54 protein-coding genes (2 of these 54 cut by a window edge) are annotated in these 56,301 nt (G+C 58.7%); 31 read left to right on the forward strand and 23 right to left on the reverse strand.

The features are described from left to right. A protein-coding gene (gene malQ, locus OXR04_RS17360) for a 4-alpha-glucanotransferase (RefSeq protein ID WP_267372205.1) crosses the window boundary here: on the forward strand, positions 1-1,579 show its 3' portion. It extends 503 nt beyond the left edge of the window; 1,579 of the gene's 2,082 nt are visible here — the last part of the coding sequence; its start codon lies beyond the left edge, outside the window; the stop codon is at positions 1,577-1,579. Between the two features lie 254 nt (positions 1,580-1,833). Here malQ and nfuA read toward each other — a convergent pair whose 3' ends face one another. Further along, a complete protein-coding gene (gene nfuA / locus OXR04_RS17365) occupies positions 1,834-2,409 on the reverse strand; it encodes a Fe-S biogenesis protein NfuA (protein ID WP_009087718.1) in 576 nt (191 codons plus the stop codon). Positions 2,410-2,467: 58 nt separating this feature from the next. Continuing rightward, a complete protein-coding gene (gene gntX, locus OXR04_RS17370; RefSeq protein ID WP_033736076.1) occupies positions 2,468-3,148 on the reverse strand; it encodes a DNA utilization protein GntX in 681 nt (226 codons plus the stop codon). A gap of 34 nt (positions 3,149-3,182) precedes the next feature. Between gntX and bioH the strand changes: the two genes are divergently transcribed. Both bioH and OXR04_RS17380 read left to right on the forward strand, forming a co-directional pair. Beyond that, on the forward strand, positions 3,183-3,959 hold the full coding sequence (bioH, locus tag OXR04_RS17375) for a pimeloyl-ACP methyl ester esterase BioH (RefSeq protein WP_267372208.1): 777 nt from the start codon (positions 3,183-3,185) through the stop codon (positions 3,957-3,959). Positions 3,960-4,129: 170 nt separating this feature from the next. After that, positions 4,130-4,399 carry a YdgH/BhsA/McbA-like domain containing protein gene (locus OXR04_RS17380; protein ID WP_009087712.1) on the forward strand — a complete coding sequence of 90 codons (270 nt, stop codon included), beginning with the start codon at positions 4,130-4,132 and terminating at the stop codon, positions 4,397-4,399. On the opposite strand, the gene OXR04_RS17385 is transcribed toward OXR04_RS17380, so the two are convergent. From OXR04_RS17385 to yjbE, 4 genes are all read right to left on the reverse strand, one after another. Beyond that, positions 4,400-6,085, reverse strand: a complete 1,686-nt coding sequence (locus OXR04_RS17385; protein WP_267372209.1) for an alpha-amylase family glycosyl hydrolase — start codon at positions 6,083-6,085, stop codon at positions 4,400-4,402. 128 nt (positions 6,086-6,213) lie between these two features. Next, positions 6,214-8,541 carry a Tex family protein gene (locus tag OXR04_RS17390; RefSeq protein ID WP_150030088.1) on the reverse strand — a complete coding sequence of 776 codons (2,328 nt, stop codon included), beginning with the start codon at positions 8,539-8,541 and terminating at the stop codon, positions 6,214-6,216. Between the two features lie 103 nt (positions 8,542-8,644). Then, complete coding sequence (gene greB, locus OXR04_RS17395; protein ID WP_009087707.1) at positions 8,645-9,118, reverse strand: transcription elongation factor GreB; 474 nt, start codon at positions 9,116-9,118, stop codon at positions 8,645-8,647. 179 nt (positions 9,119-9,297) lie between these two features. Next, positions 9,298-9,546 (reverse strand): exopolysaccharide production protein YjbE, encoded by a 249-nt coding sequence (yjbE, locus tag OXR04_RS17400; protein ID WP_009087705.1) that lies wholly within the window; start codon positions 9,544-9,546, stop codon positions 9,298-9,300. A gap of 536 nt (positions 9,547-10,082) precedes the next feature. Here yjbE and ompR point away from each other — a divergent pair. After that, positions 10,083-10,802 carry a two-component system response regulator OmpR gene (ompR, locus tag OXR04_RS17405; protein WP_003853014.1) on the forward strand — a complete coding sequence of 240 codons (720 nt, stop codon included), beginning with the start codon at positions 10,083-10,085 and terminating at the stop codon, positions 10,800-10,802. Next, positions 10,799-12,169 (forward strand): two-component system sensor histidine kinase EnvZ, encoded by a 1,371-nt coding sequence (gene envZ, locus OXR04_RS17410; RefSeq protein WP_009087704.1) that lies wholly within the window; start codon positions 10,799-10,801, stop codon positions 12,167-12,169. The genes ompR and envZ overlap by 4 nt, the downstream gene beginning before the upstream one ends. Positions 12,170-12,205: 36 nt before the next feature. On the opposite strand, the gene pckA is transcribed toward envZ, so the two are convergent. The 5 genes from pckA to OXR04_RS17435 all read right to left on the reverse strand — a co-directional run bounded on the left by pckA (position 12,206) and on the right by OXR04_RS17435 (position 18,363). After that, on the reverse strand, positions 12,206-13,825 hold the full coding sequence (pckA, locus tag OXR04_RS17415; protein WP_267372211.1) for a phosphoenolpyruvate carboxykinase (ATP): 1,620 nt from the start codon (positions 13,823-13,825) through the stop codon (positions 12,206-12,208). A gap of 367 nt (positions 13,826-14,192) precedes the next feature. Then, on the reverse strand, positions 14,193-15,059 hold the full coding sequence (gene hslO / locus OXR04_RS17420; protein ID WP_009087701.1) for an Hsp33 family molecular chaperone HslO: 867 nt from the start codon (positions 15,057-15,059) through the stop codon (positions 14,193-14,195). A gap of 49 nt (positions 15,060-15,108) precedes the next feature. Beyond that, the gene (gene hslR, locus OXR04_RS17425; protein WP_009087700.1) at positions 15,109-15,510 is read right to left on the reverse strand and encodes a ribosome-associated heat shock protein Hsp15; all 402 of its coding nucleotides are present in this window, start codon (positions 15,508-15,510) and stop codon (positions 15,109-15,111) included. A gap of 13 nt (positions 15,511-15,523) precedes the next feature. Then, on the reverse strand, positions 15,524-16,171 hold the full coding sequence (yrfG, locus tag OXR04_RS17430; RefSeq protein ID WP_140925651.1) for a GMP/IMP nucleotidase: 648 nt from the start codon (positions 16,169-16,171) through the stop codon (positions 15,524-15,526). A gap of 56 nt (positions 16,172-16,227) precedes the next feature. Beyond that, positions 16,228-18,363 (reverse strand): intracellular growth attenuator family protein, encoded by a 2,136-nt coding sequence (locus tag OXR04_RS17435; RefSeq protein ID WP_111207883.1) that lies wholly within the window; start codon positions 18,361-18,363, stop codon positions 16,228-16,230. A gap of 391 nt (positions 18,364-18,754) precedes the next feature. Here OXR04_RS17435 and nudE point away from each other — a divergent pair, with 391 nt between their 5' ends. Next, positions 18,755-19,318 (forward strand): ADP compounds hydrolase NudE, encoded by a 564-nt coding sequence (nudE, locus tag OXR04_RS17440; protein ID WP_046100723.1) that lies wholly within the window; start codon positions 18,755-18,757, stop codon positions 19,316-19,318. 54 nt (positions 19,319-19,372) lie between these two features. Here nudE and mrcA read toward each other — a convergent pair whose 3' ends face one another. Next, positions 19,373-21,922 carry a peptidoglycan glycosyltransferase/peptidoglycan DD-transpeptidase MrcA gene (mrcA, locus tag OXR04_RS17445; protein ID WP_009087693.1) on the reverse strand — a complete coding sequence of 850 codons (2,550 nt, stop codon included), beginning with the start codon at positions 21,920-21,922 and terminating at the stop codon, positions 19,373-19,375. Positions 21,923-22,038: 116 nt separating this feature from the next. Between mrcA and pilM the strand changes: the two genes are divergently transcribed. From pilM to trpS, 12 genes are all read left to right on the forward strand, one after another. Further along, a complete protein-coding gene (gene pilM, locus OXR04_RS17450; protein WP_167432089.1) occupies positions 22,039-22,857 on the forward strand; it encodes a pilus assembly protein PilM in 819 nt (272 codons plus the stop codon). After that, on the forward strand, positions 22,848-23,387 hold the full coding sequence (locus OXR04_RS17455; RefSeq protein ID WP_167432088.1) for a PilN domain-containing protein: 540 nt from the start codon (positions 22,848-22,850) through the stop codon (positions 23,385-23,387). Before pilM ends, OXR04_RS17455 begins: the two co-directional genes overlap by 10 nt. Next, positions 23,380-23,868 carry a hypothetical protein gene (locus tag OXR04_RS17460; protein ID WP_267372212.1) on the forward strand — a complete coding sequence of 163 codons (489 nt, stop codon included), beginning with the start codon at positions 23,380-23,382 and terminating at the stop codon, positions 23,866-23,868. The genes OXR04_RS17455 and OXR04_RS17460 overlap by 8 nt, the downstream gene beginning before the upstream one ends. Further along, positions 23,858-24,238, forward strand: coding sequence for a HofP DNA utilization family protein (locus OXR04_RS17465; protein ID WP_167432086.1), 381 nt, complete (start codon positions 23,858-23,860; stop codon positions 24,236-24,238). The genes OXR04_RS17460 and OXR04_RS17465 overlap by 11 nt, the downstream gene beginning before the upstream one ends. Next, a complete protein-coding gene (hofQ, locus tag OXR04_RS17470) occupies positions 24,180-25,448 on the forward strand; it encodes a DNA uptake porin HofQ (protein ID WP_167432085.1) in 1,269 nt (422 codons plus the stop codon). The genes OXR04_RS17465 and hofQ overlap by 59 nt, the downstream gene beginning before the upstream one ends. A 363-nt stretch (positions 25,449-25,811) precedes the next feature. Continuing rightward, positions 25,812-26,333 (forward strand): shikimate kinase AroK, encoded by a 522-nt coding sequence (gene aroK / locus OXR04_RS17475; protein ID WP_003852989.1) that lies wholly within the window; start codon positions 25,812-25,814, stop codon positions 26,331-26,333. Positions 26,334-26,371: 38 nt separating this feature from the next. Beyond that, positions 26,372-27,460 carry a 3-dehydroquinate synthase gene (aroB, locus tag OXR04_RS17480; protein ID WP_009087678.1) on the forward strand — a complete coding sequence of 363 codons (1,089 nt, stop codon included), beginning with the start codon at positions 26,372-26,374 and terminating at the stop codon, positions 27,458-27,460. Positions 27,461-27,532: 72 nt separating this feature from the next. Continuing rightward, positions 27,533-28,564, forward strand: a complete 1,032-nt coding sequence (locus OXR04_RS17485; RefSeq protein WP_009087676.1) for an SPOR domain-containing protein — start codon at positions 27,533-27,535, stop codon at positions 28,562-28,564. Positions 28,565-28,657: 93 nt separating this feature from the next. Then, positions 28,658-29,473, forward strand: coding sequence for an adenine-specific DNA-methyltransferase (gene dam / locus OXR04_RS17490; protein ID WP_009087673.1), 816 nt, complete (start codon positions 28,658-28,660; stop codon positions 29,471-29,473). Between the two features lie 67 nt (positions 29,474-29,540). After that, positions 29,541-30,224, forward strand: coding sequence for a ribulose-phosphate 3-epimerase (rpe, locus tag OXR04_RS17495; protein WP_009087670.1), 684 nt, complete (start codon positions 29,541-29,543; stop codon positions 30,222-30,224). After that, positions 30,208-30,885 carry a phosphoglycolate phosphatase gene (locus OXR04_RS17500; RefSeq protein ID WP_265137990.1) on the forward strand — a complete coding sequence of 226 codons (678 nt, stop codon included), beginning with the start codon at positions 30,208-30,210 and terminating at the stop codon, positions 30,883-30,885. Before rpe ends, OXR04_RS17500 begins: the two co-directional genes overlap by 17 nt. Positions 30,886-30,901: 16 nt before the next feature. Beyond that, complete coding sequence (trpS, locus tag OXR04_RS17505; RefSeq protein ID WP_009087666.1) at positions 30,902-31,903, forward strand: tryptophan--tRNA ligase; 1,002 nt, start codon at positions 30,902-30,904, stop codon at positions 31,901-31,903. 56 nt (positions 31,904-31,959) lie between these two features. Here the strand turns inward: trpS and cysG are convergent, their stop codons facing one another. Genes cysG through nirB form a run of 3 tightly spaced genes read right to left on the reverse strand, consistent with a single transcriptional unit; the run spans position 31,960 to position 36,232 of the window. Continuing rightward, positions 31,960-33,324 carry a siroheme synthase CysG gene (gene cysG / locus OXR04_RS17510; RefSeq protein WP_267372213.1) on the reverse strand — a complete coding sequence of 455 codons (1,365 nt, stop codon included), beginning with the start codon at positions 33,322-33,324 and terminating at the stop codon, positions 31,960-31,962. A 44-nt stretch (positions 33,325-33,368) separates the two neighbouring features. After that, positions 33,369-33,695, reverse strand: coding sequence for a nitrite reductase small subunit NirD (nirD, locus tag OXR04_RS17515; RefSeq protein WP_009087662.1), 327 nt, complete (start codon positions 33,693-33,695; stop codon positions 33,369-33,371). Further along, entirely contained in the window at positions 33,692-36,232 is a 2,541-nt protein-coding gene (gene nirB / locus OXR04_RS17520; RefSeq protein ID WP_267372214.1) for a nitrite reductase large subunit NirB, read from the reverse strand. Before nirB ends, nirD begins: the two co-directional genes overlap by 4 nt. Positions 36,233-36,447: 215 nt before the next feature. Between nirB and OXR04_RS17525 the strand changes: the two genes are divergently transcribed. Continuing rightward, positions 36,448-37,725: a cytosine deaminase gene (locus OXR04_RS17525; RefSeq protein ID WP_140925661.1), complete on the forward strand. Its 1,278-nt coding sequence runs from the start codon at positions 36,448-36,450 to the stop codon at positions 37,723-37,725. Between the two features lie 35 nt (positions 37,726-37,760). Here OXR04_RS17525 and tsgA read toward each other — a convergent pair whose 3' ends face one another. Next, positions 37,761-38,939: an MFS transporter TsgA gene (tsgA, locus tag OXR04_RS17530; RefSeq protein ID WP_167429093.1), complete on the reverse strand. Its 1,179-nt coding sequence runs from the start codon at positions 38,937-38,939 to the stop codon at positions 37,761-37,763. A gap of 263 nt (positions 38,940-39,202) precedes the next feature. Between tsgA and ppiA the strand changes: the two genes are divergently transcribed. The 5 genes from ppiA to OXR04_RS17555 all read left to right on the forward strand — a co-directional run bounded on the left by ppiA (position 39,203) and on the right by OXR04_RS17555 (position 42,547). Continuing rightward, on the forward strand, positions 39,203-39,775 hold the full coding sequence (gene ppiA, locus OXR04_RS17535) for a peptidylprolyl isomerase A (protein ID WP_046100711.1): 573 nt from the start codon (positions 39,203-39,205) through the stop codon (positions 39,773-39,775). Between the two features lie 99 nt (positions 39,776-39,874). Continuing rightward, positions 39,875-40,045: a YhfG family protein gene (locus OXR04_RS17540; protein WP_267372215.1), complete on the forward strand. Its 171-nt coding sequence runs from the start codon at positions 39,875-39,877 to the stop codon at positions 40,043-40,045. Then, positions 40,035-40,628, forward strand: a complete 594-nt coding sequence (locus OXR04_RS17545; protein WP_267372216.1) for a putative adenosine monophosphate-protein transferase Fic — start codon at positions 40,035-40,037, stop codon at positions 40,626-40,628. The genes OXR04_RS17540 and OXR04_RS17545 overlap by 11 nt, the downstream gene beginning before the upstream one ends. A 41-nt stretch (positions 40,629-40,669) precedes the next feature. Then, on the forward strand, positions 40,670-41,245 hold the full coding sequence (locus tag OXR04_RS17550) for an aminodeoxychorismate/anthranilate synthase component II (RefSeq protein WP_009087650.1): 576 nt from the start codon (positions 40,670-40,672) through the stop codon (positions 41,243-41,245). Positions 41,246-41,326: 81 nt separating this feature from the next. Further along, positions 41,327-42,547 carry an aspartate aminotransferase family protein gene (locus OXR04_RS17555; protein WP_046100710.1) on the forward strand — a complete coding sequence of 407 codons (1,221 nt, stop codon included), beginning with the start codon at positions 41,327-41,329 and terminating at the stop codon, positions 42,545-42,547. On the opposite strand, the gene OXR04_RS17560 is transcribed toward OXR04_RS17555, so the two are convergent. Both OXR04_RS17560 and crp read right to left on the reverse strand, forming a co-directional pair. Further along, positions 42,537-44,624, reverse strand: a complete 2,088-nt coding sequence (locus OXR04_RS17560) for a YccS/YhfK family putative transporter (protein WP_009087646.1) — start codon at positions 44,622-44,624, stop codon at positions 42,537-42,539. The genes OXR04_RS17555 and OXR04_RS17560 overlap by 11 nt on opposite strands. A 57-nt stretch (positions 44,625-44,681) precedes the next feature. Beyond that, positions 44,682-45,314, reverse strand: coding sequence for a cAMP-activated global transcriptional regulator CRP (crp, locus tag OXR04_RS17565; RefSeq protein ID WP_003852956.1), 633 nt, complete (start codon positions 45,312-45,314; stop codon positions 44,682-44,684). Between the two features lie 303 nt (positions 45,315-45,617). On the opposite strand from crp, the gene OXR04_RS17570 reads away from it, so the two are divergent. Then, positions 45,618-46,022 carry an OsmC family protein gene (locus OXR04_RS17570; RefSeq protein ID WP_009087644.1) on the forward strand — a complete coding sequence of 135 codons (405 nt, stop codon included), beginning with the start codon at positions 45,618-45,620 and terminating at the stop codon, positions 46,020-46,022. Positions 46,023-46,423: 401 nt separating this feature from the next. Here OXR04_RS17570 and OXR04_RS17575 read toward each other — a convergent pair whose 3' ends face one another. The 3 genes from OXR04_RS17575 to OXR04_RS17585 all read right to left on the reverse strand — a co-directional run bounded on the left by OXR04_RS17575 (position 46,424) and on the right by OXR04_RS17585 (position 48,594). Further along, complete coding sequence (locus tag OXR04_RS17575) at positions 46,424-47,293, reverse strand: phosphoribulokinase (RefSeq protein WP_009087643.1); 870 nt, start codon at positions 47,291-47,293, stop codon at positions 46,424-46,426. A 61-nt stretch (positions 47,294-47,354) separates the two neighbouring features. Continuing rightward, a complete protein-coding gene (locus tag OXR04_RS17580; RefSeq protein WP_009087640.1) occupies positions 47,355-47,573 on the reverse strand; it encodes a YheU family protein in 219 nt (72 codons plus the stop codon). 4 nt (positions 47,574-47,577) lie between these two features. Further along, positions 47,578-48,594 (reverse strand): hydrolase, encoded by a 1,017-nt coding sequence (locus OXR04_RS17585; RefSeq protein ID WP_267372217.1) that lies wholly within the window; start codon positions 48,592-48,594, stop codon positions 47,578-47,580. Between the two features lie 58 nt (positions 48,595-48,652). On the opposite strand from OXR04_RS17585, the gene OXR04_RS17590 reads away from it, so the two are divergent. Then, entirely contained in the window at positions 48,653-49,255 is a 603-nt protein-coding gene (locus OXR04_RS17590) for a LysE family transporter (RefSeq protein ID WP_009087637.1), read from the forward strand. Position 49,256: 1 nt separating this feature from the next. Here the strand turns inward: OXR04_RS17590 and OXR04_RS17595 are convergent, their stop codons facing one another. Next, the gene (locus OXR04_RS17595; RefSeq protein WP_267372219.1) at positions 49,257-50,237 is read right to left on the reverse strand and encodes a LacI family DNA-binding transcriptional regulator; all 981 of its coding nucleotides are present in this window, start codon (positions 50,235-50,237) and stop codon (positions 49,257-49,259) included. A 240-nt stretch (positions 50,238-50,477) separates the two neighbouring features. Between OXR04_RS17595 and tauA the strand changes: the two genes are divergently transcribed. From tauA to tauD, 4 genes are read left to right on the forward strand one after another with little or no spacing between them, the layout of a single operon-like run. Then, positions 50,478-51,455, forward strand: a complete 978-nt coding sequence (gene tauA / locus OXR04_RS17600) for a taurine ABC transporter substrate-binding protein (RefSeq protein ID WP_267372221.1) — start codon at positions 50,478-50,480, stop codon at positions 51,453-51,455. A 9-nt stretch (positions 51,456-51,464) separates the two neighbouring features. Further along, a complete protein-coding gene (gene tauB, locus OXR04_RS17605) occupies positions 51,465-52,232 on the forward strand; it encodes a taurine ABC transporter ATP-binding subunit (RefSeq protein WP_009087632.1) in 768 nt (255 codons plus the stop codon). Further along, the gene (gene tauC / locus OXR04_RS17610) at positions 52,229-53,056 is read left to right on the forward strand and encodes a taurine ABC transporter permease TauC (RefSeq protein ID WP_150030070.1); all 828 of its coding nucleotides are present in this window, start codon (positions 52,229-52,231) and stop codon (positions 53,054-53,056) included. The genes tauB and tauC overlap by 4 nt, the downstream gene beginning before the upstream one ends. Beyond that, on the forward strand, positions 53,053-53,892 hold the full coding sequence (tauD, locus tag OXR04_RS17615; protein ID WP_009087629.1) for a taurine dioxygenase: 840 nt from the start codon (positions 53,053-53,055) through the stop codon (positions 53,890-53,892). Before tauC ends, tauD begins: the two co-directional genes overlap by 4 nt. Positions 53,893-53,934: 42 nt before the next feature. Here the strand turns inward: tauD and OXR04_RS17620 are convergent, their stop codons facing one another. Further along, positions 53,935-55,839 (reverse strand): ABC transporter ATP-binding protein, encoded by a 1,905-nt coding sequence (locus tag OXR04_RS17620; protein WP_111207895.1) that lies wholly within the window; start codon positions 55,837-55,839, stop codon positions 53,935-53,937. A gap of 112 nt (positions 55,840-55,951) precedes the next feature. Here OXR04_RS17620 and kefG point away from each other — a divergent pair, with 112 nt between their 5' ends. Continuing rightward, positions 55,952-56,301: the 5' portion of a glutathione-regulated potassium-efflux system ancillary protein KefG gene (gene kefG, locus OXR04_RS17625; protein WP_009087624.1), read on the forward strand. Its footprint extends 202 nt past the window's final position; only the first 350 of its 552 coding nucleotides appear in the window; it begins with the start codon at positions 55,952-55,954; its stop codon lies beyond the right edge, outside the window.

Consider the following 56,301-nt stretch of genomic DNA (forward strand, 5'->3'; position numbering starts at 1 on the left):
GCTGGTGCAGCTGGCCGCACGCGGAGGCGATTTCGTCGGTCTGAATCCGCTGCATGCGCTCTATCCCGCCAGCGCCGATTTCGCCAGTCCCTACAGTCCGTCATCACGCCGCTGGCTGAACATCATCTATATCGATGTCAGCCAGGTGGCCGATTTTCAGCAAAGCGCGGCGGCACAGAAGTGGTGGAAAAGTGCCAGAACGCAGAAGGCGCTGGCCAAAGCCCGCGAGGCGGAGCATGTCGATTACGCAGCGGTGATGGCGCTGAAGCTCGCCGCACTGCGCCACGCCTGGGCCCACTTTCAGGCCCGTGACCGCGCCAGCGACGAGCAGCAATCCTGGGCTGAGTTTGTGCGTGAAGGCGGTGACAGCCTGCGTTATCAGGCGGCCTACGACGGCATACAGCAGGCCCGACGGGCTGAGAATGCAAAACAGTGGGGCTGGCCCGCGTGGCCGGAAGGGTGGCGCAACAGTCAGCAGCCGGAGGTGCAGCAGTGGTGTAAGGAGCACGAAGAGGAGATCGCCTTCTGGCAGTGGCTGCAGTGGCTGGCGCAGCAGCAGTTCTCAGGCTGCTGGGCGCACAGCCAGGCGCTGGGCATGAGCGTGGGTCTCTACCGTGACCTGGCGGTTGGCGTGGCGGAAGGCAGCGCCGAGACCTGGCACGATCCGGAGCTCTACCGCCTTAAAGCCTCTGTCGGCGCACCGCCCGACCGCCTCGGTCCGCTGGGGCAGAACTGGGGCCTGCCGCCAATGGACCCGCATGTGATGCAGGCGCGCGGCTATCAGCCCTTTATCGACATGCTGCGAGCCAACATGCGTGACTGCGGTGCATTGCGCATCGATCATGTGATGTCGCTGCTGCGTCTGTGGTGGGTGCCCGCCGGAGAGACGGCGGATAAAGGCGCTTATGTCGCCTATCCGGTCGACGATCTGCTGGGGATTCTGGCGCTGGAGAGCCACCGGCTGCGCTGCATGGTGATTGGCGAGGACCTGGGCACCGTGCCGGAGGCGATAGTCAGCCTGCTGCGCAAAAGCGGCGTCTTTTCATGGAAGGTGCTCTGGTTCGAGCAGGAGAAAGATCAGCGCTATCGCGCGCCGCAGGACTATCCGCGTCAGTCGATTGCCAGCGCCAGCACGCACGATCTGCCCACCCTCACCGGTTTCTGGGAGCAGGGCGACCTGGCGCTGGGCGAGAAACTGGGCCTCTATCCGGGCGACGCGGTGAAGGCACTGCATGAGCAACGGGCGACGCAGAAGCAGGCGCTACTGGATGCCCTGCATCAGGCGGGGGCCCTGCCGGCTCGCAGTCAGAAGAAGGCAGAGAAGCTGGCGATGACGCCTGCACTGAACCGGGCAATCCACCGTTTTCTGGCCGACACCGACAGTGCGCTGCTGGGGCTGCAACCGGAGGACTGGCTCGGCATGACCACGCCGGTCAACGTGCCGGGCACGGTAGATCAATATCCCAACTGGCGGCGTAAGCTGAGCAAAACGCTGGAGGCGATCTTTGCCGACAGGGAAGTGAATGCACTGCTGAAGGTGGTCAGCCAGCAGCGTCAGTCAGGCAGGAAAGAGAAGTAACAAGAGCGCGGCAGTCTGACTGCCGCGTTTCTGACTGATTAAAAACTGACTCAAAGGAAAGCTGGCAGCAACGTCTCTACTCAACACGAAGGGAACATGGGCAGAGGAGGAAAGCGTCTCGCGCCATGGATGGCGCGGGCAGAGCATGCCATGGATGGCGGCTTTTGCGTCTTTCCGATCTGCCCGTGTTTCCTGAGCCGCCTCAATCTCACAGCGAAGAGAGCAGCGTATTACTGCTCATCCCCGCGTTAACATCAGTAGAAGGAGTGTTCGCCACGCTGATGCTCGGTAATATCCCGCACGCCTTTCAGTTCCGGGAAGGCAGCCAGCAGCTCTTTCTCGATACCATCTTTCAGGGTGACGTCGATCATCGAACAGCCGTTACAGCCGCCGCCAAACTGCAAAATGGCGTAACCGTCATCGGTGATCTCCATCAGTGACACGCGCCCGCCGTGACCGGCCAGCTGTGGGTTGATCTGCGCCTGCAGCAGATACTCCACGCGCTCCACCATCGGCGCATCGTCAGACACTTTCCGCATTTTGGCGTTCGGCGCTTTCAGCGTCAGCTGTGAGCCGAGATTGTCGGTCACGAAGTCGATTTCCGCATCTTCCAGATAAGGTTTGCTCAGTTCATCAACATACGCAGAGAGCTTTTCGAACTTCAGCTCGGTGTCAGTCGCTTCAACGGCATCAGGCGGACAGTAAGAGACGCCGCACTCCGCAGTTGGCGTACCCGGGTTAATCACGAATACGCGAATCTGGGTGCCATCTTCTTGTTTGGATAGCAGTTTAGAAAAATGTTCCTGGGCAGAGTCAGTAATTCGGATCATGTCGATTGCTCAATAGTTGACTAATTTAGTTGGTTATAATACGCCCATCAATGACGCTCTACAAGGTACGGCACAGGCACCAGACCTGCACGCTGGCCGCGCCCTGCGCCAGTAACAGACGACTGATTTCGTCGACCGTACTGCCGGTGGTGATGACGTCATCCAGCAGGGCGATATGGCGACCCTGCACCGCCATTTCAAGGCGGAAGGCATCCCGTAAGTTAGTGCGGCGCTGGCGGGCAGTGAGCTGATGCTGCAACGCTCCCCTTCGCTGGCGGGAGAGGCCGTCACGCCATTCGCACCGCAGCCAGTGCGCCAGCGGGGCGGCCAGCAGGGCGCTCTGGTTGTAACCGCGCCGCCAGCGTCGCCGCCAGTGCAGCGGCACCGGCAGCAGCAGGTCGGGACGCACCACACGACCGTGCCGCCAGACATCCAGCCAGCTTAGCAAAAGCAGCCGCGCCAGCATCACCCTGAGTGCGGTTATATGAGAAAACTTAAGCTGATTAACCCACTCACTGAATGGCGGGCGATAGTCATTGACGCAGACCAGCGCCTGCCAGGCGGGCGGTTTGCGCTGGCAGCGGCCACAGGCGACCCGCGTCGTCCCGGCGGGCAAACCGCAGCGTGGACAGAGCAGGGGCAGCGGCGGTAATTCACGCAGACATAAGCTGCACAGACCGTGACGGGCGATCTGTAACGGCATCTGGCATAGCCAACACAGGGCAGGCATTGCTAGCATAGCGACCTCCTTATCATTTTCGGGATAGTAACTGATGACGTCGCTCTACTGGCACACCTGCGGAGAAGGAAAACGCGATCTTGTGCTGCTGCACGGATGGGGGCTGAATGCCGAAGTCTGGCAAAGCATTATTCCGCGACTCAGCCCGCATTACCGCCTGCATCTGGTCGATCTGCCGGGCTATGGCCGCAGTCAGGATGCGGGTGCCCTGACGCTGACACAGATGGCAGAGGCGCTGCTGCCTGCGCTGCCCGCACAGGCGATCGTCATGGGGTGGTCTCTGGGCGGACTGGTGGCAACGCAGCTGGCGCTGACCGCGCCAGAAAAGCTGGCTGCACTGATCACCGTTGCATCGTCACCCTGTTTCACCGCCACAGAGCACTGGCCCGGCATTAAACCCGAGACGCTGCAGAACTTTCAGCAGATGCTCAGCAACGATTTTCAGCGCACGGTGGAACGCTTTCTGGCGCTGCAGACGCTGGGCACCGAAACGGCGCGCGCCGATGCACGGCAGCTGAAAGAGGTGGTGCTGTCGCAACCGATGCCGGAAGTGGCGGTGCTGGATAGCGGACTGGAGATTCTGCGTCAGGTCGATCTGCGCAGCGCGTTACCGCAGATCGGGCTGCCGTTCCTGCGTCTCTATGGCGCACTCGATGGGCTGGTGCCGCGCCGGATTGCTGCAGAGATTGATGAAATGTTGCCAGCCTCGCCTTCAGTCGTTATCGACAAGGCAGCACATGCACCTTTTATTTCCCATCCAGACATTTTTTGTCAGCATATTATTAACTTTATCAGTAATTTGCCGGGATAATGAGGCTTTAAGTTGGCAAAATTGCTGGCAGCAGCAATACTTCTCTCTGTGAGCAAGGCCGCTGCAAATTTATGTGATTAGTCACGGAAATGACTATGCCGTTCCATACTGCCTTACGCGTTTAGCGGCTGCTTACATCTCACAATGGATCATGAATGAGGGTAAACATAATGAAGGTTTTTAAATGGGTTGTGGCTTCAATGATGATGGGCGCGATTTCATTTTCTGCGATGGCAGCGAAAGAAGTCACCAAAGAAGAAGTTAAATCAATGAACCTGCAGAAGATTGGCACTGTTAACACCACAGCGGAAACCACCTCGCCAATGGATGCTAAAAAAGTGCTGTCTCAGCTTGCTGACGAGAAAGGCGGTAAATACTACCTGGTGATCGCGGGTCGCGAACACGGTAAATTCAGCGCCACCGCTGAAGTCTACAAGTAATCAGCGTAGCCACATGAACTGCCAGGCATCCAGCTTAACCGGCTGGGTGCCATCCATCTTCTCTCCGCTTATCAGATCCTGCCACATACGTGCCTCAGGTAGCGGTGTCTCCACCGGCCGTCCACTGAGATTAAACACGCAGAGCAACCCTTCATTGCTGTCCGGCGAATGACGTCTGAGCACCAGCAGGGCATTTTCGCTCTCTGAGATCGTCATCGGATTATCGGGATGAAAAGCAGGCTGGCGACGGCGCAGCTGGATCAGCTGACCGAGCCGGGTATAGATCTGCTGACGCAGCCACTCTTCCCCCGCCAGCGCCGCTTCAATCATCTGCAGATCATACTTCTGACGATTAATCGCCCGGTTGTGTCCGGCGGCACGTACCCCATCGTAATCATTTCGCCCGCCCACAATGCTCTGGATATAGATGGCCGGCACGCCAGGGAACACCAGCAGAATGGCATGGGCCAGTAAAAAACGCTTCAGCCGCGTGGCGTCGTCGTCCGCCTCACGGTTTAACGCATCCAGATAGGTGACGTTGATTTCATACGGGCTGGTGGTGCCGTCCGGATTATTTTTGTAGGAGACCAGCGCACCCTCCAGCGCCAGGTCGCGCACCAGCGCCACAATCTCCACCTCCGACAAAATTCCGCGCGCCGGATTCAGGCCGATACCATCGTGGGACGCCAGAAAGTTAAAAAAGGTGGTGTCATTGCTGCTGAGATCCAGCGAGCTGGCCCACTGCCGCAGCGCGCGCGCCGAGCCGGTATGAATCGCATGCAGCACCAGCGGCGGCAGCGAAAACTGATAAACCATCTGCGCCTCATCGTGGCCGTTGCCCAGGTAACTGATGTTGTCCCGATGTGGCACGTTGGTCTCCGTGATAATCACCGTGCCAGGGGCGACCTGGTCGGCAATCGCGCGAAAGAGCTTCACCAGCTGATGGGTTTTTTCCAGATGAATACAGCGCGTGCCGGGCGTTTTCCACATGTAGCCGACCGCATCGAGCCGCACGTAGTCCGCGCCGCGTATCAGGTAGTCAAGCAGGACCCCAACCATGCGCAGCAGCACCTCAGGATTGGCAAAGTTCAGGTCGATCTGATCGGCGCTGAAGGTGGTCCAGATAAAGCGGGTGTCGCCATCGGCCATCTGAAAAGGGGTCAGCAGCGGCGAGGTTCGCGGACGGGTGACGGCGCTGAGGTCAGTGGCGGGCGGCATGCTGATAAAGAAATCGTCCCAGCCGGGGTCCTGCGCCAGAAAGTGACGGAACCAGGCGCTTCGCGACGACATATGGTTGCAGACAAAATCGAACATCAGGCGGGTTTCCTGATGCAGGCGGGCAACATCCTGCCAGTCACCGCACAGCGGATCAACCTGATGGTAATCAATGACAGAAAAGCCGTCGTCAGACGACCAGGGAAAGAAAGGCAGCAGGTGAACCAGCGGAAAGAGGGATTGCAGATGCTGCTGATAGAAGCGGGAAAAGGTCGTGAGCGTGGGCTTGCCGGTTTCCCGAAACTGATCGGCATAGGTGATGAGCACCACATCCTGCTCGTCCCAGTGCGCCTTGCGCGGCAGCTTGATGGCGTCGCGGGCGGTGGCGATCTCACTCAGCAGGCGCGTCAGGGTAGCCTGGGGAAAGGTGCCGGCATAAATCTTATCAATCAGATCGGTGATCGTTTCCATCGTGAGTTGGATGCCACAGCAGATGTTGTTTTTATGACAGGCGTCTTTTTAGCGTAGCGTTATGGCGGGGATTTTCAACCGGGGAAAGCGGCGGGAACAGGGGGCCAGCGTGCGGCCCCCTGATAAGCTTAGCGTTTTTTACCGAACGCGGCGGCCAGGGCATCACCCATTGCGCTGTTACCCGCAGAGGCGCTGACCGGACGCGCACGGCCTTTCGCGGCAGCCGGACGTTTCTCGTCACGCGGCGCGCCATTTTTCGCGCCGCCACGCGCATTGCCTTCGCCTGGCTGCTCATCGAGACGCATGGTCAGGGCAATACGTTTGCGCTGCAGATCGACTTCCATCACTTTGACTTTGACGATATCGCCCGCTTTTACCACCTGATGAGGATCTTCCACGAAGCGGTCAGAGAGCGAGGAGATATGCACCAGGCCATCCTGATGCACGCCGATGTCCACAAACGCCCCGAAGTTAGTGACGTTGGTAACGCTGCCTTCCAGAATCAGGCCCGGCGTCAGGTCACTCAGCGTCTCGACGCCTTCGGCAAACTGCGCCGTCTTAAACTCAGGACGCGGATCGCGGCCCGGCTTCTCCAGCTCTTTCATGATGTCGGTTACGGTCGGCAGACCAAAGCGGTCATCGATGAAATCACGCGGGCTGAGATTGCGCAGGCTGCCCGCATTACCCATCAGGTCGCTCAGGGCCTGTTCGGTAGCGGCCAGAATGCGCTCGACCACCGGATAGGCTTCCGGGTGGACCGTGGAGGCGTCGAGCGGGTTATCGCCGTGATTGATACGCAGGAAGCCCGCGCACTGTTCAAAGGCTTTTGGTCCCAGACGGCTCACTTTCAGCAGCTGCTGGCGGTTGCGGAAGCGGCCATTTTCATCCCGCCAGCCGACAATGTTCTGCGCCATCATGCGCGTTAGGCCCGCGACGCGGGTCAGCAGCGGCACCGAGGCGGTATTCAGATCCACGCCGACGGCGTTCACACAGTCTTCCACCACCGCGTCGAGTTTCTTCGCCAGCTGGCTCTGGCTGACATCATGCTGATACTGACCGACACCGATCGATTTCGGATCGATTTTCACCAGCTCAGCCAGCGGGTCCTGCAGACGTCGGGCAATCGACACCGCGCCGCGCAGAGAGACATCCAGATCCGGGAACTCCTGCGCCGCCAGTTCAGAGGCGGAGTAGACGGACGCGCCCGCCTCACTGACAATCACTTTCTGCGCCGTAACCTGCGGGAACTGCTTCTGCAGATCGAGGAAAAAGCGCTCGGTTTCGCGGGATGCGGTGCCGTTACCAATCGCCACCAGCTCCACCTGATGCTTAACGCAGAGGGCCGCAACGGCGGCGGCGGCTTTCGCGGCCTGACCGGTGTGCGGATAGACGGTGTCAGTCGCGACCACCTTGCCGGTGGCATCAACGACGGCGACCTTAACGCCGGTGCGCAGGCCCGGGTCCAGTCCCATGGTGGCCCGCATGCCCGCGGGCGCGGCCATCAGCAGATCGTGCAGGTTACGGGCAAACACGTTGATCGCTTCATCTTCTGCGCGTTCGCGCACCGTGCCCATCAGCTCGGTTTCCAGATGCAGCATCACTTTGATGCGCCATGTCCAGCTCACGACCGCTTTACGCCAGCTGTCTGCCGGGGCGTTGTTCAGGCGCAGGTTCAGGTGTTCCGCAATCAGCGTTTCGCCGTGGCTTTCACGCGGCGCTTCATCAAACTGCGGGTCGGCATTCAGCGAGAGTTGCAGAACGCCTTCGTTACGGCCGCGCAGCATCGCCAGTGCACGGTGTGACGGCACGCTGCTCAGCGCTTCATGGTGGTCAAAGTAGTCACGAAACTTCGCGCCCGCTTCCTCTTTCCCTTCCACCACGCGCGACACCAGGTGGGCATTTTTCCACAGATAGTTACGCACTTTCGCCAGCAGCGCCGCATCTTCAGCGAAACGCTCCATCAGAATGTAGCGGGCGCCATCCAGCGCGGCACGCACGTCAGCCACCCCTTTGTCGGCATCGACATATTGTGCAGCCAGCTGCTCAGGGGTGTGAGACGGATCCTGCCACAGGGTGTCCGCCAGCGGCTCAAGACCCGCTTCAATCGCGATCTGTCCACGCGTACGGCGCTTCTGTTTGTAGGGCAGGTAGAGGTCTTCCAGCTCGGTTTTGCTGAGGGTGGTGTTGATCGCGCGGGCGAGGTCGTCGGTGAGTTTTCCCTGCTCGTCAATCGACTTCAGAATCGACTGGCGTCGCTCTTCAAGTTCACGCAGATAGCTGAGGCGGGTTTCCAGCTGGCGCAGTTGGGTATCATCCAGCCCGCCGGTGACCTCTTTACGATAGCGTGCGATAAACGGCACGGTATTCCCTTCATCCAGCAGGCGAACGGCGGCGTCAACCTGTTCGGGACGCGCCTGCAGCTCACTGGCTATTATCTGGCTCAGAACGTTCATCATCAGGACTGTCTTGCTTTCCGGGTTGAGAAATAGCGGACAGTTATACGGATTGATGGTCAAAATTGCCAGAGACGCGGGCGGCTTTCAGCCATAATCTGAAACGTTATTGCGGGTAATCAATCGCGTTGACATACCAGAGCGCCGGACCCACTGGCGTCTCGACGGTGGCGGCATCGCCCACCTCTTTTTTCAGCAGCGCCCGCGCCATCGGTGAGTCGATGGAGATGTAATCCTTGCGGCCAAAAATCTCATCGTAGCCCACGATGCGGAAGCGTTTGAGGTCACCCGCATCGTTTTCAATTTCCACCCAGGCACCGAAGAAGACTTTGCCATCCTGCTGAGGCGAGTAGTCAACGATGCGCAGCTGCTCAAGACTTTTGGTCAGATAGCGAACGCGACGGTCAATTTCCCGCAGCCGTTTCTTGTTGTACTGATAGTCGGCATTTTCACTGCGATCGCCAAGGCTGGCAGCCCAGGTCACCTTTTTGGTCACTTCCGGTCGCTCTTCACGCCAGAGGTAGTCGAGTTCCGCTTTCAGCTTATCGAAGCCTTCGCGGGTAATCAGTCGGGTTTTCATGCTAATCCGGCCAGCCAAATCAAAAGAGAAACAGTGTAAGGCAAACAGGGCGCGGCAAAAAAGAGTCGGGGAAGGGGTTTTTAAAGCTAAAAACCCGCGTTGACTTCCCCGGCGGCGAAAGGGGTGCTGCTGAAGCGTAATCTGGAGCCAGTCACAGGACGCTGGCCAATAAAACAGACTTATTTTCCGGCGTGAGTCGCCGTGGTGGTCGAGGTGCCGGTGCCATGTCCGTCACCGCCGCCGCCGCCCATGGTCGCCAGCGCAACGCCCAGCAGGGCTGCGACTGCGCCAACGCCAATGGCGTCAGAGTTACCTTTAGCGGTTGAGGTTGCCGCTGCACCGGCCGCTTCACCGGTCGCTGTGGCAGCATAACCTGGGCTAACGCTGCCTAATGCCAGCGCGCTCAGCAGTAAAATCGTTTTTTTCATTGTGTAATCCCCGTTGAGACGTCGAATGGTGCCTGAGCAGTCTGGTTGAAAACGGAGAAGGCGAAAAGTTGGCTTTACTGATTGATTTATCGGACTTTAATTTCAACTGGCCTTGCTGTGAGAAGCACTGAAATTAATCCGAGATGAGGATGGCGTCCCGGACGCTTTTGCTGGAATATTATGCTGTCTGAATGCGGGCAGGGTAGATTATCTGGAGCTTATCCATAATGATGACTCCGTTTTAAGCCAAATTAACTGCTAAGCCGCTGAATTTCTTAATCGAATAAATGCCGGTCCGCTTCTGACGCCAGCGATTCTGAGAAACAGGGCCGTTTTTTCAGATTTGCCGTATCCTGCCCTGTCGCCGGTAAAAAGGGTGAGCCTGGCCCCGAAACTGGCCCGAAATTAAATATAAGCTCCTGTTTAATATGCTTTGTAACAATTTTGGCTAGAATATAAACCATTAATGACTGTCACTATAAGGCATCTTTTTTTAACAATGTTGGCTCAGGCAATAGCGCCTTTGGGAGTTGAAAATGCAAGAGAACTACAAAATTCTGGTCGTCGATGATGATATGCGTCTGCGTGCTCTGCTTGAACGCTATCTCACCGAGCAGGGCTTTCAGGTGCGCAGTGTCGCTAATGCCGAGCAGATGGATCGTCTGTTAACCCGTGAATCCTTTCATCTGATGGTGCTCGACCTGATGCTGCCGGGTGAAGATGGCCTCTCTATCTGCCGTCGTCTGCGCAGTCAGAGCAACCCGATGCCTATCATTATGGTGACGGCCAAGGGCGAAGAGGTCGATCGTATCGTCGGGCTGGAGATCGGCGCGGACGACTACATTCCTAAACCCTTTAACCCGCGCGAACTGCTGGCGCGTATCCGCGCGGTGCTGCGTCGTCAGGCCAATGAACTGCCCGGTGCACCGTCGCAGGAAGAGGCGATTATCGCCTTTGGTAAATTCAAACTTAACCTCGGCACCCGCGAGATGTTCCGTGAAGATGAGCCGATGCCGCTGACCAGCGGTGAGTTCGCCGTGCTGAAAGCCCTGGTGAGCCACCCGCGTGAGCCGCTGTCGCGCGACAAGCTGATGAACCTGGCGCGTGGCCGTGAATACAGTGCCATGGAACGTTCGATTGACGTTCAGATCTCCCGCCTGCGTCGCATGGTGGAGGAGGACCCGGCACATCCACGCTACATCCAGACCGTCTGGGGTCTGGGCTACGTCTTCGTGCCGGACGGCAGTAAAGCATGAGGCGACTGCGCTTCTCGCCACGCAGTTCGTTTGCGCGCACCCTGCTGCTGATCGTGACCCTGCTGTTTGTCAGCCTGGTCACGACCTATCTGGTGGTGCTGAACTTTGCCATCCTTCCCAGCCTGCAGCAGTTCAATAAGGTGCTGGCATACGAAGTGCGTATGCTGATGACCGACCGGCTGCAGCTGGAGGATGGTACGCAGCTGGAAGTGCCTCCGGCGTTTCGCCGGGAAATCTACCGCGAACTGGGGATCTCGCTCTACACCAATGCAGCAGCAGAGGAGAGCGGATTGCGTTGGGCGCAGCACTATGAATTCCTGAGTGAACAGATGGGGCAGCAGCTGGGCGGGCCCACCGATGTGCGGGTCGAGGTCAACAAAAACTCGCCTGTGGTCTGGCTGAAAACCTGGCTGTCGCCTGATATCTGGGTGCGGGTGCCCCTGACGGAAATCCATCAGGGCGACTTCTCGCCGCTGTTCCGCTATACCCTGGCGATAATGCTGCTGGCGATTGGCGGCGCCTGGCTGTTTATCCGCATCCAGAACCGGCCGCTGGTGGATCTGGAGCACGCCGCTCTGCAGGTCGGACGCGGGATTATTCCGCCGCCGCTGCGCGAGTATGGCGCGTCCGAAGTCCGATCGGTGACCCGTGCCTTTAACCAGATGGCGGCCGGGGTAAAACAGCTGGCGGATGACCGAACGCTGCTCATGGCGGGGGTCAGTCACGACCTGCGCACGCCGCTGACCCGTATTCGTCTCGCCACCGAGATGATGAGCGAGCAGGATGGCTATCTGGCCGAATCGATTAACAAAGATATCGAAGAGTGCAACGCCATCATCGAACAGTTCATCGACTACCTGCGCACCGGTCAGGAGATGCAGACCGAGCGCGCCGACCTGAACAGCGTGCTGGGCGAGGTGGTGGCCGCAGAGAGTGGCTACGAACGTGAGATCGAAAATGCGGTGATGCCGGAAGAGTTAATGCTGGATATCAACCCGCTGTCGATCAAACGCGCACTGGCTAACCTGGTGGTCAACGCCGCGCGATACGGCAATGGCTGGATTAAAGTCAGCAGCGGACGGGAACTGCATCGCGCCTGGTTTCAGGTGGAAGATGACGGGCCGGGTATCAAGCCCGATCAGCTGGCGCATCTCTTCCAGCCGTTTGTGCGCGGCGACAGTGCCCGCAGCACCAGCGGAACCGGTCTCGGTCTGGCGATTGTACAGCGTATTATTGATGCGCATCAGGGGTCGCTGGAGATTGGCGAGAGCGAGCGCGGGGGATTGCGTATTCGCGCCTGGTTGCCGCTAACGGAAAATATGGCGCTGAGCCATAACAACGGCAGCAACAGCGTCTCCGGCGGATAAAACGGGCGCGGCAGGAGGACTGCCGCGCCCGTTCCGTCAGCGCTGCGGGCCCGCTTTTACCAGCGCCGCACCGGCTGCGTTATCGGTGTACTTATCGAAGTTATCAATAAAGCGCTGCGCCAGACCTTCGGCGGCGGCGGTCCACTTCTCTTCACTCTCCCAGCTGCGACGCGGATCGAGCGTCTCACTGTTCAGCTCACCCAGTGTCACCGGCATCTGCAGATTGAAGATCGGCAGGGTTTCTACCGGCGCATCATCCAGTTCACCCGCCAGGATCGCGTTGATGATGGCACGGGTATTTTTCAGCGAGATGCGCTTGCCGCTGCCGTTCCAGCCGGTATTGACCAGATACGCCTGCGCCCCGGACGCCTCCATCCGCTTCACCAGCACTTCAGCATACTGCGTCGGGTGCAGGGTCAGGAATGCGGCGCCAAAACAGGCAGAGAAGGTCGGTGTTGGCTCAGTCACGCCACGCTCGGTCCCGGCCAGTTTGGCGGTAAAACCGGACAGGAAATGATACTGTGTCTGCTCCGGCGTCAGACGGGAAACCGGTGGCAGCACCCCAAACGCATCGGCGGTCAGGAAAATCACCTTCTTCGCATGGCCCGCTTTTGAGACCGGCTGCACGATGTTGTCGATGTGATTGATCGGGTAAGAGACGCGGGTGTTTTCGGTTTTGCTGCCGTCGGCGTAATCCACGCTGCCATCTTCGCGCACCACCACATTCTCCAGCAGCGCATTACGGCGAATGGCGCGGTAGATCTCCGGCTCAGCCTGCTCTGAGAGGTTGATGGTTTTGGCGTAGCAGCCGCCCTCGAAGTTAAACACGCCGTCATCGTCCCAGCCATGTTCATCATCGCCAATCAGCTGGCGGTCAGGATCGGTCGAGAGAGTGGTTTTCCCGGTGCCCGACAGGCCAAAGAAGACCGCCACGTCGCCCGCTTTGCCAACGTTGGCAGAGCAGTGCATCGAAGCGATGCCTTTCAGCGGCAGCAGGTAGTTCATGATGGCGAACAGACCTTTCTTCATCTCGCCGCCGTACCAGGTGCCGCCAATCAGCTGCATGCGTTCCGTCAGGTTGAAGGCGACAAAGTTCTCAGAGTGCAGACCCTGCGCCTGCCAGTCCGGGTTGGTGCATTTCGCGCCGTTCATCACCACAAAATCGGGCGTGAAGTCGGCCAGCTCAGCGTCGGTCGGCTGGATGAACATATTTTTGACGAAGTGGGCCTGCCAGGCCACTTCGGTGACGAAACGCACGCTCAGACGGGAGTCAGCATTGGCACCGCAGAAGGCATCCACGACAAACAGGCGCTTGCCGGAGAGCTGCCGGGTGACGCAGCTTTTCAGCGCGTTCCAGGTCTCCTGCGACAGGGGCTGGTTGTCATTTTTGCCGGTGCCCTGGTCGTTCCACCACAGGGTATCGCGCGTGGTGTCGTCACGCACAATGTACTTATCCTTTGGCGATCGCCCGGTGAAAATCCCGGTGTCTACTGCAATCGCACCGCTCTGCGTCAGGGTGCCACGTGCAAAACCTTCGAGGTCCGGGCGCGTCTCTTCCTGAAAGAGCGTGTCGTAATCAGGGTTGTAAACCACTTCCGTGGTATCCACGATGCCCAAAGCGGCAAGGTCTTGCGAGGTCAGGCCGTTAACGCGCATTTTACTGCTCCTTAAATCGGTGTCTGTTCTGCAAAGCAGAGATAGGTTGGGATCGTACGGCCGGCTGTTGCACTGATGCGACGACGCACTGAAAAGTCACAGCGCGTCGTCACCTCAGCCTGCAGGCACAACCAGGCTTATCAGGGCTTCTGCCTCTGCCTTCCGGGCGGCTGCACGATCGCGCGCAGTTTACTCTTCTGCGTTGAGGGAAAAAGGGCAGCGATCTAAAAATGCGACTCAGGGCGCGTTAAGGCTATGTTTCGAACGTTTTAAAGATGTTATGAAAGTAAAAAAAGATAATTTGTCTGAGAAATTATGGGGATAGGAGGGGGAGAGGAAAACGGGGCGGCAGACGCCGCCCGGTAAATCAGTGCAGACGCTCGTCATTCCCGTGAGAATGGCTGCGAATCGCCGCGATATCGACCGCGTCAAACACGTAGTCTGAACCGCAGTAATCGCAGTGCATGTCAATTTTGCCATCTTCCGCGATGATCTCATCCACCTCTTCCTTCGGCAGCGTGGTCAGCACTTCACCACAGCGTTCACGCGAACAGGTGCATTTGTAGATGACCGGCTGCGGATCATAGAGGGTGACCTCTTCCTGATGGTAGAGACGCCACAGCACCTCATTGGCCGGCAGGGTGATCAGCTCGTCGGTTTTAATGGTTTCCGTCAGGGTCGCCAGGTGGTCGAACGCCTCTTTCTCTGTCTCCTGTGCCGGCAGAACCTGCAGCAGGATACCGGCGGCACCCTGGTCGCTGGTGCGGATAAAGAGCCGCGTAGGCAGCTGCTCAGAACGCATGAAGTAATCTTCCAGGCATTCCGCCAGCGTTTCACCTTCCAGTCCCACCACGCCCTGATAGCGCTCACCTTTTTCAGGAGAGATGGTGATCACCAGGTAGCCGTTGCCCACCATGCTTTTCAGGGTGCTGTCGGCCGGGATGTCGCCTTTTATGCGCGCCACGCCACGCAGCTCCTGATTGTTGTTGCCGTTGATCACCGCCAGAGAGAGCGGACCGTCACCCTGCAGCTGCACGGTAATTTCACCGTCAAACTTCAGCGTGGCGGTCAGCAGGCTGGTGGCGACCAGCATCTCACCCAGCAGCGTCTTAACAGGAGCCGGATAGTCGTGGTTCTTCACGGTTTCACGCCAGGTGTCGGAGACGTTCACCAGCTCGCCGCGCACAGCGGCATTTTCAAACAGATAACGGTGCAGTTGATCCTGGACTGACATATTTTTTCTCTCACTGGAACGGGGCGATGGCGCGTCCGCGAAGACGGCATTACTCATCGCCCGATAATTTAAACTTCATCAAATCGCGACGCTCTTTTTTGTCAGGTCGCCGATCGGGATGGGGCATAGTCAGCGCATTCAGTTTGCGTGCCTGCGCCATTTTTTCGCGTTTCTCAATACTGGCATCGGTTTCGCGGTAGAGCTGCTGTGCCTCGCTGGCGGGGCGGCGCTGAGCGCTGATATTCGCCACCACCACGGTGCGTTCATCGTTGCCCTGACGCACGGTCAGTTCCGCATTCAGCTCGACGATCTTGCCGGGTTTACTGCGCTGACCGTTGTAGTGCACTTTGCCGCCTTCAATCATCTCCCGCGCAATCGCCCGGGTTTTGTAAAAGCGCGCCGCCCACAGCCATTTGTCGAGGCGAACCTCTTCGCTGCTTTTCTCTTTCATTGCTGCTCCTGACTCAGATCAGCGTCCGGTAGTCGCCGATGGCGCGGTGACGCTGAAAGATTTGCTCAGGACGACCCGAATCGGGATTTTTTACGCCTAAGCACCAGCCGATGCCCCATGACGCCGCAGCATCCAGAATCACTTCGCTATCGTCGATAAACAGCGTGCGCGGCGCAGAAAAGCCGGTGTGCTGTTGTACCGCCTGCCACAGACGCGGGTCTTCTTTCGGATACCCAAAGGTATGGGTGGAAAGTAATAAATCAAGGTGTGGCGCTAAACCTGTCTGCGCCAGTTTGACGTCGAGATTATAGGGATGCGCGTTGGTCAGCAGGATGGTGCGCTTGCCAGCGCGACGCAGCGCCTGCAAAAAGGGCAGGGTATCGTCACGCAGTGCGACCCGGCTGCGCATCGCCCAGGTCATAGCACGGATGTCCAGCGCCAGCGCCTCTGCCCAGTAATCCAGACAATACCAGTTTAGCGTATGGGCGACGGCCTGATACTTTTCCGTGATGATCCGGTCAGCGTCAGCCAGGGTGATGCCGCGCTGCTGGCTGAGCACCGCGGGCACATGCTCCAGCCAGAAATGACGATCAAACGCCAGATCCAGCAGCGTGCCATCCATGTCGAGCAGCACGGTGTCAATTTCAGACCAGTTGAGCATCGTGGCTCTCACCCTGTAAAAAAACCGGGCGACAGGGTAGCACAGAAGGGCAGGGCTCAGAATATCGAGCGCACGCTCTGCAAAGTGCTGAGGTTATGGTTGAAACACTTGTCGTAATAGAGCTGGATGTCGATCATGCGCTGGCGATTACGGTGCATGCGGCGCAGGGCCAGCAGTCCGTTGATCACGCCGCAGGCCAGCAGCACCATCAGCAGCAGTACGGTGCCGAGATAGCGCCACTGCGCCATGGCATCCGGTTCATTGTGCAGCGCGATGTGACGCGTGCCGTTGGCATCGGTGGTGATACTGGTGATGATGCCGCTGGCGCTGAAAGGCGTATGCAGCAGCATAGCGGAGATGCGCTGCAGCTCATGCCACTGAGCGGGCGGATCGAGATCGAACAGTGACACGGCAGGCTGAGGCTGACTGACCAGCTGGCGACCCTCGTCACTGACGATCAGGAATCCTCCCGGCGGCGGGCTATTGAGGTTTTCAGCCGCACGGCGGGTTTCACGGAAAAAGAAGGTCGAGGTGGCGGTATTCACCAGGTTCTCCAGCGCTTCCGCACTGACCGGTCGCAGCAGCACGTTCATGCCGTTTAGCTGGCCGGAGTCGGCGCGGCGCATCAGCGCCTCCCAGTCTTTGGCGTTGCCCAGGTTTACCAGCGCGTTTTTCAGGCGCACGCAATCCTGCGGCTGATTACAGAGGTCCTGGGTCTTCATGACCAGATCGGAGAAGTCATCCAGCAGAATCATCCCGGACTTCTGGATCGCTGACGCCAGCTGCGGGTTCAGTTTGGGATCGGTATTGGTTTCCGGGTGCAGCTGCCGGGTCGTGGTATCCAGCAGGGCGGCGGCTTTATCAATAATGTCAGATTGCGGCTGCGGCAACGGCTTCGCGTTATTCCAGTAGATGGCCGAGCAGTCGAACGGCATAAAGGCGTAACTCCGGTTGCTCTGGTAGTTATCCGGCACTGAACACATGCCGGTACCGCTCACCTTCAGGCTGTCGCCAATATTCAGGGCCACGCTGCTGAGTTTATCGACGCTGTTGACCTCCAGGCTGTCGGTGCCTCTGGCCCAGGCGAGACTGAGCTTGATCGGCATCCCGAGCGGGATCCAGGTGACCAGCAGGGTCAGCACCAGCAGCGAGCCGCAGGCCAGCACCACATTTTTCCGCCAGCGCTGAATCGGGAAATTTTTGACCTCATCCTGCAGGGATAAAAAGCGGCCCTGACGCACCACCTGACGGTTGAGGTAGATCTCCACGTCGGTCACCTGACCGAGGTCGTGCGCGACATAGGGCTGCCAGTGCGCCGGATAGGCGAGATCGATAATTCCCAGCGTGATGTTGCTCTGCTCCTGGTTCGATTCGCTGAACAGGCCCCAGCGCTTCGGCGCGCCGCGCAGGCAGTGGATGTCACGCAGGCCGCGCTCACCCGGAATGCGATAGAGCAGCCACAGGCTGGCTGCGATCATTCCCGCACCGGCCAGCACCAGCCAGATCATCAGAGTCGTGGGCACCAGCAGACTGAAAAAGAACAGTAAGAAGGCAAGCGAGATGATGACCCCTTCACGCGTGCCGTCTGGCCGCGACAGGCGATACTCTTCCGGGGTCTCTTTGCGCACCTGCAGCAGTTCAACGTTTTCCGTTTCTGCTTTGCGGATCGAGGCGTTGGTCGACACCGGACGCATCAGCGTCGGCAGGGACTGCTGATCCACCGCGTAATCCACCAGCGAATGGCCGTTGAGCGAAATCACCAGCGGAATGGATTGGGTGCGGATTAACTCGACGTAGTTTTCGTCGGTGATGTACTGCTCCCACAGCGGCGGCAGATGAACTTCGACTTCATCCAGATAGTAACGCCATTTATGGGGATCGTCCGTTGAGAGGCCGTAGCGGGTAATGGCGCGGGTCACCGGATAGACGTTGTTGCTCTGCGCGGTCAGCGTCAGACGTTCAGACGCGCTGCGCTTGTCGGTCGTCACGGCGGTGCGGGGCTGTTTTGCCAGTGCGGTGACATATTTGTCTACCGCCTCGCGCTCCTGAGGGGAAAGCTTACGGCAGGGCGGACTGATAAATGGCAGCGGTTTCGCCAACGGCGGACGATGCCGCATAGCGTACCAGAACCCAATACCTGCCAGGATTGAACAGGTCAGCACTATGGCCAGGATCATAAAGATTGTGCTCATGCTCTGCTCAATTCAGCCAAAATGCTGCCTTCACTTTAAACGTACGCTCCGGGGGATGCTCACTTCTGAAGAGGCATTCCGGAAGATTATATAATCCTGAGGAGTCAGACACCCGATTAAATAGTGCCAGGGAATATCTGATTAGCATTTATTAAACCCTGCCTTGTCCGAATGGTAACCGGCTCAGACTGGATTAAATATCGGTATTATCTGAAACTTATCGCAGCATATTGACTAATGCAAATTTAGTCTTAACTGATAACCAAAGGCTGTTATTCAATTGCCGGAATCTATGTAACGATATCGTTATGGTGAGACTGTCGCACAATTGCCTGGGGTTAGGTATGCTAATTCGTTCCTGATAGCCGGCGCAGAAACTTTTGAGGCTGATATGAAAATTCCAAAAAAACCTGACATCCTCAATATCACCGCCGTGGCGCGTTCGCGGCTATTTACCGTCGAATCGGTCGATCTCGCCTTCAGTAACGGGGCGCGTCGCGTCTATGAGCGGATGAAGCCGTCAGAACGTGAAGCGGTCATGATTGTGCCCATTATTGATGACCATCTGATCCTGATTCAGGAGTATGCCGTCGGACTGGAAACCTATGAACTCGGGTTTCCCAAAGGGCTGATCGATGCAGGCGAAACTGTGAATGAGGCGGCGGTGCGGGAACTGAAAGAAGAGGTCGGTTTTGGGGCTGAGCACCTCACGCCGCTGGGCAAGCTCACGATGGCCCCCTCCTACTTTTCCAGCAAAATGAATATCGTGGTGGCAGAAGGTCTCTATCCCGATAAGCTGGAAGGTGACGAGCCGGAGCCGCTGATTGTTCACCGCTGGCCGCTGAGCGATATGCTGTCGCTGCTGGAGGAGCCCGATTTTCGCGAGGCACGCAACGTCAGTGCGCTCTTTATGGCGCGCGAATGGCTGGTGAAGCAGGGGCGTCTGCGCTACTGAATAAAAAAGGCCGACTGATGTCGGCCTTTTAACAGGTTAAGTGTGCGGGTCACATCAGAACAGCTCGTGACTCTCGCCGTTGTCCATAATGGTGGTGCCCACATCATGAACGGAATATTCGGTCGGCTGGGTACCGTTGATGAAGTACTCCTGACGCGTATTGCCTCCGCCATTTGCCAGCTTGCCGGTGCTGCGGTCAATCGTGACCGTGACCACGCCATCCGGCGGCGTTAACGGCTGCACCGGTACCCCCTCCAGCGCACTCTTCATATATTCATCCCATGCCGGTTGCGCACTCTTAGCGCCGCCCTCATAGCCTGAAATCTGATCGGGAATCGCGCCGGAAAGGGTGCTGCGGCCTAAATTGCGGCGCGCATCATCGAAACCGATCCAGACGGAGGTCACGACACCAGGGCCATAACCCGAGAACCAGGCATCTTTCGAGCTGTTCGTGGTACCGGTTTTTCCGCCAATGTCATTACGCTTCAGATCACGCCCGGCACGCCAGCCGGTTCCCATCCAGCCCGGTTCACCGAAGATGTTGCTGTTCAGTGCGCTCCTGATGAGGAAGCTGAGCGGGGTGTTGATGACATGCGGGGCATATTGCTGTTCGCCCTGCTGTGCCTGGGCCGGAACCTGCTCCAGTGCAGGCTGTGGCACCGCCTGGTTCTGATTGCTGTCTGACGCGGCCACGTTCTCAACGCTCTCTTCGTTCAGCGCCAGCGCTTTCTTCGTTTCGCCGTAGATCACCGGCAGATTGCACTGCGGACAGGCGATCTTCGGTTTCTCTTCAAAGACAATGCCGCCCTGTTCATTTTCAATCCGGGTGATGAAGTACGGGTCAATCAGGAAGCCGCCATTCGCCATCACGGAGTAGCCGCGCACCACCTGTAACGGGGTGAACGAGGCCGCCCCCAGGGCAAGCGACTCGGTATGAATAATGTTCTGCGCCGGGAATCCAAAGCGCTGCAGATACTCAGCGGCATAATCCACGCCCATGGCGCGCATCGCACGCACCATCACCACGTTTTTCGACTGGCCAAGTCCCTGACGCAGGCGAATCGGTCCATCGTAGGTGGGCGGTGAGTTTTTCGGACGCCAGTCGGCACCCGCACCGGCATCCCAGCGTGAAATCGGCACATCGTTCAGGATCGACGCCAGCGTCAGTCCGCGATCCATCGCGGCGGTGTAGAGGAACGGCTTGATGTTAGAGCCGACCTGGCGCAGTGCCTGAGTTGCACGGTTAAACATGCTCTGGTTAAAGGCGAAGCCGCCTACCAGCGCCCGCACCGCACCATCATTCGGATCGAGTGAGACCAGCGCCGAGTTCACATCCGGTACCTGGCCCAGCCACCACGCATCACCCACTTTGCGCACCCAGATCTGCTGGCCTGGCTGCAGCACCTGCGTCACGCTTTTCGGCGTCGGGCCCTGCACGGTGTCAGACTTATAAGGACGCGCCCAGCGCACACCCGCTAAGGCCAGCGACACATTGCTGCCATCTTTCATCATCACGGTTGCTTCATCACTGCGTGCTTCCGTGACCACCGCCGGATAGAGCGGGCCATAGACCGGCAACGCACTCAGCGCTTTCTCGATCTTAGTCTGATCCCAGGCGGGCTCGCCCACCCGCCACAGCACGCTGGTCGGGCCGCGATAGCCATGACGCATATCGTAGGCGATGACGTTGTTACGCACCGAAGTCTGAGCCGCTTCCTGCAGGCGACGGGTCACGGTGGTGTAAACCTTATAGCCGTCGGTGTAGGCGTTGTCGCCGTAGCGCTTCACCATCTCCTGGCGCACCATCTCGCTGAGATAAGGGGCAGAGAAGGCGATTTCCGGGCCATGATACTTCGCCACCAGCGGCGTATTGCGTGCCTCATCATACTGCTGCTGCGTGATGTAGTGCTGATCCAGCATACGCGCCAGCACCACGTTGCGACGCGACAGGGCGCGGCTCGGCGAGTAGAGCGGGTTAAAGGTGGACGGCGCTTTCGGCAGACCGGCAATCATCGCCATTTCACTCAGCGACAGCTGGTCAACCGGCTTACCAAAATAGACCTGCGAAGCCGCACCGATGCCATAAGCCCGGTAGCCGAGGTAGATCTTATTCAGGTAGAGCTCAAGAATTTCATCCTTATTGAGTAACTGCTCAATGCGGATTGCCAGAAACGCTTCCTTTATTTTACGCATCAGGGTGCGTTCCGGACTCAGGAAGAAGTTACGGGCCAGCTGCTGAGTGATGGTACTTGCCCCCTGGGAGGCGTGACCGGAAACCAGCGCAATGCTGGCCGCACGGAAAATCCCCACCGGGTCCACACCGTGGTGCTCATAAAAACGGCTGTCTTCGGTTGCAATAAACGCTTTCACCATCACAGGTGGCACTTGCTGCAGGGTCAAAGGAATACGGCGCATTTCGCCATACTGGGCGATCAGATCGCCATCGGCGCTGTAAACCTGCATAGGGGTTTGCAGACGCACATCTTTCAGCGTGTTGACGTCAGGCAGCTGTGGCTCGATGTACTTGTACAAGCCATAAATCGAGCCAGCTCCCAACAGGATGCAACACACTGTAAGGATCAATAAATACTTTACGAACTTCACCTGGAGTTTCCCATCTATTGTCGTTTGAGCAGTTTATAAACAACCGCGCGGTAGTATAAAGGCAAGCCAGACGCTTTGATATGTCCATTTTCCCGGACGATAAGGAGATCGCGCGCATGGCTTTTCATACCTGGCAAATCGGGCTGGATATTCAGAACAGGCAGATGTGTGGCCTGGCCCTCCAGCGTCGTCGTGATGGCTGGCAGCTACGCCACTGGTGGCTGCAACGGCTGCCGCAAGATACGTTAAGAAACGGCGTGCTGCAATCTTCGCCTGAATTACAGGCGGTCCTGACAGCCTGGCGTCAGCAGTTGCCGCGCCGTTACTCGCTGAGGGTCGGGTTCCCCGCCCGGCTGGTGCTGCAGCGGCCGCTTCCCCTGCCCGCACAGTCACTCAGGGAGCCAGCGCTGGGCCACTACGTGCAGGTGGCCGCGCGTCGTCTCTTTCCGCTGGAGCCTGACACGCTGGCGCTGGACTATTACGAGGAGGCCGGAAACCGTCAGCTCTGCGTCACGGCGGCCCGGCGGGAGAGTGTTGACCAGTGGATGATGCCCCTGTTACAGGCGGGATTCAGGCCGCAGGTGCTGGAACTGACCACCGATGCGCTGAAGCGGCTGGCCCGGCAGGCGCGACTGCCGGGCGGCACGGTGCTGGTGCTGCAGCAGGAGGGGCGCTGGCTCTGGAGCGATGCGCAGACCGCAGCAGAGTGTGACGACGCCACCACGCTGGACGCACTGAAACAGCAGGCCTTTCCCCGGGCAACGGCCATCGCCTGGTGTGCCGCCACGCCAGCCGCGCTGCCCGCTGACGCTGTCGCGTTTTCCCCTTTTGATCTGCTTCGTTATCAGCAGCCCCCGTTGCCCGCGAATCCGGGAGCCTTTGCACTGGCGACCGGGCTGGCACTGACCAGCGGAGATGACCCGGCGTGGCGGTAAATCTGCTGCCGTGGCGGCAGCAACGGCGGCAACGGCAGCGACGGCAGAACCTGCTGGTGCTGGCTCTGGTGGCGGGCGGTCTGCTGCTGCTGGTGATGCAGCAGGCGTACCGGGTCCATGAGGCGCGCCAGCGGATAGCGCAGGAGAGCAGAATGCAGCAGCAGGCGCTGGAGACACTGGCTGCGCGTTTAGCGCAGCAGAAGCAGCTGCTGGAACAGCTCGCGCTTCTGCAAAAACAGCAGGCGAAGCAGCGTGACAAGGCTGCGCAGCTGGCCGGGTGGCAACAGTTCTGGCGCGATCTGCCCGGCATGCTGCCCGACACCGCCTGGCTGACCCGGCTGGAGAAGCGCGATAACCGCCTGATCCTGGAGGGGCAGGCGCAGGATATGGCAGCAATCAGGCAGTTTCGCCAGCAGCTCGCTACCGCCGCCCTGTTGGGGCAGGTGCAGCAGGGTGGGGTCCGGCGTCAGGCGGATGGCCGCTACCATTTTTCGCTACGGGCGCAGATAGCCGGGGGACGCGATGATTGATCGCTGGTGTCAGATGGCGGCTGTTCCGCGCTACGGCCTGCTGCTCCTTCTCGCGTTGGGTCTGCTTTTGCTTATCTGGCTGTCGGGCTTACGGCCTCAGCAGCAGGCACTGGCCGCTGAACGGGCGGCGCTGTCACAGTTAACCCGAACTCTGCAGCAGGGCCAGCAGCAGTGGCGTCAGCATCCCGCTATCGCGCAGCTGCAGGCGCAGCGGGAGACGATGCAGCTCGCTCTGACTCGCGCAGCCGCATCGGAGGGGGCTATCGACGATATTCTGGCGGGCCGCTCTCACCAGCTGGAGGCGTGGCAGCCGGATGGCCCCGCCCGCCTGCTGACGCTGCATCTGCCCTGGCAGGCGTTCCGCACTCTCTTTGCTGAATTTGCCCAGGCTTCTGCGCCATTGCCTTTGCATTTCCTGCTGCTGGCGCAGCCGCACGACCTGGAGGCGCAACTCTGGCTGGAGCCAGCCGATGCGCCATAGCCTGCTGATTCTGCTGTTGTGCTGGGGGGATGTGCTGGCACGCGATCCCTTCCGGCCTGTTGCCGGTTCCCTGTGTCAGGAGGCGGTGGCCCCGCTCACCGGCTGGCGTCTGCAGGGGATTGCCGGGCGGGAAACCCGCTATCAGGCCTGGCTGCTTACCCCGCAGGGAGAACGCGTCACGGTGGGCAGCGACAAGCCTTTTCCGCTGACGCCCTGGCAACTGGTGGCGATCACCTCCCGCAGCCTCACGCTTGCCGTGCCAGTGAGCTGTCACGCTCAGCGAACCACATTTTATTTAAAAGGATATGCGCATGTTAAGGATAGCGACCCTGCTCCTCATCAGCAGCCTGCAGCCGGTTTACGCCGCTGACGAGGCGCCGCTCAGCCTCGCTTTTGACCACGCACCGGTGGAACAGATTCTGCAGGCGCTGGCTGACTATCAGCAGGTCAATCTGCTGATCGCGCCTGAGGTTGAGGGGACGCTATCGCTGCGGCTGGATAACCTGCCGTGGCGTCAGTCACTGGCGCTGGTTGCGCGGATGGCAAAACTGACGGTTATTGAGCAGGATAATGTTCTGCTGGTCTATCCGCTGCGCTGGCAGCAGGCACAGGACGCGGCCCGGGAGGCGGAGCGACAGGCGCAGTTACAGCAGACACCTTTGCAACAGCGCACGGTCACACTCCGTTATGCCAGCGCCAGCGACGTTCATGCCAGCCTGCTGAGTGAACGTCAGTCACTGATGACGCCGCGTGGCAGCGTGACGGTGGATAAACGCACCAACGCGCTGCTTCTGCGCGATACCGCCGCGGCACTGAAAGAGACAGTACGCTGGATTCAGGGGCTGGATCGGCCACTGGAGCAGATTGAGCTCTCTGCCCATATCGTCACCATCAGTGAGGAGCACCTGCAGGAGCTGGGGGTGCAGTGGGGCATGCTGGCGGGAGATGCAGCGGTGACAGAGAGCCTGCATCATCCCCGGCTCGCTGTTCCGCTGGCGGTAAGTTCACCCGGTATCAGCGCGGGGATGGCGCTGGCGCGTATCGGCGGCGCCCTGCTGGATCTGGAGCTGAGCGCTCTGGAGCAGGAGAACCAGATTGAGATCATCGCCAGTCCGCGCCTCTTCACCTCGCACCAGCAGACCGCCTCGATTAAGCAGGGCACTGAAATTCCCTATGAAGTGTCGGCAGGCAACAGCGGCGCCACCTCGATTGAGTTTAAAGAAGCGGTGCTGGGCATGGAGGTGACGCCCACTATCGCCGGAAACGGCCGTATCCGGCTGAAGATCCATATCAGTCAGAATATGCCGGGGCGCAGCATCCGGACCGGTGACAGCGACATCTTATCCATCGATAAACAGGAAATAGAGACCCAGGTCACGGTCAGCGACGGACAAACGCTGGCCTTAGGCGGCATCTTTCAGCAGCAGCGAAACCGGGGAGAGAACAGGGTGCCGCTGCTGGGTAAGGTGCCGCTGATTGGCGGACTGTTTCGCCAGCAATCGGCGCAGCGCAAAAAAAGAGAGCTGGTTATCTTTATTACGCCGCGATTGGTCAGGGAAGCAGCGCTTACGACGGGATAAAACGGAAAATGAGGCCCTCGGGGTCATCTGCGTTGACGCAGAAGAGGAATTAGCTTACAAGGTTTAGCGATTTTCAATACGGTGTAACCGTCTGAACCGGATAAATCCCGGTTAACAGATCAGACAACTCCTCTGTAAGCAGCGTGGTAAAAGACGCAGCGCTGGCGCGTTACAGTTTCGCGAACACAGGCCAATTCAGAAATGGATGTGCTGAAGGCAATATAATCGGTTGCCAAACAGCCTTGAGTGTTGAGATAATTTTTCATCTGACTCTTGCTAACGCTCATGAGGTCTCAGTTCCTGTCCCGCCAGCAAAAGCTGAACGCGGGGTATCATTAACGAATTCTTAGTAATACCGACAAAATGGCAGAGAAACGCAATATCTTTCTGGTTGGGCCGATGGGTGCCGGCAAAAGCACTATTGGCCGTCAGTTGGCTCAGCAACTCAACATGGAGTTCTTCGATTCCGATCAGGAAATTGAGCGACGCACCGGAGCGGATGTGGGCTGGGTTTTTGATGTCGAAGGCGAAGCTGGCTTTCGCGATCGCGAAGAAAAAATCATTAACGAACTGACCGAGAAGCAAGGCATCGTCCTGGCGACAGGGGGTGGTTCCGTCAAATCCCGGGAAACGCGTAACCGTCTCTCCGCCCGTGGTGTTGTGGTTTATCTTGAAACCACGATCGAGAAGCAACTGGCGCGCACTCAGCGCGATAAAAAACGTCCGTTGCTGCAGGTGGACTCCCCGCCGCGTGAGGTGCTTGAAGCGCTGGCTGGCGAACGTAACCCGCTCTACGAAGAGATCGCCGATGTGACCATTCGTACAGACGACCAAAGTGCGAAAGTCGTGGCGAATCAGATTATCCACATGTTGGAAAAAAGTTGATCCAACGTTCGAAGGCTCTCTGACAGGTATTGAGCATCATGGAGAAGATCACCGTCTCACTGGGGGAACGCAGTTACCCCATCACTATCGCCGCCGGACTGTTTAACGATCCGGCTTCTTTTTGGCCGCTGACCGCGGGCGAAAACGCCATGGTGGTGACCAACCAGACGCTGGCACCGCTCTATCTTGACAGGATAACGGCGCAGCTGACGGCGGCAGGCGTAAAAGTTGATCAGGTGATCTTACCCGATGGCGAACAATACAAGACGCTGGCGGTGATGGATCAGGTTTTTACCGCACTGCTGCAGAAGCCGCACGGTCGTGATACGACGCTGGTTGCCTTAGGCGGCGGCGTCATTGGCGATCTGGCCGGTTTTGCTGCGGCCAGCTATCAGCGTGGTGTGCGCTTTATTCAGGTTCCGACCACCTTACTGTCGCAGGTCGACTCGTCGGTGGGTGGCAAAACCGCTGTGAACCATCCGCTGGGCAAAAACATGATCGGTGCCTTTTATCAGCCTGCCTCGGTGGTGATCGATACCGCCTGTCTGCAAACCCTGCCGGCGCGTGAGCTGGCCTCCGGTCTGGCAGAAGTGATCAAGTATGGCGTTATCCTCGACGGCGCCTTTTTCCAGTGGCTGGAGCAGAATATTGATGCGCTGCTGGCGCTGGATGAACAGGCGCTGGCGTACTGCATTCGTCGCTGCTGTGAGCTGAAAGCAGAGGTGGTGGCGGCTGACGAGCGTGAAAACGGTCAGCGGGCGCTGCTTAATCTGGGGCACACTTTTGGCCATGCGATTGAAGCGCATATGGGCTACGGCAACTGGCTGCACGGTGAAGCGATTGCCGCAGGTATGGTGATGGCGGCGCGCACGGCGGAACGGCTGGGGCAGTTCCAGCCGCACGAGACGGAACGCCTCATTGCGCTGTTGCAGCGTGCCGGTTTACCGGTGCATGGCCCACAGGCGATGCGTGCAGAGATGTACCTGCCGCACATGATGCGCGATAAAAAAGTTCTGGCGGGCGAACTGCGGCTGGTTCTGCCGTTGTCGATCGGCCGCTCTGAAGTGCGTGGCGGCGTGGCACATGATATGGTGCTGGCTGCAATTAACGATTGTCAGCAACCCTGAGAATAAGCAGTTGAGTGGTGACGCGGCGCGCAGGGTGCGCAGTGCGGAATGCCGCTTTACGGAGGAGGCAAAATGGATGAGTTTAAACCGGAAGATGAGTTAAAACCTGACGCCAGCGACCGCCGTCCCTCGCGCCCTCGTAAGTCGTCTACCGCAGCCAGAATACCGGTTTCGCGCCAGCGCATCATGATGGGCGTCGGGATTCTGGTTCTGCTGTTACTGGTTCTGGGGATTGGTTCCGCGCTGAACGGCCCTGATGAGAAAAAAACCGCGTCAGCGGGCACTACGCCTGCTGCGGGTGGCAGCACCGGCAGTGAGAAGAACATCGACCTGACCGGCTCCTCTTCCATGTCTGGCGCTCAGAACACGCCGGCCACCACCGACAATAACGCGGCGGCCAGCGGTGAGGCGGCATCCGGCCAGGCGCGTGACGTCTCAATGCCGCCTGTTGCCTCTACGCCGACCCAGGCTGCACCGGTTGACGCCCCAGCGAATCAGCAGCGCGTCACCTTGCCAGGCGATCTGAACAGTGCGCTGAGCAATCAGCAGCAGCAGGTCGACAGTGCGGCAATGGGCTCGCAGGGCGGCAGCTCACTGCCGACCGCGCCTGCCACCGTCAGCGGCAATGCCGGAACGGCGGCAAATCCCGTTACCGCACCGGTGACGCGTCAGACACCAGCCCGCTCAAACGCGGCCTCCCGTCCGGCGCACGACACCGCGCACAAAGCGGCGGCGAAGCCGGCAACCCGCGACAGCAAAACACACACGACGCCAGCACGGTCACCCGTCAGTTCTGCGCCCGCTACATCGGCAGCAGGCAGCAGCACGGCCAGCAAATCACTGCCAGGCGGCAGCTACACCCTGCAGCTGAGCGGCGCGTCTAAAGCAGAAAGTCTGAATGCCTGGGCGAAGCAGCAGAATCTGAGCGGCTATCACGTCTACAAAACCACCCGTAATGGTCAGGCGTGGTATGTGCTGGTGAGCGGCTCCTATGCCACACCGGCTGATGCCAAACGCGCTGTCGCCTCGTTGCCTGCAGACGTACGCGCGAAAAATCCGTGGGTAAAACCGGTCAGCCAGGTGAAGAAAGAAGCCAGTCAATAGCGGACAGGGGGCCAGTCTCTGGCCCCGTTTTAAGCGCAGATCTGCTGTCGGTCCAGCCACAGCCTCACAATAAGATGTAATTACCACGACAGCATGAAAAAAAATCGCGCTTTCCTGAAATGGGCAGGGGGAAAATTTCCCTTAGTCGAAGAGATCCATCGCCATCTGCCGCAAGGCGACTGCCTGGTCGAGCCATTTGTTGGCGCGGGTTCGGTGTTTCTGAACACCGAATTTGATCGCTATCATCTCGCTGACATCAACAGCGACCTGATTAATCTCTATAACATCGTCAAACTGCGCACCGCGGATTTCATTCGTGACGCGCAACTGCTGTTCACGCCGGAAGGGAACACCGAAGCCTGTTACTACCAGCGTCGCACCGAATTTAACCTCAGCACGGATGCCTACCAGCGCGCGCTGCTGTTCCTCTATCTGAACCGCCACTGTTATAACGGCCTCTGCCGTTATAACCTGCGTGGTGAGTTCAACGTGCCGTTTGGCCGCTATCGCAAACCCTATTTTCCGGAAGCTGAACTGTTATGGTTTGCCGAGCGAGCGCAAAAAGCGACGTTTGTCTGTGAATCGTACGATGTTACCCTGACCAGTGCCGGCAAAGGCTCGGTGGTCTATTGTGACCCCCCTTATGCGCCGCTGTCGGCAACGGCCAACTTTACGGCTTATCACACCAACAGCTTCAGCCTGCGTGAGCAGGAGAATCTGGCGATGCTGGCGGCACAGCTGGCCGCGTCGGAACACCGGATTCCGGTACTGATTTCTAACCACGACACTGCACTGACGCGTCTGTGGTATCAGGATGCAGTGTTACATGTGGTCAAAGCCCGGCGTTCTATCAGCCGGAGCATAACCGGTCGCACCAAGGTCGACGAACTGCTGGCACTTTATCGCTAGTCTGTTTCGTCCGCGACCAACGCATTACGCCAGCCTGAGTGCTGGCGCACAACAGTGGGAGAATCGGATGAAACAATATTTGCTGGCCCCTTCAATCCTGTCGGCGGACTTTGCCCGCCTGGGCGAAGATACAGCCAAAGCGCTGGCGGCCGGAGGTGACGTGGTTCACTTCGACGTGATGGACAACCACTACGTGCCAAACCTGACCATGGGTCCGATGGTGCTGAAAGCCCTGCGCGACTATGGCATCACCGCCCCTATCGATGTGCATCTGATGGTGAAACCCGTCGATGCGCTGATCCCGGAATTCGCCAAAGCGGGTGCCACCTATATCACCTTTCATCCCGAAGCCAGCGAACACGTTGACCGCACCCTGCAGCTGATTAAAGAGCATGGCTGCAAAGCCGGTCTGGTCTTTAACCCGGCGACCCCGCTGAGCTACCTCGATTACGTCATGGATAAGCTGGATATCATTCTGCTGATGTCCGTGAACCCGGGCTTTGGCGGTCAGTCATTTATCCCGGGCACCCTGGATAAACTGCGTGAAGCGCGCCGGCGTATCGATCAGAGCGGCTACAACATCCGTCTGGAAGTGGATGGCGGTGTGAAGATCGACAACATTGGTCAGATTGCCGCCGCCGGTGCCGACATGTTTGTTGCCGGTTCCGCCATCTTCGGTCATCCCGACTATAAAAAAGTCATCGACGACATGCGCAACGAACTGGAGAAGGCCAATGGCTCATTTCACTGATATTCGTGCGCTGGCGTTCGATCTGGATGGCACCCTGGTGGATAGCGCACCCGGCCTTGCCGAGGCTATCGACCGCACGCTGAACGACCTGCGTCTGCCGCAGGCGGGCCTGGCGCGGGTCTCCACGTGGATTGGCAACGGTGCCGATATCATGATGGCGCGCGCGCTGACCTTTGCGCTGGGCCGCGAACCGCAGCCGGAAGAGCAGCGCGATGCGCGGGCGCTGTTTGACCGGCACTATGCTGATACCGTTGAGGCGGGCAGTACGCTGTTTCCGCACGTGAAGCAGACGCTGGCAGCCCTTAAGGCGAGCGGACTGCCGATGGCGATTGTCACCAACAAGCCGACGCCGTTTGTGGCGCCGCTGCTGGAATCACTGGGGATTGCCGATGCGTTTTCGCTGATTATTGGTGGCGATGATGTGCCGGTTAAAAAACCGCATCCGGCCGCCATTTTTATGGTGCTTGGCACCTTTGGGGTGCTGCAGGATCAGTTGCTGTTTGTCGGCGACTCCCGCAATGATATCCAGGCGGCGCAGGCGGCAGGCGTGCCCAATGTGGCCATGACCTATGGCTATAACTATGGCGAGCCGATTGCCACCAGCCAGCCCGATTTAACTCTCGACTCTTTCGACGAACTTTTGCCCGCTCTGGGGCTGTAAATATCAGGACTTAAGTATGAAACCCATCGTTTTCAGCGGCGCACAGCCGTCCGGCGAACTGACCATCGGCAACTATATGGGTGCGCTGCGTCAGTGGGTGCAGATGCAGGATGATTACCACTGCATTTACTGCATCGTTGATCTGCATGCTATCACCGTGCGTCAGGACCCTGCCGCACTGCGTAAAGCGACGCTGGACACGCTGGCGCTCTATCTTGCCTGCGGCATCGACCCGCAAAAAAGCACCATCTTTGTTCAGTCCCATGTGCCGGAGCATACGCAGCTGAGCTGGATCCTGAACTGCTACGCCTATTTCGGTGAGCTGAGCCGCATGACGCAGTTCAAGGATAAATCCGCACGCTACGAAGAGAACATCAATGCCGGTCTGTTCGACTATCCGGTGCTGATGGCGGCGGACATTCTGCTCTATCAGACCCATCAGGTGCCGGTCGGTGAAGATCAGAAACAGCATCTGGAGCTGAGCCGTGATATCGCGCATCGTTTCAATGCGCTGTATGGCGACATCTTCAAGGTGCCGGAGCCGTTCATTCCGAAGTCTGGCGCGCGCGTGATGTCGCTGCTGGAACCGACGAAAAAGATGTCCAAGTCTGACGACAACCGCAACAACGTGATCGGCCTGCTGGAAGATCCGAAAGCGGTGGTGAAGAAGATTAAACGCGCCGTCACCGACTCTGAAGAGCCACCAGTGGTGCGCTACGACGTGAAAGAGAAGGCGGGCGTCTCTAACCTGCTGGATATTCTGTCGGGCGTGACCGGTCAGAGTATCGCCGAGCTTGAGCAGGCGTTTGAGGGCAAGATGTATGGCCATCTGAAAGGCGCGGTGGCGGATGCGGTGTCGGGCATGCTCTCTGAGCTGCAGGAACGTTATCACACCTTCCGCAACGACGAAGCGCTGCTGGAGCAGGTGATGCGTGATGGCGCGGCGAAAGCACGCGCACAGGCGCAGGAAACCCTGAAAAAGGTGTATGAGGCGGTGGGCTTCGTTGCGATGCCGTAACGGCTGAGCAGTCAATGAAACGGCGGACATGATGTCCGCCGTTTTTATTTGTCGATTCAGAACCAGCGCAGCGTCTCGCGCAGACTGACCACGCTGCCAATGATGACCAGGCCCGGACTGCTCACCTGTCCGGCCAGACTCTCCAGCTCGCTCAGCGTGCCGGTCACCACCCGCTGACGCGGTGTGGTGCCGTTCTCCACCAGCGCCACCGGCATGTCGCTGCGCATCCCGTGTCGGATCAGCTGCTGCGCTATCTCTGCGGCCTGCGTCAGCCCCATGTAAAAGACCAGCGTCTGCTGTTCCGCCGCCAGCGTCTGCCAGGCGAGGGTGCCCGTTTTCTGCAGATGGCCGGTAACCAGCCTGACGCTCTGCGCATGATCGCGGTGGGTCAGCGGAATGCCGCTGTAGGCCGCACAGCCTGACGCGGCGGTGATCCCCGGCACCACGCTGAAAGGGATCTGCTGCTGCGCCAGCGCCTCCAGCTCTTCGCCGCCCCGTCCAAAAATAAAGGGATCGCCCCCTTTCAGCCGTACCACCCGCTTTCCACGCTGCGCCTGTTCGCAGAGCAGCTGATTAATCGACGCCTGCGGCACGCAGTGATGTCCGGCGCGTTTACCCACGAAGATACGCTCGGCATCGCGGCGCACCAGCTTCAGGACCGCTTCGGAGACCAGGCGGTCATAGACGATGACGTCCGCCTGCTGAATAAGTTGTAAGCCTTTCAGGGTCAGTAGTCCGGCATCGCCCGGCCCGGCACCGACCAGTGCCACCTCCCCTTGGCGGGCCGGGTCGGCGTCAAAAAGCGCGTCAGCGATCTGCTCTGCACGCGGCCTGTCGCCGTTCGCCAGCGATTGCGCCAGTCGCTCGCTGTGAAAGAAGCGCTCCCAGAAGCGGCGGCGGGCATCTGGCGCGCCATACTGCTTTTTCACCCGCGCACGCAGGTGACCGGCCAGCTGCGCCAGCTGGCCGAGATGTTGCGGCAGCCTCGCCTCCAGCTTCTCCCGCAGCAGGCGCGCCAGCACCGGTGCCCGTCCGCCGGACGACACCGCCACCATCAGCGGGGAACGATCGATGATCGATGGCACAATCGCGCTGGCCTGCTGCGGTGCATCCACCAGGTTGCAGAAGATCTGCTGCCTTTCCGCCGCTTCCGCCACCTGCTGATTGACCGCGTTGTCGCTGGTAGCGGCCACCACCAGCCAGCAGCCGTTCAGCCAGTGCGGATCGAAATGTCCCGGCAGCAGCGTGACCGCACGCTGCTGTGCCCACGCCCGGAAGGCGGGCGAAAAATCAGGGGCACCCACCCGGAGTTCGGCACCGGCTTCCAGCAGCAGGCGGGCTTTGCGCTCCGCCACATCACCCGCACCCACCAGCAGACAGCGCCGGCCCTGCAGGCGGCAGAAGAGGGGGAAGTAGTCCATCAGCGATCCTTAAAAATGCCCGCCGGAGCGGGCTGTGAAGAGAGTTACAGGCAGACTTCGACCTGTCCGGCATTGACCCGCACCGGCCAGGCGGCCACGTTGCGCGAGGCATCCTCCATACAGACACCATCGCTGAGACGAAAACGCTGCTTTTTCAGCGGGCTGGCCACCCAGAGCGCATCCTGATGTTCCGCGATGATGCCGCGCGACAGCACGCTGGCCCCGGCGAACGGGTCGATATTGCTGATGGCATAGAGCTGTTCATCATCGCGTGGACGGAAGATGGCGATCTGCTCGCCGTTGACCAGCGCACAGACGCCCGTGGCGGGCAGGATCTGCGTCAGCGCGCACACCGGATGCCACTGGCTCATGATTTCGTCTCCTCTGTCTGGGTGATGGCAATACGCTCATCGGCGCGGGCCGGACGGTGCTGGTCGCGCTCGGCCACCCGCTGTATACCAGGGTCGCGCTGCGGCGAGTTGATAAAGTGGGCGAAGCGCGACAGGGACGGTTCCTCTTCCAGCGTGACTTTCCATTCGCAGCGGACAGTGGCGCGCAGCGCAGCCAGCTGCTGCTCCAGCTGGCTGTTGAGACCGAGCCGGTCATCCATGATCACCGAACGCAGATAGTCGATGCCGCCCTCCATGCTCTCCAGCCACAGCGAGGTGCGCTGCAGACGATCGGCAGTACGGATATAGAACATCATGAAGCGGTCAAGCGCGGCGATCAGGGTCTCCTGATCCAGATCGGCGGCCAGCAGGTCGCCATGCCGCGGCTTCATGCCGCCGTTGCCGCAGACGTAAAGGTTCCAGCCTTTTTCGGTGGCAATGATGCCGACATCTTTCCCCTGGGCTTCCGCGCACTCGCGGGTGCAGCCGGAGACGCCAAATTTCATCTTATGCGGGGTGCGGATGCCTTTGTAACGGTTCTCCAGCGTCACGCCCAGAGCGAGACTGTCGCCGACTCCATAGCGGCACCAGGCGCTGCCGACGCAGGTTTTCGCCATTCGCAGTGCCTTAGCGTAGGCCTGGCCGGTTTCGAAGCCGGCGTCGATCAGCTGTGACCAGATGGCGGGCAGATCATCTTTCTGCGCCCCGAAAAGGCCGATGCGCTGTGAGCCGGTAATTTTGGTGTAGAGCTGGTAGCGTCCGGCGATCTCACCTATCGCTTTCAGTCCCTGCGGCGTGATTTCCCCACCGGGGGAGCGCGGGATCACGGAGTAGGTGCCATCCTTCTGAATATTGCCCAGGCAGAGGTCATTGCTGTCCTGCAGCGGGGCGTGCTGGGGTTTGAGCACATACTCATTCCAGCAGGAGGCGAGCAGCGAACCCACCGTGGGCTTGCAGACTTCACAGCCGTAGCCCTGGCCATAGCGGGCCAGCAGTTCATCAAAGGTTTTGATCTCTTCCACCTGAATCAGGTGATACAGCGCCTGACGGGAATACGCAAAATGGGCGCAAAGATGGTCGCTGACCGCAATCCCCTGGCGGCTGAGCTCACTGTTGAGCACCTGTGTGAGCAGCGGAATACAGCCGCCGCAGCCGGTGCCTGCACGGGTGGTGGTTTTCAGTGCAGCCACGGTGTGGCAGCCCGCCTGTACCGCCTGCACAATATCGCCTTTAGTGACGTCGAAGCAGGAGCAGATTTGCGCGCTCTCCGGCAGAGAGTCGACGCCGATAGCCGGTTTTTCGCCGCTGCCTGCGGGCAGAATCAGCGCTTCCGGCTGGTCAGGCAGCGGAATCGCGTTCAGCACCAGCTGCAGCAGGTTGCCATAGTCGCGGGTGTCGCCCACCAGCACGGCCCCCAGCAGGGTTTTCTGATCCTCACTGAGAATCAGGCGTTTATAGATCGATTTGCCTTCGTCCAGCCAGACCACGCTGCGGGCACCCGGCGTGATGCCGCGCGTATCACCAATCCCGCCGACATCGACCCCGAGCAGCTTGAGTTTCGCGCTCATGTCCGCGCCGGTAAAGGCATTGTCGCGGCCCAGCAGATGGTCGCTGGCAACCTGGGCCATTTTGTACCCCGGTGCCACCAGGCCATAGGCCCGATTCTGCCAGGCGGCACATTCACCTATCGCGTAGATAGCGGGGTCGCTGGTGCGACACTGGTCATCAATCGCGATGCCGCCGCGCGGCCCCAGCGTCAAGCCACACTGCTTCGCCAGCGCGTCCTGCGGACGGATACCGGTGGAGAAGACGATAAAATCGACCGCCAGCGTGCTGCCATCGGCAAACTGCAGCGTTTTGCCGCCCTGTGCATGATGCACAATCTGTTGGGTATTTTTGCCGGTGTGGACCCGTACACCCATCTCTTCGATCCTGCGACGGAGCTGCTCTCCGCCTTGCTGATCCAGCTGTTCTGCCATCAGCACGGGGGCAAATTCTATAACGTGGGTTTCTATGCCCAGATTTTTCAGAGCACCCGCCGCTTCCAGGCCCAGCAGACCCCCGCCAATCACCGCGCCACGTGAGCTGCGGCGTGAGCAGGCCTCAATCGCATCAAGATCCTCAAGGGTGCGGTAGACAAAGCAGTCGCTGCCGTCCGCTCCCTTAATCGGCGGGACCCAGGGATAAGAGCCGGTGGCAAAAATCAGCGTGTCGTAGCGGACCGTGCGACCGGTGCTGGAGTGGATCAGTTTCTCATTACGGTTAAGGGCGATGGCGCGCTCGCCCAGCAGCAGCGTGACCTGATGTTTCTCGTAATACCCTTTACGCACCAGCGAGAGTTCTTCTGCGGTGTGGTGGGAGAAGTAAGCCGAGAGGTGGACACGATCGTAGGCGACGCGCGGTTCTTCACAAAAGACGGTCAGCGAAAACCGGTCAGGTTCCGCTTTCTCCATTAACTCTTCTATGAAGCGGTGGCCGACCATGCCGTTACCGATAACGACGACATTGTGCTTGCTCATTTTTGCCTCAGATTTGCGATTTCTGCGGCTACAATAGCGCGCCCTTTCTGGCGCTTATTGATGTACATCAACCACCCGGCCATATACCTATTTAGAGTTAGGTGGTTGATTTGAATTGATTTTATCCGGAAGAGCTAACCCGCTGATAATCCGGTATTGCGGCCGGGACGACGATTCGTGCTAGTTTTAACCAAAACCCGGATAAGGAGCTGGCAATGCGGTCACCCAAGTGGATTAACAACGTGCGTTTACCCTGGCGGGAAGGTCTGTGGCAGATCGAAATTGCCGACGGCAGGATTGTCCGCCTCTCGGCCCAGCCCCAGCAGGCGACACCGGCCGATCAGTCACTGGACGGCGAGGGCGGTCTGGCCTGTGCGCCCTTTATTGAGCCACACATTCATCTGGATACCACCCAGACCGCGGGTCAGCCCGCGTGGAATCAGTCCGGCACCCTGTTTGAAGGCATAGAGCGCTGGGCGGAACGCAAGGCGATGCTCAGTCACGAGGATGTTAAACAGCGGGCGATGCAGACGCTGAAGTGGCAAATCGCCAACGGCATCCAGTTTGTTCGCACCCACGTTGACGTCTCCGATCCCTCCCTGACGGCGCTCAAAGCGATGCTGGAGCTGAAGGCGGAGGTGGCCCCCTGGATAACCCTGCAGATCGTCGCCTTTCCGCAGGAGGGGATCCTCTCCTATCCCAACGGAGAGGCGCTGCTGGAGGAGGCGCTGCGGCTGGGTGCTGATGTGGTCGGGGCGATTCCGCACTACGAATTTACCCGCGAATATGGCGTGGAGTCGCTGCATAAGACCTTTGCGCTGGCGAACCGCTACGACCGGCTGATCGATGTTCACTGCGATGAGATCGATGATGAGCAGTCGCGCTTTGTGGAAACCGTGGCGGCGCTGGCCCATCGCGACGGCAACGGCGCACGCGTGACCGCCAGCCACACCACCGCCATGCACTCCTATAACGGTGCCTACACTTCGCGGCTGTTCCGCCTGCTGAAGCTGTCGGGCATTAACTTTGTCGCGAATCCGCTGGTCAATATTCACCTGCAGGGGCGTTTCGACACCTATCCTAAGCGGCGCGGCATTACGCGGGTCAAAGAGATGCTGGAGGCGGAGATTAACGTCTGCTTCGGCCACGACGACGTGTTTGATCCCTGGTATCCGCTGGGCACCGCCAGCATGCTGCAGGTGTTGCACATGGGCTTACATGTCTGTCAGCTGATGGGCTACGAGCAGATTGATGCGGGGCTGGATCTGATTACGCATAACAGCGCGAAGACGATGCAGCTTGCCGGCTATGGCATTCAGAGCGGCAACGAGGCGAGCCTGATCATTCTGCCGGCTGAGAGTGGCTTTGATGCGGTGAGAAGGCAGGTTCCGGTGCGCTACTCGGTGCGGCGTGGCACCGTCGTGGCCGAAACAAAACCGGCGGAAAGTGAAATTTACTGGCGGGAGCGGGAGCGCATAGATTTCCGGCGTTAACGAGCAGGGCGGCGATGAATCGCCGCCCTGAAGCATTAATGCGTGATGTGACCGTGCGTACGATGACGGCTGACAAAGCCGAGCAGCGCACACATGACAAACACCACCGCGTAAAGCGCGTTGGCGGTCGCCAGTGCCGTGTGCACTCCGCTTTTCTCAACGATAGGCGCCGTCACCACAAAGGTCAGCATGGTGCCGACGGTGCCACAGGTCAGGATAAAGTTCACCAGCTTCGGTGAGGCGACTTTGGTCTGCAGCGAACCCAGCGTGATGATTGTGGTGTAGATCGCACTGGAGCTGAAGCCAAGAATCATGATGATCCATTTCAGCATGCCGGCATCGTTGCTGCTGACGAACCAGTACATCAGCACCGTGGCCAGACCCGCCAGCACCATCAGAATGCGCTGCAGGTCGAAGAAGCGCAGCAGGAAGCTGAAGACCCACATGCCGACCATATAGGCTGTCCAGAAGCTGCCCACCAACTGTCCGGCATCATTGATGTTCATGCCCATGACTTTGGTGGCATATTCCGGCACCCAGGAGATGAAGCCAAGCTGGCCGAGAATGTAGCAGAGAGCCGCCACTGACAGCAGCAGCACGCCCAGACCCCATTTCTCTTTTTCCACCGTCGGGCTGTTTTCAGGCTTGCGCAGCACCGGGAACTCCACACACAGCGTCATGATGAAGATCGCGACGTAGATGAAGCCGATGCAGACGTAGACCCAGTACCACGGCAGCTGACGCGCCAGCAGGATCCCGGCCAGTACCGGAAACAGCGTGCCCGCCATGCTGAAGAAGGAGTCCGTGAAGAGCAGGCGGGAACCACGCTGACGACCCTCATACAGATGGGTGATCAGGAAGGTGCCGATCGACATGGTAATACCGCTGACCACGCCCAGCACAAACATACAGAGCGAGAAGATGGTCAGATCGCGGCTGGTCATCAATCCGACGATCGCCAGGACCATCAGAACGAAGCCGAAAATCAGCTGGCGCTTCAGGGGCACAATCACCATCAGCCAGGCATTCAGGAAGACCGCAGCCAGAATGCCGCTGTTGAGGAAGGTGAAGGTGTTACTCATGCTGGAGACAGGGATCTGGAAATCTTTTGCGATATCGCCCATTACCATGCCGGTAACGATTACCAGTGCGCCCGTCAGCGCATAGGAGAAAAAGCTTATCCAGGTAAGGCCAATACGATTTCGGTTTGTCATGTTCTGAACCTGTTAGGGACCGGGTGCCAAAAAGTGTCAGAAAGTGTAAACGGAACTGTGATCTTAATAAACAAGCAGTGAAACTACAGATCCAAATTTCATGTGTTGTGTGATTTTAATCACGTAATTGCTGAGGGTTAACGTTTGCGTCTCGCTTTTGCGCAGGCAGCGTAAATATAGGTAAAACGCTGGCTCTTGTATTCCATGCTCTTTACACTAAATCACTTTTTTCGATCCCCACTCTCCAGGGTAAGGAACCTTTCATGTTCAAACGTACTTTAACAGCGGCCATTACCCTGTTAGCGCTCTCATCTGTTTCCGCCCAGGCGCTGGCCGCAAAAGGCGACACGCACGTTCTGCTTACCACCTCCGCCGGTAATATCGAACTCGAACTGAATAACCAGAAAGCGCCGGTTTCCGTAAAAAACTTCGTTGATTACGTTAACAGCGGTTTTTACAACAACACCATTTTTCACCGCGTGATCCCGGGCTTTATGGTGCAGGGCGGCGGTTTCACCACCGATATGCAGCAGAAGCAGACCAACGCGCCGATCAAAAATGAAGCCGATAATGGCCTGCGCAACCTGCGTGGCACCATCTCGATGGCGCGTACTGCGGATAAAGACAGCGCGACCAGCCAGTTCTTCCTCAACGTGGCGGATAACGCCTTCCTCGACCATGGACAGCGCGATTTTGGCTACGCCGTTTTCGGTAAGATTGTGAAAGGCCAGGATGTGGTTGAAAAAATTTCTCAGGTGCCGACCAAAGATGTTGGCCCTTACCAGAATGTCCCGTCTAAACCGGTCGTTATCCTCTCCGCGAAAGTCCTGCCTTAACGCCTTTTGTCGCCATCTGCGGATGGCGATCGCCCGCCGCCTCCGGCAAAGCCAGAATTTGCTCTTATACTTAGGGCAAAAACCTGAGCAGGAGGCGGCATGGCGAACAAACTCACCGAAAAACAGAAGGTCACACTGTGGCAACAGCGGCGCAGCGCCAGCTATCAGGCCAGCTGTCGGCTGGAGGGCTTCACACCAAATGAGATCAGCGTGAAGAGTGACGATGCGGAAACACGTCTGGTGTCACTGAGGAGGCAATATGGACTCTAACAGCGCCGTCAGCCAGGACCCTTACCTGTGGCAGCACGACAATGTGCTGAAAAATCTGGCCGAAATTCACGATGCCGCCCAGTTGCGTAAGGCGGAGCTGAGCTTCAGTGCGGCGCGTCTCGCCACGCTGGAACTGGGGCCCCGCAACCCCGGTTTGCCCTGGCTGCGTCAGATTCACCGCACCCTGTTCCAGGATCTCTACAGCTGGGCCGGTGAACTGCGCACCATCGATATCTGGCGCGATGAGACGCCGTTCTGTCATTTCGAATATATCGAAAAAGAGGGCAACGCCCTGATGGCCGCGCTGGAAGAGGAGAAGGGGCTGGCTGACCTCCCGCTTGACGCCTTTATCCCGCGTATCGCCCACTACTATTGTGAAATCAACATGCTGCATCCGTTCCGCCATGGCAACGGGCGGGCCCAGCGCATCTTCTTCGAACAGCTGGCGCTGCATGCCGGGTATCTGCTGACGTGGGAAGAGACCGATGCGGAGAGCTGGAAAGCGGCCAATCAGGCAGGTGTGGCGGGCGATCTGGCTCCGCTGGAGGCGGTTTTTGCGAAAGTGGTGAGTGAGGCGGCTTAACCACGTAGAATAGCGGCGCGGTTTATCATTCTGGATCAGTCATGCTGCTGCTTATCGACAACTACGACTCCTTTACCTGGAATCTTTATCAATATTTCTGCGAACTGGATGCGCAGGTTAAGGTGGTGCGCAATGACGCCATCACGCTGGAGCAGATGGCTGCCTTACCGCTGACCCATCTGGTGATCTCCCCCGGCCCCTGTACGCCTTCGGAGTCGGGGATCTCACTGGCGGCCATCCGCCACTTTGCCGGGCAGCTGCCGGTGCTGGGCGTTTGTCTGGGTCATCAGGCTATCGCGCAGGCGTATGGTGCGCAGGTGGTCCGCGCCCGTCAGGTGATGCACGGCAAAACCTCCGCCATTCAGCACACCGGCAAAGGCGTGTTCCGCAATCTCAACAATCCCCTGACGGTCACCCGTTACCATTCGCTGATCGTGCAGCGCGAGACGCTGCCCGATGCGTTCGAGGTCACCGCCTGGAGTCTGCGCGACGGTGAGCCCGACGAGATCATGGGTTTCCGCCATAAAACGCTGGCGCTGGAAGGCGTGCAGTTTCATCCCGAGAGCATTCTCAGCGAGCAGGGGCATCAGCTGCTGCGCAATTTCCTGACGCAATAAGTTGCCTTTGAGTGATTTTTTATGCATATTTTGTGATTATTATTTCAATGTTGCACAACTATCATTCAAATGGGGTCATCAATGGCGGCGGAAAAAATTGCGGTTACCCGGGAGACGTTCGATAACGTTATTTTGCCTGTTTATGCACCTGCGCAGTTTGTGCCGGTAAAAGGCAAAGGCAGTCGTGTATGGGATCAGCAGGGCAAAGAGTATATCGATTTCTCCGGCGGGATCGCCGTCACCGCACTGGGCCACTGCCATCCGGCGCTGGTGGAGGCGCTGAAAAGCCAGGGCGAAACCCTGTGGCACACCAGCAACGTTTTCACCAACGAACCGGCCCTGCGCCTGGCCAGTAAGCTGATCCAGGCCACCTTTGCGGAGCGCGTTTTCTTTGCCAACTCCGGTGCCGAAGCGAACGAAGCCGCCTTTAAGCTGGCGCGTTACTACGCCTGCAAACGTCACAGCCCTTTCAAAAGTAAGATCATCGCCTTTCATAACGCCTTCCATGGACGGACGCTGTTTACCGTCACGGTTGGCGGTCAGCCAAAATATTCAGACGGCTTCGGCCCGAAACCGGCGGACATCGTGCATGTGCCGTTCAACGACCTGGAGGCGGTAAAAGCGGTTATCGACGATCACACCTGTGCCATCGTGGTGGAACCGATTCAGGGCGAAGGCGGCGTGATGCCCGCGACGCAGGCCTTTATGCAGGGACTGCGTGAGCTGTGCGATAAGCATCAGGCGCTGCTGGTGCTGGACGAAGTGCAGAGCGGTATGGGCCGCAGCGGCAAGCTGTTCGCCTATGAGCACTATGGTGTTCAGCCCGATATCCTGACCTCAGCCAAAGCGCTGGGCGGCGGTTTCCCGGTCAGCGCCATGCTGACCACCAATGAGATCGCCTCGACGATGGCGCCAGGCGTGCATGGCACTACCTACGGCGGCAACCCGCTGGCCTGTGCGATTGCCGAAACCGCACTCGATATCATCAATACGCCAGAGGTACTGTCAGGCGTTGAGGCGCGTCGTCAGCACTTTGTGAACGCCTTACAGGCTATCGATGCGAAGTACGATCTGTTCAGCGATATTCGCGGCAAGGGGCTGCTGATTGGCGCGGCGCTGAAACCGCAGCATGCCGGACGGTCGCGCGATATCCTCAATGCCGCGGCCGCTGAAGGCGTGATGGTGCTGGTCGCCGGCACCGACGTGATGCGTTTTGCGCCGTCGCTGATCATCGAGCCTGCTGACATCGAAGAGGGCATGAGCCGCTTTGCCACGGCTGTCGGCAAAGTGCTCAACGGCTAGCGGATTTTTTCCGTAAGTGTCTGATCAGCCAGCGGCCATGTTGTGGTCGCTGGCTCCACGCCAGCGAGGAGATGGTGTGCATGACGCTGAGATGATCGAGAATGCGTCGCACATGCTGCTCTACCACCGTTACCGGTCCTTCACTGATATTCCCCAGCTCATCCAGCAGATTAACCTGCGAACTGGCACCCTCATATTCCAGCCGCTGCTGACAGCGTTGCAGCGCGATCTCACAGGATTGCAGGTAACGTTCCGCCAGCGAGGGGGTCAGCATGGTGTGCTCACGCGCCAGAATGGTCATCGCATTGATGTGCTCGACGATAAACTGGCTGTGCGTGACCCAGAGCCGCATGTCTTTCAGATACTGGGCGTTGAAACCCGGCTCCTGCATCGCCTGATTCAGCGAGTTAAACAGCGCATTGTGCGCCTGATTCACCTGCACGCGCTGATAAGCCAGTTTGCCGGGTGCCTGTTCCTCTCCCAGCAGGAGGCGCAGCGCATCCTGATAAGTTTCCAGCGCGTCATGGGCATTTTGCCGCAGTAAGCCACTCTGCCACTGCGGCCAGAGCCAGATCATGCCGCCAAAGGCGATCAGACAGCCCATCAGCGTATCCATCAGTCGCGGCAGCAGAAACTGCGCGCCATTCAGTGAGAGGAGCTGCAGCGAGTAAACCGCAGTGACCGTAAAACCAATCATCGACCAGCCATAAAACTGACGGGTAAAGCGATAGCTGATAAAGGTAATCGCCAGCATCACCAGCAGGACGACAGGTTCCGGCACCGCCAGACGCAGTGTGGCCGCCGCGACCACCAGACCGGCAAAGGTGCCGAGCGCACGGTGCTGGATACGGACGCGGGTGGCGCTGTAGCCGTTCTGGCTGACGAACATGATCGTCATCAGAATCCAGTAGGGCTTAGGGATGTTGAAGAAGAGCGCCAGCGCGCTGCCCAGCATCAGCATGACCGCAAAGCGACCGGCAGTGCGCAGCGCTGAGGAGCGAAATGAGAGGTAGCTGCGCAGCGCCGGGAGCAGCGGCAGACGGCGCTGGCGGTCAGCCATCAGGTCGCGCTGGTAAAGCGGTTTCTGGGTGCGCAGCACCCGCGCAATGCGGTTGAAGTGATAAAGGCAGAAGTGGCCCACCGGATTGTCGGGATGCTGACGGGCGATCTTCTCCAGCGCGCCAAGCTGTTTATCCATCGCAAAACGATCGGCTAACTGGTGGTAGAGAATGGTATCGGCCAGCACCCGCAGCCGGGCTGAGATGGTTTTGGCGTTCCAGCGGATCACCGCTTCAGCATGGCTCTGCTCAACCAGTTTCTGCACCTCTTCCGGCCGGTGCAGGCTGACCGAGATGTGCTCCTGCAGATCCAGCGCCACCTGAAAGGCGCGCGTCAGCCGTTTATGGCTATTGTCGCGGCTCGCCGACAGCATATGCATCTGCTGATAACAGGTGTTGATCAAATCGACCACTTTCTGCTGCCGAGCCAGCAGCGGCGGCAGGGCCTTCTCCGGATCGGTCAGCTGCGTCAGCAGGGTATATTTGGCGTCGCAGTAGTTCGCCAGCTCGCGGTAGATCAGGCTCAGGCTTTCGCGCATCGGCTGCTCTTTCCACAGCCAGAACCAGAACCAGTTAAACACGCCATACCAGAGGGTGCCGCCGATATAGAGCAGCGGCGGCACATAGATGGGCATGCGGCCCGTCAGGCTCAGGGTAAAAATAGCGGCGATGAGGGTGCCGGAGAGCAGGCGGCCATGCAGCGGGCTGATCTCCCCGGTGACACCCAGCAACAGGGGCATCGCAAACAGGATTAGCGGCAGCGGAACCGCATGCAGGGTAAGCCACTGGATCAGGAAGCTGCCAAGCGCAAACAGGCTGCCGCCCACAATCAGACGTTTGAAGAAGCGTTTATGCGGGGTATCGAGACCGGCAATGTTGCAGCAGGCGGGGACTAACGAGAACAGCAGACCTTTTTGCAGGTCGCCAGCCAGCCAGCCCAGCGCGACCGGCAGGCAGAGCACCAGCGTTTGCCGCAGGGCATAGTTCACTTCAGGGTGATAAATAATTCGACGCCACATCGGCTCAGCACAAACAATAACGGCGTGATGCGAACATCACGCCGTGGATGACAGGAATTAGCGGGTGCCGTAAACGACGATGGTTTTGCCGTGTGCAGAGATCAGATTCTGATCTTCCAGCATCTTCAGAATACGGCCCACGGTTTCGCGTGAACAACCTACAATCTGGCCAATTTCCTGACGGGTAATTTTAATTTGCATGCCGTCGGGATGCGTCATGGCATCTGGCTGTTTCGCCAGGTTAAGCAGAGTCTGTGCAATGCGTCCGGTCACGTCGAGGAAAGCGAGGTTACCCACTTTTTCTGACGTTACCTGCAGGCGACGCGCCATCTGCGACGAGAGTCGCATCAGGATGTCAGGGTTCACCTGAATCAGCTGGCGGAATTTCTTGTAGGAGATCTCCGCCACTTCGCACGCGCTTTTAGCACGAACCCAGGCGCTGCGCTCCTGACCTTCTTCAAACAGGCCAAGCTCGCCGATGAAATCCCCCTGATTCAGGTAGGAAAGAATCATCTCTTTGCCTTCTTCATCTTTGATCAGAACCGCGACGGAACCTTTCACGATGTAGTAAAGCGTTTCAGCTTTTTCACCTTGGTGAATCAGCGTACTTTTGGATGGATACTTGTGAATATGGCAATGGGACAGGAACCATTCGAGTGTAGGGTCTGTTTGCGGTTTGCCGAGAACCATTCGCTATTATCCTCTGTTGTAATCGTGCCCAAAATACAGGGGGCAGTTTTCCCTGTCAGGCGGTGAAAGCTTCAAGCGTTTCCTTTTCAGGAAATTATTCGGGCCGCATCAGGCGCAGTGCGCATCATTCTTCCCGGCTTCGCCATCGGGTGACGAAAAATATTTTCAGCTCTGTTTGTAGCACAGCTTTTGCCGACTGTCTTCTGTTGTCTCGCTTCAGCTAAGGGCGGATTTCTCTGGATTGCTGTTTATCAGGCGAAAGCGTACTCTGGCGACAAAACAGCGTATTCCGGAGCAAAAATCATGCAGGCAAGAGTGAAATGGGTAGAAGGGATGACATTCCTTGGTGAGTCATCCTCCGGCCATCAGATCCTGATGGATGGCAATTCAGGGGATAAAGCGCCCAGCCCAATGGAGATGGTGCTGATGGCGGCGGGCGGATGCAGCGCGATCGATGTGGTATCAATTCTGCAAAAAGGCCGCAACGATGTGGCTGATTGTGAAGTAAAACTGACCTCAGAACGTCGTGAAGAGGCGCCGCGAATCTTTACGCACATCAACCTGCATTTTATCGTGAGTGGTAAAGCACTCCAGGATAAAGCGGTCTCACGCGCGGTGGATCTTTCTGCTGAAAAATATTGCTCGGTGGCCATCATGCTGGGGAAAGGTGTGACGATGACGCACAGCTATGAGGTGGTTGAGCTGTAGTATCTGAAAACGACCATTAACGGCTCGTGCAATATTGGGGGCGGTAAGATTGAGCCTGCGCAGAAAACCGGGTCAGATCGGAAAGTCGCTTGAGCCAATCCATGGCCGCTCGGCCCGCGCGATTACGCACCTCATCCCTGAGGTGCGCCCGTAGCCGGGCCAACGCGTTGCGTTGTTCAAAAACGCTCCCGGCGTTTTTATCCGGGCGGCGGGACGCTTTCCTCTTCTGACCCGGTTCCCTGCGTGTTGAGCTTATATGCTGCTGTCAGATTCTTTGTGCCCAGGGTGTATCTGTAGCGATCTCCCTGAAACCTGCTCAGCAGTAAGCCTTAATCCGTAGAAAAACCGGTTTTACATTTTTGCAAAAGGCATCTGCTCTCTGAGGGTTTTTTGCTGACCTCTTACTCTATCCGTTTACCTTCCATCAGCCGCTTCACCAGCGGCCCCATGATCAGCTCCATCGCCAGCCCCATTTTACCGCCGGGCACCACCAGCGTATTGATGTGCGAGATAAACGACCCCTGCAGCATCGCCAGCAGATAGGGAAAGTCGATATCCTCCAGTCCCTGAAAGTGGATCACCACAAAGCTCTCATCCAGTGACGGGATAGCGCGGGCGGCAAACGGGTTTGAGGTATCCACGGTCGGCACGCGCTGAAAGTTAATATGGGTGCGGGAGAACTGAGGCGTGATGAAGTTGATGTAATCCTCCATCGACCGCACTACCGAATCCATCACTGCCTCGCGGGAGTGGCCGCGCTCGCTGGTGTCCCGCACCAGCTTCTGAATCCATTCAAGGTTAACAATCGGCACCACGCCCACCAGCAGATCCACCTGTTCTGCGACGTTATGCTGCGCGGTGACCACGCCGCCATGCAGGCCTTCATAGAACAGAATATCGGTGTCCTGCGGCAGCGGCTGCCACGGCGTAAAGGTGCCAGGCACCTGATTCCACGGCACCGCCTCATCATAGGTGTGCAGATATTTACGCGACTGGCCCTGTCCGCTTTGACCATACTCTTTGAAACTCTGCTCCAGCAGGCCAAAGTCGTTGGCCTCCGGGCCGAAATAGCTGACGTGACGTCCTAAATCGCGCGCTTTACGAATCGCCATATCCATTTCAGGACGGGTAAAGCGGTGAAAGCTGTCGCCTTCCAGCTCCGCCGCATGCAGATTTAGCTGCTGGAAGATTTTGCGAAACGCGAGGCTGGTGGTGGTGGTTCCTGCGCCGCTGGAACCGGTCACCGCGATAATGGGATGACGAGCAGACATAGAAAAGCTCCCTGTGTGGTCGGGCAATGAGCATTGTTATCATGAAATGCCCGCCGGTGCATCAGCCGCGAAATTCTTTGCGCGGCATAATATTGACCGACTCATGCAGTTCCGACCACACCAGCACCACTTCGCCAGACTCCAGCTGCCGACGCACATCCGCGACCTTGTCGACCAGGCTGCGCTCCTGTTCGCCATAGTCGGTGCCTTCGCGCAGCACAAACGTTTCAATCAGGTTTTCGAGGGTCTCCGGGGAGACCTGTTGCCAGGGAATAATCACGCGATCAGTTATCCAGAATAGGGGCGATCCACTGGGGGATGCGCTGTTCCAGCCACATTTCGGGCTGACGTAACGTTCCACCGACAAAGCCGACGTGGCCGCCGTGTGGGCTCAGTTGATAAGTAATAGTGGCAGATAATTGGCTGCTGTGCGGGATCACCTCATCGCTCATAAAGGGATCGTCTTTCGCATGGATGATCAGCAGCGGTGTTTTGACCTGCTTCAGCCACGGCATGGCGCTGGCACGCTGATAGTAGTCGGTCGCATCCGCAAACCCGTGGGCACGGGCCGTGATCGCGTCATCAAAATCACGCAGTCGCCGCAGGGCTTTCAGCTGCGCCAGGTTGACCGGCAGCGTATCCGGCCAGGCGTGTAGCTTGCGGCGGGCATTTTTCTTCAGTTGCGCCAGCAGATAGTACTGATAGACGCGAGAAAAGCCGCGCTCCAGTCTCAGGCTGCAGGGTTCCAGCTGCAGCGGGGCGGAGACGATCACGCCCGCATCAACCCCGGCGTCTGCACCCTGCTGACCCAGCAGGCAGCCCAGCATATTGCCGCCCAGCGAGAAGCCTACGGCGGCGGTGGGCACGCGTCCCCAGCGGCGATGCAGCCACTGCAGGAAAAAGCGGGCATCGTCCGTTTCGCCGGAGTGATAGATCCGGTTCAGTCGGTTAGGCTCGCCGCTGCAGCCGCGAAAATGCATCACCACCGCCAGCCAGCCGCGCGCACGGCAGATTGCCATCAGACCATGGATATAGGGGCTGTGAAAACTCCCCTCCAGACCGTGAAACAGCACCACACGCGGCTTATGCTGCGCTGCGTGCGGATCTTCGCTCCAGGCGAGGTCGACAAAATCGCCATCCGGCAGATCGAGACGCTGCCAGTGGGGCTGGAGAGTGACATGGCGCCGCAACAGGCGCGGCAGCACGGTCTGCAGATGCGCATTACGCAGTGAGCCCGGCGGGATAAAGCGCTCATTTCCGGGTCCGGTAAATTTCATGGGGTAAAAGCTTGTCTGTTCCATATCACACTGTTAGCTTCGAAAGGTTTTTTCTTGCAGGGGTAAGGAGTACCCGATTGCCATGGAACTGAGTCTTTTCTTATCGATGTTAGGGTTTCTCTGGGTCGCTGCCATCACGCCAGGCCCTAATAATATGTTACTCACCGCCTCGGGCGCTAATTTTGGCTTTGTGCGCACCATTCCGCTGATGATTGGCATCATGATCGGCATGCAGGTGATGCTGCTGATGGTGGCCTTTGGGGTGGGTGGCCTGATCCTGCTCTATCCGTCACTGCATCTGATGCTGAAAATCGCCGGCAGCCTCTATCTGCTCTGGCTGGCGTGGAAAATCGCCACAGCCAGCTATGAAAAGCTGGAAACTGACCAGGGCCCGGATGCGCCGATGCCATTCTGGCAGGGAGGCGTGCTGCAGCTGATCAACCCCAAAGCCTGGCTGATGGCGCTGGGCGCAGTCGCCAGCTTCAGCCTGGCAGGGGACGCTTATCGCCATTCGATTGCCGCGATAAGCATCGGCATGTTTATGGTCAATCTGCTGTCGGGCGCAATCTGGATGGGATTCGGCGCGATGATTGGCCGCATTCTGCGCAGCCGTCGCGCCTGGAAAATCTTCAACCTCGCCATGGGGCTGCTGACTGCCGCCTGCGTGCTGTTAATCTGGCACTGAGTTAACTGGATGCGCGTTCAACGCGCGTCCAGGGCAGTACTTCGCGGACCACTGACGCGTTCGGATTACGGATCTTCTGCAATAGCAGCTGCACGCTGCGAGCGCCCAGCTGGTTCATCGGCTGTTCGATGGTGGTCAGCGGCGGATTCAGGCTGCGGGTGAACGGAATCCCATCAAAACCGACCACCGCCAGATCCTCCGGCACGCGCAGACCTGCCTCCAGTGCCGCATGCACCACACCCACCGCCAGCACATCGGAAACCGCAAACACCGCATCCGGCGGTTGCGGCAGCGCCAGCAGCTCCTTCACGGCCTGACTGCCCGCCTCAGGGGAAATTTCATCGGTATAAGCGACGCCAGACCAGGGATACTCCAGCTCTTCCAGTGCCTGCCGGTAGCCCTTTTCACGATGATGTGAATAGAGGTAGCGCATATCGCCATTCACCAGCCCGATGCGTTTACGTCCTTTACCGGCCAGGTAATGGACGGTGTCACGCGCAGCTTCAAGATGATCGATGGTGACCGAGGAGGCGGGGATCGTCGGATCAAACTCGCAGCACTGCACCCACGGCGCACCGGCGATCAGCGCCTGCAAATCCTGCAAGCCCGACGCGGCATCCATGGTAATCACGCCATCCACCACTTTTCCGGTCAGCAAACTCAGATAGGCGGCTTCCCGCTGCAGCTGCGAAGCGGAGTTGCAGAGCAGGATGTGATAGCCATGCAGCTCAGCTTCTGCCTCTATCCCCTGCACCACGCGCGAGCAGAAGGGATTGGTGATATCTGAGATCAGCACCAGCAGCATGTGGCTTTGCGCCGTACGCAGCTGACGTGCCAGTAAGTTGGGCTGATAGTCGCAGGCAGAGATCGCCGCCAGAACTTTCTCACGCGTATCGGGCTTGACGCCAGGATGCGCGTTGAGTACCCGCGATACCGTGGCTTTGGAGACGCCAGCCAGCTGAGCGACTTTCTCAATCGACATCGGGTTACAGAGACCTTAACAGGCAATGAATGGGAACACATATCAATAACACAGGGACAATGTGAGCGCCTGACATTTTTGCTTACTTTAGCTATTTTCAGCATTTGCGATTTCTGACTTAGGTTTGCAGATAGTGATCTAAGAACTTATTTCTATTAGGGATAATTTTTAATTCCTTTATGAAACTATAGTGCGCAGAGACACTGCCCCCACGATAAAAAAACAGGGGGGAAAACGATCATGGCAACAACACGTTTCACACTTTTAGCCGCCGCGCTGGCGCTGCTGGCTTTCCGGGCTGATGCGGTGAATGTCACCGTGGCCTACCAGACTTCCGCCGAACCGGCAAAAGTGGCGCAGGCGGACAACAGCTTTGCCAAAGATAGCGGAGCCAGCGTCGACTGGCGTAAGTTTGACAGCGGCGCGGGCGTATTACGTGCGCTGGCCTCCGGTGACGTCCAGATTGGTAATATCGGTTCCAGTCCGTTAGCGGTGGCCGCGGCGCAGAAGCTGCCGATTGAAGCCTTTTTACTCGCGTCGCAGCTGGGTAATTCGGAAGCCCTGGTCGTGAAAAAGAGCATCAACTCCCCGAAAGATCTTATCGGCAAGCGCATCGCGGTGCCGTTCATCTCCACTACCCACTACAGCCTGCTGGCTGCGCTGAAACACTGGGGCATTAAGCCGTCGCAGGTTCAGCTGGTCAATCTGCAGCCGCCCGCGATTATTGCTGCCTGGCAGCGCGGCGATATTGACGGGGCCTATGTCTGGGCACCCGCGGTAAATGAGCTGGAAAAAGAGGGCAGGGTATTAACCGACTCTTCGCAGGTGGGGAGCTGGGGATCACCGACGCTGGATGTCTGGGTCGTACGCAAAGATTTTGCCGAACAGCATCCGGAGATCGTCACTGCCTTTGCCCGCAGCGCTATCGAGGCGCAACAGGCCTACCTGAAGAGTCCCGACAGCTGGCTGAAGCAGCCCGAAAACCTCAGCAAACTGTCACGCCTGAGCGGGGTGCCGGAAGCGCAGGTGCCGGACCTGGTGAAGGGGAATACCTATCTGACGGCGCAGCAGCAGGTTGAGCAGCTGGGCAAGCCGGTCAATAAAGCGATTGTCGATACCGCGCAGTTTCTGAAAGCGCAGGGCCGAGTGCCACAGGCCGATAACGACTACAGCAGCTACGTCACTTCCCGCTTCGTCGCGCCACTCGTTAAACAGTAAGGAGGCACTATGCTGCGCATCGCTCACCTTAATGCACGGTATGCCGGGCAGCCGGTGTTGCAGGATATCAACCTGCAACTGGACAGCCAGGAACTGCTGGTGGTACTGGGCCCCTCCGGCTGCGGCAAAACCACGCTGCTGAATCTGGTCGCCGGATTCCTGCCGGTTGAGTCGGGCTCCATTACGCTGGATAACCAGCCGGTGACCGGACCGGGCGCGGAGCGCGGCGTGGTGTTTCAGAATGAGGGGCTGCTGCCATGGCGCAACGTCCTGGATAATGTCGCGTTTGGCCTGCAGCTGGCCGGGATGCCCCGCCAGCCGCGTGAGGCGGTGGCGCGCCGCCTGATCAGACAGGTGGGGCTGGAAGGGGCGGAGAAGCGCGCCATCTGGCAGCTCTCTGGCGGTCAGCGTCAGCGGGTAGGCATCGCACGCGCGCTGGCGACCGACCCGCAACTGCTGCTGCTGGATGAACCCTTCGGTGCGCTGGATGCGTTTACCCGCGAACAGATGCAGACCCTGCTGCTGACGCTGTGGCGTGACAGCGGTAAACAGATCCTGCTGATTACGCACGACATTGAAGAGGCGATTTTCCTCGCCAGCGAACTGATTCTGCTCTCACCCGGACCGGGCCGCATTGTCGAGCGCCTGCGCCCCGATTTCGGCCGGCGCTTTGCCGCGGGCGAGTCGTGCCGCAGCATCAAATCCGATCCGCAGTTTATCGCCCAGCGCGAGTATGTGCTGAGCCGGGTGTTTGATCAGCGGGAGGCATTTGCATGAGCGCGCTTATCAACGATAAATCTCTGCCGGTGCGCCGTCGGCTGCGCTGGCCTTTCTCAACGGCCCTGACGCTGAGCCTGCTGAGCCTCTCTCTGCTGTTACTGCTCTGGTGGGGCGTGACCGCGCTGGGCCTGATCGCGCCGCTGTTTCTGCCACCGCCGCAGCAGGTGTTCAGCAAGCTGCTGCTGATTGCCAGCGCACAGGGGTTTATGGATGCCACGCTCTGGCAGCATCTGGCCGCCAGCCTGACGCGCATGCTGATTGCGCTGACCGCTGCTGCCGCCATCGGTATTCCGACCGGCATTCTGATGGGCCTCAGCCCGGTTGCGCGTGGACTGCTCGATCCGCTGATTGAGCTTTATCGCCCGATTCCGCCTCTCGCCTATCTGCCCCTGATGGTGATCTGGTTCGGCATCGGCGAAACCTCAAAAATTCTGCTGATCTATCTGGCCATCTTCGCACCGGTGACGCTCTCCACCCTGGCCGGGGTACGAAACACACAGCCGGTGCGGCTGCGGGCGGCCCGCTCGCTGGGGGCTAACCGCTGGCAACTGCTGCGCTGGGTGATTCTGCCGGGTGCGCTGCCGGAGATCCTGACCGGACTGCGCATCGGTCTGGGCGTGGGCTGGTCGACGCTGGTGGCGGCTGAACTGATTGCCGCCACGCGAGGACTGGGGTTTATGGTGCAGTCGGCCGGAGAGTTTCTTGCCACCGATGTGGTGCTGGCAGGTATCGCGGTGATAGCCGTTATCGCTTTTAGCTTAGAACTCGGGCTCCGCGCATTGCAGCGCCGTCTGACGCCCTGGAGTGGAGAACAATCATGAGTGAACGTCTCAGTTTTACCCCGCTTGGCCCCTATATTGGCGCACAGGTTTCTGACCTGGATGTCTCGCGCCCCCTGAGCGATGCGCAGTTTGAGCAGCTCTATCACGGCCTGCTGCGTCATCAGGTGCTGTTTCTGCGCGATCAGCAGATTACGCCGGAGCAGCATCGCGCGCTGGCAGTGCGCTTCGGTGACCTGCATATTCATCCGGTCTATCCGCATGCGGAAGGCGTGGAGGAGATTATCGTGCTGGATACCCACCAGGATAACCCGCCGGATAATGATAACTGGCACACCGACGTCACCTTTATCGACACGCCGCCTGCGATTGCGCTGCTGGCTTCTAAGGTGCTACCGGCGGCGGGCGGCGATACGCTCTGGACCAGCGGGATAGCGGCTTACGAGGCGCTCTCTGAACCCTTTAAGCAACTGCTGACGGGCCTGAGTGCGGAACACGATTTTAAAAAGTCCTTTCAGGAGTATAAGTACCGCAAAACCCCGGAGGAGCATCAGCGCTGGCAGCAGGCGGTCGATAAACATCCGCCGGTGCAGCATCCGGTGATCCGCACCCATCCGGTCAGCGGCAAAAAAGCCCTGTTTGTGAATGAGGGGTTCACGACGCGGATCGTGGAGTTAAGTGAGAAGGAGAGTGAGGCGGTATTGCGCTTTCTGTTCGCTCACGCCACCAAACCGGAGTTTCAGGTGCGCTGGCGCTGGCAGCCCAACGATCTGGCTATCTGGGATAATCGGGTCACGCAGCACTATGCCAATGCCGACTACTATCCGGCGCGCCGGATTATGCAGCGGGCCACCGTCCTGGGCGACAGACCCCGTTAAGCGCACAGCCTTCTCCCTGTGGGCAGGGAGAAGGCCAGCCCGTCAGGACGCCATCATCTGTTCGAGCTGTTCCTGCGCCTCCAGCCACGCCATCTCCACCTCTTCCAGCGCCGATTTACTCTCTGCCTGACGCTGCAGCGCGGTGGTCAGATCCGCTTTGCGGCCAGGATCATAAATGGCACTGTCCGAAAGCTGAGCTTCGGCATCGGCCAGCTGGCTCTGCCATTTGCTCATCTGCTTTTCCAGCTTTTCGATCTCTTTACGCAGCGGCTGAGTCTGCGCACGCAGTTCGGCATCGCGGCGCTTCTGATCTTTTCGCGCCTGGGCGCTGTTGCCGTTGTCCTGCTTTGGCGCGGCCTCCTGTTGCGCCTGCTGCTTCTGCAGATCGCTCAGCCACTGCTGATAATCTTCGAGGTCGCCAGCAAAGACATCCACTTTGCCGTCGTGCACCAGATAGAGATCGTCCGTGGTGGCGCGCAGCAGATGGCGATCGTGCGACACCACCACCAGCGCGCCTTCGAAGTCGATCAGCGCTTCCGTCAGCGCCTGGCGCATATCCAGATCAAGGTGGTTAGTCGGTTCATCCAGTAGCAGCAGGTTAGGGCGCTGCCAGACAATCAGTGCCAGCACCAGGCGCGCTTTCTCACCGCCGGAGAAGCGTTCGGTCATTTCCGTGACTTTATCGCCGCGGAAGTCAAAGCCGCCCAGATAGTCGCGCAGCTGCTGCTCCAGCACGTTCGGCGCAATGCGCGCCAGATGCTGCAGCGGGGACTCGTCGGCCCGCAGGTACTCCAGCTGATGCTGGGCGAAGTAACCGAGCTTGATCCCTTTCGCCAGGCCAATCCTGCCCTCCATCGCCTCCAGCTCGCCCGCCAGCAGCTTAATCAGGGTCGATTTGCCCGCCCCGTTGCGGCCCAGCAGACCAATGCGCGAACCCGGTACCAGGTTGAGCTTGATGGCGTCGAGAATGATGCGATCGCCATACCCCGCCGTGACCTTCTCCATCTTCAGAATCGGGTTGGGCAGGTTTTCCGGCTTACGGAAGGTGAAGCTGAACGGGTTATCGACATGGGCAGGCGCGATCATCTCCATGCGCTCCAGCATTTTGATGCGGCTCTGCGCCTGTTTCGCCTTGGAGGCTTTGGCACGGAAGCGGTCAATGTAGCTGTGCAGATGCGCCACCTTCTCCTGCTGACTCTCATACAGCGACTGCTGCTGAGCCAGTTTGGCGACGCGCTGCCGCTCAAAGGAGGTGTAGTTGCCGGTATATTCGAACATCGACGCCTGTTCGATATGAATGATTTTGTCGACCACCGGATCGAGAAAGTCACGGTCATGCGAGATCAGGATCAGGGTACCTTCGTAACTCTTCAGCCAGCGCTCCAGCCAGATCACGGCATCAAGATCGAGGTGGTTGGTCGGTTCATCCAGTAACAGCAGATCGGAGCGGCAGATCAGCGCCTGAGCCAGATTGAGGCGCATCCGCCAGCCACCGGAGAAGTCGCTGACCGGGCGCTGCAGCTGCTCCTGACTGAAGCCCAGACCATGCAGCAGGCTGGCGGCGCGCGCATGGATACTCCACGCCTGCACCGCATCAAGCTTGCCGTGCAGCAGGGCGATCGCATTGCCGTCGTCCCGCCGGTTCGCCTCCGCCAGTTCAGCCTCAAGCTGGCGATAGTCGCGGTCGCCATCAATCACATACTCCAGCGCGGCTTTGTCCAGCGCGGGGGTTTCCTGGTTAACCCAGGCCAGCGCCCAGTGAGCAGGAAAGGTGACGGTGCCGGCATCGCTGGTGATCTCACCTTTTAACAGCGACAGCAGCGTGGATTTTCCACAGCCGTTTTTACCCACCAGCCCGACCTTCTGACCGGGATTAATGGTGGCGGTGGCATTGTCGAGCAGGACGCGGATGCCGCGGCGAATTTGTAAGGCAGAGAAGACAATCATGTAAGCGCCGTATCGTCAGAATATGTTAATTTACTGGCAACATAATGAGATTTTGCTGCGTCGTGCATGGTAGCCGAAAACCGCACCAATGACGACGCTTTGGAGGGAAAGGATGTCGCAGCCACCCCGCGTGTTACTGCTTTTTGCTCATCCGGAATTACAGGATTCCGTCGCTAACCGGATTTTGTTGCAGTCGGCGCAGGCGCTGGAACACGTCACCGTACACGATCTGTACGCCACCTATCCGGATTTTTTTATCGATATTCATCATGAACAGCAGCTGCTGCGCGAACATGATGTCATCATTTTTCAGCATCCGCTCTATACCTATAGCTGTCCGGCCCTGCTGAAAGAGTGGCTGGACCGGGTGCTGTCGCGCGGTTTTGCCAGTGGCGTGGATGGCAATGCGCTGGAAGGAAAATACTGGCGCAGCGTTGTGACGACCGGGGAGCCGGAGAGCGC

It is taken from the genome of Pantoea sp. GM_Pan_3 (assembly GCF_026541045.1).
GTDB lineage: Bacteria > Pseudomonadota > Gammaproteobacteria > Enterobacterales > Enterobacteriaceae > Pantoea > Pantoea anthophila.

What these genes read in the sequence shown, in the direction of transcription:
- nfuA (WP_009087718.1), bottom strand. Translation starts at nt 2,409, where the DNA reads ATGATCCGAATTACTGACTCTGCCCAGGAACATTTTTCTAAACTGCTA.
- gntX (WP_033736076.1), bottom strand. Translation starts at nt 3,148, where the DNA reads ATGCTAGCAATGCCTGCCCTGTGTTGGCTATGCCAGATGCCGTTACAG.
- bioH (WP_267372208.1), top strand. Translation starts at nt 3,183, where the DNA reads ATGACGTCGCTCTACTGGCACACCTGCGGAGAAGGAAAACGCGATCTT.
- OXR04_RS17380 (WP_009087712.1), top strand. Translation starts at nt 4,130, where the DNA reads ATGAAGGTTTTTAAATGGGTTGTGGCTTCAATGATGATGGGCGCGATT.
- OXR04_RS17385 (WP_267372209.1), bottom strand. Translation starts at nt 6,085, where the DNA reads ATGGAAACGATCACCGATCTGATTGATAAGATTTATGCCGGCACCTTT.
- OXR04_RS17390 (WP_150030088.1), bottom strand. Translation starts at nt 8,541, where the DNA reads ATGATGAACGTTCTGAGCCAGATAATAGCCAGTGAGCTGCAGGCGCGT.
- greB (WP_009087707.1), bottom strand. Translation starts at nt 9,118, where the DNA reads ATGAAAACCCGACTGATTACCCGCGAAGGCTTCGATAAGCTGAAAGCG.
- yjbE (WP_009087705.1), bottom strand. Translation starts at nt 9,546, where the DNA reads ATGAAAAAAACGATTTTACTGCTGAGCGCGCTGGCATTAGGCAGCGTT.
- ompR (WP_003853014.1), top strand. Translation starts at nt 10,083, where the DNA reads ATGCAAGAGAACTACAAAATTCTGGTCGTCGATGATGATATGCGTCTG.
- envZ (WP_009087704.1), top strand. Translation starts at nt 10,799, where the DNA reads ATGAGGCGACTGCGCTTCTCGCCACGCAGTTCGTTTGCGCGCACCCTG.
- pckA (WP_267372211.1), bottom strand. Translation starts at nt 13,825, where the DNA reads ATGCGCGTTAACGGCCTGACCTCGCAAGACCTTGCCGCTTTGGGCATC.
- hslO (WP_009087701.1), bottom strand. Translation starts at nt 15,059, where the DNA reads ATGTCAGTCCAGGATCAACTGCACCGTTATCTGTTTGAAAATGCCGCT.
- hslR (WP_009087700.1), bottom strand. Translation starts at nt 15,510, where the DNA reads ATGAAAGAGAAAAGCAGCGAAGAGGTTCGCCTCGACAAATGGCTGTGG.
- yrfG (WP_140925651.1), bottom strand. Translation starts at nt 16,171, where the DNA reads ATGCTCAACTGGTCTGAAATTGACACCGTGCTGCTCGACATGGATGGC.
- OXR04_RS17435 (WP_111207883.1), bottom strand. Translation starts at nt 18,363, where the DNA reads ATGAGCACAATCTTTATGATCCTGGCCATAGTGCTGACCTGTTCAATC.
- nudE (WP_046100723.1), top strand. Translation starts at nt 18,755, where the DNA reads ATGAAAATTCCAAAAAAACCTGACATCCTCAATATCACCGCCGTGGCG.
- pilM (WP_167432089.1), top strand. Translation starts at nt 22,039, where the DNA reads ATGGCTTTTCATACCTGGCAAATCGGGCTGGATATTCAGAACAGGCAG.
- OXR04_RS17460 (WP_267372212.1), top strand. Translation starts at nt 23,380, where the DNA reads ATGATTGATCGCTGGTGTCAGATGGCGGCTGTTCCGCGCTACGGCCTG.
- OXR04_RS17465 (WP_167432086.1), top strand. Translation starts at nt 23,858, where the DNA reads ATGCGCCATAGCCTGCTGATTCTGCTGTTGTGCTGGGGGGATGTGCTG.
- hofQ (WP_167432085.1), top strand. Translation starts at nt 24,180, where the DNA reads ATGTTAAGGATAGCGACCCTGCTCCTCATCAGCAGCCTGCAGCCGGTT.
- aroK (WP_003852989.1), top strand. Translation starts at nt 25,812, where the DNA reads ATGGCAGAGAAACGCAATATCTTTCTGGTTGGGCCGATGGGTGCCGGC.
- aroB (WP_009087678.1), top strand. Translation starts at nt 26,372, where the DNA reads ATGGAGAAGATCACCGTCTCACTGGGGGAACGCAGTTACCCCATCACT.
- OXR04_RS17485 (WP_009087676.1), top strand. Translation starts at nt 27,533, where the DNA reads ATGGATGAGTTTAAACCGGAAGATGAGTTAAAACCTGACGCCAGCGAC.
- dam (WP_009087673.1), top strand. Translation starts at nt 28,658, where the DNA reads ATGAAAAAAAATCGCGCTTTCCTGAAATGGGCAGGGGGAAAATTTCCC.
- rpe (WP_009087670.1), top strand. Translation starts at nt 29,541, where the DNA reads ATGAAACAATATTTGCTGGCCCCTTCAATCCTGTCGGCGGACTTTGCC.
- OXR04_RS17500 (WP_265137990.1), top strand. Translation starts at nt 30,208, where the DNA reads ATGGCTCATTTCACTGATATTCGTGCGCTGGCGTTCGATCTGGATGGC.
- trpS (WP_009087666.1), top strand. Translation starts at nt 30,902, where the DNA reads ATGAAACCCATCGTTTTCAGCGGCGCACAGCCGTCCGGCGAACTGACC.
- cysG (WP_267372213.1), bottom strand. Translation starts at nt 33,324, where the DNA reads ATGGACTACTTCCCCCTCTTCTGCCGCCTGCAGGGCCGGCGCTGTCTG.
- nirD (WP_009087662.1), bottom strand. Translation starts at nt 33,695, where the DNA reads ATGAGCCAGTGGCATCCGGTGTGCGCGCTGACGCAGATCCTGCCCGCC.
- nirB (WP_267372214.1), bottom strand. Translation starts at nt 36,232, where the DNA reads ATGAGCAAGCACAATGTCGTCGTTATCGGTAACGGCATGGTCGGCCAC.
- OXR04_RS17525 (WP_140925661.1), top strand. Translation starts at nt 36,448, where the DNA reads ATGCGGTCACCCAAGTGGATTAACAACGTGCGTTTACCCTGGCGGGAA.
- tsgA (WP_167429093.1), bottom strand. Translation starts at nt 38,939, where the DNA reads ATGACAAACCGAAATCGTATTGGCCTTACCTGGATAAGCTTTTTCTCC.
- ppiA (WP_046100711.1), top strand. Translation starts at nt 39,203, where the DNA reads ATGTTCAAACGTACTTTAACAGCGGCCATTACCCTGTTAGCGCTCTCA.
- OXR04_RS17540 (WP_267372215.1), top strand. Translation starts at nt 39,875, where the DNA reads ATGGCGAACAAACTCACCGAAAAACAGAAGGTCACACTGTGGCAACAG.
- OXR04_RS17545 (WP_267372216.1), top strand. Translation starts at nt 40,035, where the DNA reads ATGGACTCTAACAGCGCCGTCAGCCAGGACCCTTACCTGTGGCAGCAC.
- OXR04_RS17550 (WP_009087650.1), top strand. Translation starts at nt 40,670, where the DNA reads ATGCTGCTGCTTATCGACAACTACGACTCCTTTACCTGGAATCTTTAT.
- OXR04_RS17555 (WP_046100710.1), top strand. Translation starts at nt 41,327, where the DNA reads ATGGCGGCGGAAAAAATTGCGGTTACCCGGGAGACGTTCGATAACGTT.
- OXR04_RS17560 (WP_009087646.1), bottom strand. Translation starts at nt 44,624, where the DNA reads ATGTGGCGTCGAATTATTTATCACCCTGAAGTGAACTATGCCCTGCGG.
- crp (WP_003852956.1), bottom strand. Translation starts at nt 45,314, where the DNA reads ATGGTTCTCGGCAAACCGCAAACAGACCCTACACTCGAATGGTTCCTG.
- OXR04_RS17570 (WP_009087644.1), top strand. Translation starts at nt 45,618, where the DNA reads ATGCAGGCAAGAGTGAAATGGGTAGAAGGGATGACATTCCTTGGTGAG.
- OXR04_RS17575 (WP_009087643.1), bottom strand. Translation starts at nt 47,293, where the DNA reads ATGTCTGCTCGTCATCCCATTATCGCGGTGACCGGTTCCAGCGGCGCA.
- OXR04_RS17585 (WP_267372217.1), bottom strand. Translation starts at nt 48,594, where the DNA reads ATGGAACAGACAAGCTTTTACCCCATGAAATTTACCGGACCCGGAAAT.
- OXR04_RS17590 (WP_009087637.1), top strand. Translation starts at nt 48,653, where the DNA reads ATGGAACTGAGTCTTTTCTTATCGATGTTAGGGTTTCTCTGGGTCGCT.
- OXR04_RS17595 (WP_267372219.1), bottom strand. Translation starts at nt 50,237, where the DNA reads ATGTCGATTGAGAAAGTCGCTCAGCTGGCTGGCGTCTCCAAAGCCACG.
- tauA (WP_267372221.1), top strand. Translation starts at nt 50,478, where the DNA reads ATGGCAACAACACGTTTCACACTTTTAGCCGCCGCGCTGGCGCTGCTG.
- tauB (WP_009087632.1), top strand. Translation starts at nt 51,465, where the DNA reads ATGCTGCGCATCGCTCACCTTAATGCACGGTATGCCGGGCAGCCGGTG.
- tauC (WP_150030070.1), top strand. Translation starts at nt 52,229, where the DNA reads ATGAGCGCGCTTATCAACGATAAATCTCTGCCGGTGCGCCGTCGGCTG.
- tauD (WP_009087629.1), top strand. Translation starts at nt 53,053, where the DNA reads ATGAGTGAACGTCTCAGTTTTACCCCGCTTGGCCCCTATATTGGCGCA.
- OXR04_RS17620 (WP_111207895.1), bottom strand. Translation starts at nt 55,839, where the DNA reads ATGATTGTCTTCTCTGCCTTACAAATTCGCCGCGGCATCCGCGTCCTG.